This is a genomic window from Lysobacter sp. cf310 (assembly GCF_900114355.1).
Classification (GTDB): Bacteria; Pseudomonadota; Gammaproteobacteria; order Xanthomonadales; family Xanthomonadaceae; genus Lysobacter.
Genome location: NZ_FOSS01000002.1, coordinates 770529 through 822739, shown reverse-complemented (window position 1 = coordinate 822739; position 52211 = coordinate 770529). Strand labels below are relative to the sequence as shown.

The following is a 52211-nucleotide window of genomic DNA, read 5'->3' as shown; positions in this document are numbered from 1 at the left end:
CGGCGCGTCGTTGTCGGCGGGCCTGGCGGTGCTGATCATCGGCATTCCGTTCGTGATCCTGTTCCTGGGCTCGGTGCGGGTGCTGTCGCTGGTCGAGGGGCGCCTGGTCGAGGTGATGCTGGGCGAGCGCATGCCGCGCAGGCCTCTGTACAGCGGGCGCGGCAAGCCGTTGTTCGATCGCATCAAGGACATGTTCGTCGATCCGCGCACCTGGGGCACGCTGTTGTACATGCTGTTGATGATGCCGCTGGGCATCATCTACTTCACCATCGCGGTGACCGGCCTGAGCGTGTCGTTGTCGCTGATCCTGGCGCCGATCGCGCTGCTGTTCGGCAGCAACGGCATGATCTGGATCGACGGTGTCAATCTGGCTTCGCAGTCGCAGCCCTGGACTTGGCCGCTGGCGGTGGCGTTGGGCATCGTGCTGCTGTTCGTGACCCTGCACATCGCCCGCGGCGTCGCGATCTTCCACGGGGCGCTGGCCAAGCATCTGCTGGTGAAGTCTTCGCAGTACAGCTGAGCGGAGCGTAGGTAAAACGCGAAGGCCTGGCGGATCGCTCCGCCAGGCCTTCGTCGTTTTTTAGGCTAAGCGAGTCCCTCTTAACCCACCCAACAAAGGGGGAGGCCTCAGCGAAGGCTTTTCTGCCTTTGACTCCGTCCTTTATCAAAGGGTGAAGCCGTGCGGCTTACGAACCGCAGGTTCGTGCACGGGTGAACGCCGGCAGGCTATGCCTGCTGGCCGGGCGGGTTGGGGAGGATTTGCTGTTACTTGGCTTTGCATCTGCTCTTCACGAAGGTCAACGGCTTCCGCCTGCTGCGCATGCGGGTTACTTTCTCTTGCTAGCCCAAGAGAAAGTAACCAAAGAGAAGGGCTAGCTTGGCCAAAGCTCCCCTGCGGGTTCGGGGCTGGCGCGGGGATTTTTCGAATGGACGTCCCTGTCCATTCGAAAAACGGCGCGCGTCCTGCGCGCCGCCCTTCGGGTCTACGGGTGGTCGTGTGAGTGCGGGGCTTTTGGACTTCAATGCCGCGACAACAGCAACAGCAACAGCAACAGCAACGGCAACAGCAACGGCAACAGCAACGGCAACAGCAACGGCAACAGCAACGGCAACAGCAACGGCAACAGCAACGGCAACAGCAACAGCAACAGCAACGGCAACGGCAACGGCAAGGGCAAGGGCGAGGGCAAGGGAGAGGCGGGAGCGACCGATCCGCAATTGCCTGCCGTAGGATGCGGTGAGCGAAAGCGAACCGCATCGTCGCGGGGTGGCCGGCATGCGGATGATGCGGTTGTCGTGGCATGCGCATGGCGAAAAGCGAAGGCCCGATGGATCGCTCCGCCGGGCCTTCGTTATGTCCCCTGTCCCGCACAGCGGAAGAGGGGGAGGGTCGCTAGCCCTTACGCCGCGTACTTGGCGATGAAATCGCGTACCTGCGGATACACCTGCTCGCGCCAGCGGCGGCCGCTGAAGATGCCGTAGTGGCCGGCGCCCTGGACCTCGATGTGTTCGTGGTCGGCGGCCGCGATGCCGGTGCACAGGCGGTGTGCGGCGCGGGTCTGGCCCTGGCCGGAGATGTCGTCTAGCTCGCCTTCGATGGTCAGCAGCGCGGTCTTGCCGATCGCGGCCGGATTCACGCGCTCGCCGGCCACGTCCCACAGGCCGCGCGGCAGCAGGTGTTCCTGGAACACGACGCGGATGGTGTCGAGGTAGTACTCGGCCGGCATGTCGAGCACGGCGTTGTACTCGTCGTAGAAGCGCCGGTGCGAGGCCGCATCCTCGAGATCGCCCTTGAGCAGGTCCTGATAGAAATCCCAGTGCGATTGGAAGTGGCGCTCCGGATTCATGGCCACGAAGCCGCTGTGCTGGAGGAAGCCCGGGTACACGCGGCGGCCGCTGCCGGGGTAGTTGGCCGGCACGTGATGGATCAGGTTGCCCTCGAACCACCACAGCGGCTTGTGCACGGCCAGGTCGTTGACCTGGGTCGGGCTTTCGCGGGTGTCGATCGGGCCGCCCATCATCACCAGCGAACGCGGCGTGGTCTCGCCGCGCGCGGCCATCAGCGACACCGCCGCCAGCACCGGTACGGTGGGCTGGCAGACGCTGATCACGTGCAGCTTCTCGGCGCCGATCAGGCGGATGAATTCTTCGATGTAGGCGACATAGTCGTCGAGGGTGAAGGCGCCCTCGCTGGCCGGCACCATACGCGCGTCGATCCAGTCGGTGATGTAGACCTTGTGGTCGCGCAGCAGGGTCTTGACGGTGTCGCGCAGCAGGGTGCTGTGGTGGCCCGACAGCGGCGCGACCACCAGCACCGGCGGATCGTCCTTGAGCTCGGCGATGTTGTCGGCGTCGTCGGCGTAGCGCTTGAAGCGCAGCAGGCGGCAGAACGGCTTGCGCTTCATCTCGCGCTCGATCACCGGGTAGGTGTCGCCGTCGATCTGCAGCGAGTGGATGCCGAACTCGGGCTTCTCGTAGTCCTTGCCGATCCGGTACAGCAGCTCGTAGCCCGCGGCCACGCGCGAGGCGCCGGGCACGGTGGACAACCAGCTGCCGGGGGCGGCGAACATCTTGGAGCCGGCATCGGCCCAGTAGGTCATCGGCGCCAGCCAGGCGCGGCCGAGTTCGTGCATCTGGTAAAGCAGCATCGGGCGGATCCCCAGGAACGGCGGTGAGCGAACGGCGGTTTGCTGCGGCGCAGCATAGCCGATAGCGCGGGCCCGGGGGTTAAGCCGGGGTGGGCGTTCAGCCCGCGGTTTCCAGGGCGGCCGCGCCCTCGCGCAGGGCCGGGCCCAGCCACAGGTGCGAGCCCAGCGGGGCGAAGCCGGCGGCCTGGAAGCGCTCGCGGTAGTAGCGGGCCGGGCGGCGCTTGAAGCCGACCGTGTCGCCGTCGACGCCGTCCTCGCGGGTGAAGGTTTCCAGGAACGCGACCCCGCCGCAGAGCTCGGCCAGCCCAGGCAGGCCGCGTTCGAGCTCGCGCGGGCTCAGGTAGTGCAGCACATCGCTGCACACCAGCAGGTCGACCGGCGGGCAGGGGCGCAGGGTCTCGAAATCGCCGAAATGCGCGTAGTGCAGGTTGCGGCGCGCGCCGTGGCGGGCGACCGCGTACTCGCTGCTGTCGAAGCCCAGGTAGCGCAGCTTGGGGCGCAGCTTCAGCAGCGGCGCGCGCCAGGCGGCCTCGCCGGCACCGATGTCGAGCACGCTGCGGATCGGGCGCTCCAGGTGGTATTCGGCGCTGGCCACGGCCAGGGCGACCTTGCGCTGCAGGCGGGCGCGGCCGCCGATTTCGGGGTCGCGGTACCAGCGTTGGAAGTAGTCGCGGTCGTACTGTTTGCTCATCGTGTCCTGCATCGGTGCGGTGGCGTCGTCCGCGGGCGGCGGCGTGGCATCCTAGCGCGGCCGCGCGCCCGGCCCGCAACCGCCACCCATAGGAAGCCTGCGATGAACGCCTATTTCTGGACCAAGACCGCCCATGTCGTGTTCGTGATGGCGTGGATGGGCGGGGTGTTCTATCTGCCGCGGATCCTGGTCAATCTGGCCGAGGTCGGGGACGAGCCGGCGGTGCGGGCGCGCTTGGTGTTGATGGGGCGGCGGCTGTATCGCTTCGGGCACATCATGTTCGGGTTGGCGGCGTTGTTGGGGCTGACGTTGTGGCTGCATTTCGGCATCACCGGGGAGTGGCTGCATGCCAAGTTGACGCTGGTTGTGTTGATGCTGGGGCACTACATCGTGTCCGGGCGCTGGCTCAAGGGAGTCGATAAGGGGCGGGCGCTGCCTAGCTCCAGGACGCTGCGTTTATTCAATGAGCTGCCGGTGTTGTTGCTGGTCGGGGTGGTGTATCTGGTGTTGGCCAAGCCGTTCTAGGCGCGCGCGTACGAACCGCAGGTTCGTGCGCGACCGAACGCCGACCGCTTGCTCTTAGCTCCTCGCTCTTAGCTCCTTGCTCCTAGCCCTTGGCTCTTAGCTCCCTCCTTTGGAAAAGGAGGGTTGGGGAGGATTTGCTTTTGCTGTTGCTTCGTCGGCTCGGTCCGAAGGTCAACGGCTTCCGCCTGCTGCGCATGCGGGTCACTTTCTCTTGCTAGCCCAAGAGAAAGTAACCAAAGAGAAGGGCTAGCGTGACCAAACCTCCCCTGCGGGTTCGGGGCTGGCGCGGGGATTTTTCGATAGGACATCCCTGTCCTATCGAAAAACGGCGCGCGTCCTGCGCGCCGCCCTTCGGGTCTACGGTCGGTCGTGTGAGTGCGGTGCTTTTGGACTTCAATGCAACGGCAACGGCAACGGCAACGGCACCTGCACCTGCACCTGCACCTGCACCTGCACCTGCACCTGCACCTGCAACGGCTAGCGTGGCTGCGGCGGTTGGCACGGCTAGGCCTTGCTTTTGCCGGCATTCCCGCGAAAGGGGCAGTGCCTTTAGGGAGGAGCCGCACGTGCGCCTGTAATGGCCATCGAAGTTAGTGGCGCTTCAGCAGTTATTACCGCTAACGCAGGCGGCGTGCGTTTGCGGGTCATCGCCGCGCGCTGCAGCGAACGCCCCGACCGTTGTGTGGTCGGGGCGGGTGGGTTGGAGTGAGGCTCGATGCGTCGCGATAACTTCAGCGACTCTTGAAATCTTCCGGCTTGGGCAGGGTCACCGGCACCTGCTGCGCGTCGCAGTCGCCCTTGGCGCACAGCGCCGCGCGCAGTTTCGGCATGGCTTGCAGCATGAAGTGGAAGATCGTGTTCTGTTCGACGCTGCCGCGGACCGCGTCGCTGCCGGGGCCGCGGGCCCAGATGCCGACGTCGTCGCCGCCGTGGGATTCGTTGCTGGTCGGTACCAGCGACTCCTGCAGGTAGTCGGGCTGCTCGGTGTCCACGTGGGTCAAGTCGGGGCGGCCGTGCTCGGCCTGCTGGGTGCCGCTGGCGGTGTGCAGGAAGCGCTTGGGGCCTTCGGGCTGCTGCGCGCTGGCGCCGACGTAGCCGGGGCCGTTGCTGTAGTTGAGGGTGGTGTAGGGCATGCCCAGCGAGTCGCGCGCGTAGTCGGCGGCGTCGCCGTCTTCGCCGCTGGTGCCGCGCACCTTGCCCAGGATCGGATTGCCGCGCACCGGATAGCCGACGAAGCTGAGGGTGTGCGAATGGTCGGCGGTGACCAGGATCAGGGTGTCGTCGGCGGAGGTCGCTTCGCTGGCGGCGCGCACCGCGTCGCTGAGGGCGACGGTTTCGGTGAGCGCGCGGTAGGCGTTGCCGTAGTGGTGGGCGTGGTCGATGCGGCCGCCCTCGACCAGCAGCACCCAGCCGCTGTCGCCCTTGTCGGCGCTGAGGCGGTTCAGGCGCGCGATCGCGGCGCGGGTCATCTCGGCCAGGCTGGGTTCGCCGGCGCCGTCCTTGGGGCGATCGTGATCGAACTGCATGTGGTCGGGTTCGAACAGGCCCAGCAGCGGCTTGCCGGCCGGCGCGGCCGCGAACTGTTTGGCGTTCCAGACGTAGCTGCCGTCGGGGTGGCGCTGCTTCCAGCCCGCGATCAGGTCGCGGCCGTCGAGGCGCTGGCCGACCTTGTCGTCGTACTCGGGATCGCGCTGCTCGACGGTCATGAAGTTGGTGCGGCCGCCGCCCATCAGCACGTCCGGGCCGTTGCCGTAGGGCGATTCGATCATCTGCCGGGCGATGTCGCGGCAGCCGGCGGTCTTGGCGTCCTCGGGCAGGTCGGCGTCGTTCTCCCAGTTGCGGTCGGCCGAATGGCTGAAGGTCGCGCCCGGGGTGGCGTGGGTGACGCGGGTGGTGGTGACCACGCCGGTGGCCAGGCCGCTGCCGGCGGCGAGTTCCCACAGGCTCAGGATCGGCGCGGCCAGGGCGCCGGTGCAACTGCCGCGCGCGGCCTGCTGGCCGATGCTGAGCACGCCCGCGCGCGTCTTCACGCCGGTGGCCATGGCGCTCATGGTGCCGGCCGAATCCGGAGTCTGCGAGTCGGTGTTGTAGGTCTTGCTGAGCGCGGTGGAGGGGAAGCGCTCCCAGCTCAGGCGGTTCTCTTCGCCCGGGCCGCCCTTCTTCTGTCCTTCGTAGATGCGCGCGGCGGCGACCGTGGTCAGGCTCATGCCGTCGCCGACGAACAGGATCACGTTCTTGGCCTTGCCGCCCATCGCGCCGCGCGCGGCGGCCTGGCTGGCGCCGTCGCGGAACCACCACTGGGGGGTTTCGTCCTGGGGATGGCGGATCGTGGGCACGTCGACCGCGAGCGTCGCGGCGCCCACGGCGGCGGCGCTGGCGGCGCGCGGCGGCGCCGAACTGGCGCAGGCGCTGAGGGACAGGGTGACGGCGAGGGCGAGGCAGGCGGTGCGCGTACGGGACATCTCGGGGACCGGTGGCGGACGAAACCGCGATTATGACCTGCGGTTGTTGCTGGAATGGGATACCGGTGTTGCACCGGCGGGGGTCGCCGCGGTCGGGCGCCTCGGCTAAGGTGCTGGTTCGTCGCGGCGAGGTATGCGCATGACCCTGGTGTCGGCCTGGTTCAAGATCCCGTTCTGGCAACGGGTGCTGGGCGGTTTCGTGCTCGGCGCGCTCGCCGGCTGGCTGATGGGGCCCGCGGCGGAGACCTGGTTCGGGCCGCTGGGCAAGCTCTACGTGACCCTGATCAAGATGATCGCGGTGCCGCTGGTGCTGTTCGCGGTGATCAACGCGGTCGCCTCCCTGCATGGACAGAAATCGGTGGCCGCGCTGGGCGGGCGCACCTTCGCCTGGTTCGCGTTCACCGCGGTGCTCGCAGTCGGCGTCGGTCTGACGGTCGCGCATCTGGTGGCGCCGGGCGAGGGCGTGGGCACCTTGCAGATCGCCGGCGACTACAAACCCAAGGATGTGCCGCCCGCGATCGACGTGCTGCTGGGCGTGGTGCCGTCCAATCCCTTCCAGGCCATGGCCGAGGGCAAGGTCCTGCAGGTGATCTTCTTCGCCGGGCTGATCGGCTTCGCCCTGGTCAAGCTGGGCGATCGCGTGGCCGGGCTGCGCAAGCTCGCCGGCGAAGCCAGCGACACCATGATCCAGATCACCCGCTTCGTGCTGGAGTTCACCCCGCTGGGCACCTTCGGCCTGATCGCGGCGCTGATCGGCGGCTACGGTTTCGAGAAGCTGCTGCCGCTGGGCAAGTTCGTGATCGCGCTGTACCTGGCCTGCGGCCTGCACATCGCGGTGGTCTACAGCGCGCTGCTGCTCGCGCACGGCCTGAACCCGTTGAAGTTCTTCCGCGGCGCGTTCCCGGGCATGCAGGTCGGCTTCGTGGCCTCGTCCAGCTTCGCCGCGCTGCCGGTCTCGCTGCGCAGCGTCACCCACAACCTGGGCGTGGACAAGAACTACGCCGCGTTCGCGGTGCCGCTGGGCGCGACCATCAAGATGGACGGCTGCGGCGCGATCTATCCGGCGATGGCGGCGGTGTTCATCGCCCAGTACGCGGATCTGGACCTGTCGCTGTCGCAGTACCTGGTGATCATGCTGGCCTCGGTGCTGGGCAGCTTCGGCACCGCCGGCGTGCCGGGCACGGCGGTGGTGATGGCGACGGTGGTGCTCAGCGCGGCCGGCCTGCCGTTGGAGACCATCGGCTATCTGTACGCGATCGACCGCGTGCTCGACATGATGCGCACCATGACCAACGTGACCGGGCAGATGCTGGTGCCGGTGCTGGTGGCCAAGGAGACCGGCCTGCTCGATCGCGCGGTGTACGAGGCCGCGTCGACCAACGTCGGCCTGGAGTCGGCCGAGGCGGTCGGCAAGGAAGGCGGCTGATCGAGGCCGCGATGCTGGATGTTCCGCCGCGCGATGGTCGTGCGGCGCGCCAATCGATAGAGAGCCCGCGATGCCCGACGCTGCCAACCTGATCGCCTTCGCCCTGATCGCGCTGGGCATGGTGCTCACGCCCGGGCCGAACATGGTCTATCTGATTTCGCGCTCGATCTGCCAAGGGCCGAAGGCGGGCCTGATCTCGCTGGGCGGCGTCGCGCTGGGCTTCGTGTTCTACATGCTGTGCGCGGCACTGGGCATCACCGCGCTGGTGATGGCGGTGCCCTACGCCTACGACGCGCTGCGCATGGCCGGCGCGGTCTATCTGGGCTACCTGGCCTGGCAGGCGCTGAAGCCGGGCGGGCGCTCGCCGTTCCAGGTGCGCGAGTTGCCGCAGGACAGCCCGCGGCGGCTGTTCGCGATGGGCCTGATGACCAACCTGCTCAACCCCAAGGCGGCGGTGCTGTACCTGTCGCTGCTGCCGCAATTCATCGACCCGGCCAAGGGCAGCGTGCTGGCGCAGTCGGTGGCCCTGGGCAGTTTGCAGATCGCGATCAGCGTGACCGTCAACGCGGCGATCGCGATCAGCGCCGGCGCCATGGCCGCGTTTCTCGGCCGTCACCCGACCTGGTTGTCGGTGCAGCGCTGGCTGATGGGCACGGTGCTGGCCGCGCTGGCGGTGCGCATGGCGACCGAGGCGCGACGCTGAGGTTTCAGGCGCGCCGGTTTCGCGCGCGCCGGCTTCAAGCGCGAGAGTAGCGCCAGGACTGCATGCGGCCGTCGCGGTAGGGCATCACGCCGTGGAAGGCGCGCGGGTCGGCGTCGAACACCAGGGGCAGGAATTCGCGGTCGCCTTCCCACATCGGCAGGTCGTGCAGGCGCTCCAGCGGCACCCATTCCAGCGTGCCCTCGGGATTGCTCGCGAACGGCGTGCCGGTGTAGCGGGTGATGGTGAAGATGAAACCCAGCCAGTCCTCGCCGTGCTTGCCGAAGCCCGGCCAGCTGATCGTGCCGCGCAGGTGCAGCTCGTCGCAGACGATGCCGGCCTCTTCGAAGATCTCGCGGCGCATGCCCGCCACCACATCCTCGTCGCGCTCGAGCTTGCCGCCCAGGCCGTTGTACTTGCCCAACTGGTGGTCGTCCGGGCGCGCGTTACGGTGGACCATCAGGACTTCGCGCCCGTCCGGCGACAGCACATAGCCCAGGGTGGCGACGATCGGGGTGTAGGGCATCAGCGCGCTTCCTTGGCCTTGGCGGTTTGTTCGGCCAGGGTCTTGTCGAACGCGCGCTCGGCCTGGTCGGCGTAGGCACGGCAGCTCATCGGGGTCTGGTGCGGGGCGGCGGTGTCGGCCGGGTTCCAGCCGCTGGCGTCCGGGTGCGGCGTCAACAATAGATCGCAGGGCAGGTCGCGCACGGCGGCGAAACCGCGCCGGTAGTCGTCGACGATGCGCGGATAGCGCGGGTTGCCGATCAACTGGTAACCCGGCGCGCTCAGGCTGTCGGCGTAGGCGATGTGGGCGGGCTTGCCGTCGATGCGGTCGTCCCAGGTCCAGCTGATGCTGCCGGGCGTGTGCGCCGGGGTGAAATGGGCGGTGAAGCGCAGGCCGCCGAGTTCGACGGTTTCGCCGTCCATGACGATGCGCTGGACCTGCACCGGCGGGAACAGCATGCCCTCGCCGAAGTGGATGTCGTCGCTGCCGCCGCGTGCCAGCAGCACCGCGGCCTCGGCATTGCCGACCACCTGGGCGCCGGTCGCGCGCTGGATCTGCGCCAGGGCGCCGATGTGGTCGATATGGGCGTGGCTGTGCAGGATCAGCTTGAGCTGCGAAGGTTCGACGCCGAGTGCGCGCATGTGCTTCAGCAGCATGTCGCCGGCCTGCGGCAGGCCGGTGTCGATCAGCACGGCGCCGGCGTCGGTCTTGATCAGGACCGCGCTCAAGCCGGCGGTGCCGATGTACCAGCTGCGTTCGGCGATGCGGAACGGCGCCACCGGCTGGCGCCAGCTGTCCCGGCTGGAATAGGCGCGGGCTTCGGGGAGCAGGGGGTCGGCGGCGGTGGCGTTGCCTGCGGCGATCAGGGACAGGGCGAAGGCGAGTGCGGCGTGGCGGAGCGACGGCATCGGCAGGTTCGAGGGGCGTGCGAGGGGGCACACAGTGTCGGCGATTCGCGCGGACGCAGCCAGCATCGGCGCGCGATAGTGCGGGTTTTTCCCGCATTGCGCCGGGTTCGCGTCAAGCGTCGCGTCCACACGTGACTTCTGGCCCGGTATGCCGCGCTGGGGCGAGGTTAGGGTGGGAGTCTTCTGGGGAAAACGGAGACTTCCATGCGCCTGCGCCATCTCGCGCTGCTGCTGGCCGGACTGACGACGACTTCGGCCGCGCTCGCCGCCGACGCCGATCGCTGGACCTTGCCGGTCGCGGTCAAGAAACTCGACAACGGTCTGACCGTGGTCGTGTCCGAAGATCACACCTCGCCCACGGTCGGCGTCAGCGTGGTCTACCACGTCGGCATGCGCCTGGAACCCAAGAACCGCACCGGCTTCGCCCATTTGTTCGAGCACCTGATGTTCGAGGGCACGCCGAACGCGAAGGAGGGCGTGTTCGACCGCGTGATCACCGGCGGCGGCGGCCGCAACAACGGTTCCACCCGCGCCGACTTCACCAACTACATCGAAGTCGCGCCGGTTTCGGCCCTGGAGCCGATCCTGTGGCTGGAAGCCGACCGTATGAAGACGCTGGACTTCAATCCGACCACGCTCAAGAACCAGCAAGACGTGGTCAAGGAAGAAATCCGGGTCAACGTGAAGAACCAGCCCTACGGCGGCTTCATGTGGATCGACATCGGCCAGCAGGCGTTCCAGAAGTGGGAGAACAACCACGACGGCTACGGCAGCTTCCAGGACCTGGAGAACGCCAGCCTCGAGGACGTGGCCGCGTTCCACCGCGACTACTACGGCCCCAACAACGCCGTGCTCGGCCTGGCCGGCGACATCACGCCGGAGCAGGGTTTCGCGCTGGCGCAGAAGTACTTCGGCCAGATCCCGGCGCGCAAGACGCCGGCCGCGCCGGACTATCGCGAAGGCCTGAACACCCAGGAGAAGCGCATCGTCCAATCCGACGCGCTGGCCCAGGTGCCGGCGATCGCGGTCGGCTGGAAGATGCCCGACCGCGGCAGCAAGGACCAGGCGCCGATGGCGGTGCTGGGCGCGCTGCTCGCCGACGGCGACGCTTCGCGCTTCTATCAGGGCACGGTCAAGGGCCGCGAGCTCGCGCTCAACATGGAGCTGCTGTACGGGCTGACCAGCGAATGGGAATACGACGGTCCGACCCTGTTCGTGGTCAATGCGCTGTACAAGCCCACCTCCAGCGCCGATGCCTTGCTCAAGGCTTTCGACGAAGAGATCGCCAAGGTCGCCGACCAGGGCGTGGACGAGGCCACGCTGAAGCGGGTCAAGACCCAGTTGCTGGCCAATTGGTACAACGGCCTGGAGACCTTCATCGACCGCGCCGACGCGCTGGCCAAGCTGCAGACCCTATGGGGCGATGCCGGCGTGGTCAACCAGATTCCGGGCTGGATCGAGGGCGTGACCTCGGCCGACCTGCAACGCGTGGCCAAGACCTATCTGACGCCGGCCAATCGCACCGTGATCGACCGCAAGCCCGCCGCGATGCTGGCCCCGGCCGCCGCGCCCGCCGCCGCCAAGAAGAACTGAGGAGACGACGATGAAGACCCATCCGAACCTGATCGCCGTCGCGATCTCCTTGAGCCTGGCCTTCGCCGGTGCCGCGCAGGCCGGCCCCAAGGCCGCGCTGCCCGCGCAGTTGCCCGCGTACGCGCCCGACCGCCCCTTGCCGGTGCCCAACATCGTCAAGAAGACGCTGTCCAACGGCCTGGAAGTGTGGGTGTTGCCGCGCGATGGCATGCCGCGCGTCGACTACGTGCTGGCGATCCGCAACGCCGGCTACGCCGCCGATGCGGCCGATGCGTCGGGCTTCGCGGCCCAGCTTGCGGCGTTGCTGAACGAAGGCACCGCGCAGCGCGACTCCAAGGCCATCGCCGAAACCGCGCAGGGCTACGGCGGCAGCGTCGGCGCCTCGGCCAACAACGACGGCATCAACCTCTACGGCGATGCGCTGGTCTCCAACGCCGCGCCGATGTTGGGCCTGCTGGCCGAGATCGCGCGCACGCCGGCGTTCCCGGACGGCGAGGTCAAGCTGGCCCAGGCCAATGCCCTGCAGGCGCTGAAGGCGGCGGAGGCGCAGCCCTCGTTCAAGGCCTCGCGCGCACTGCTGACGGCTACCTACGGCGATCATCCCTACGCGCGCACGCAGCCCACCGAGAGCATGATCTCGGCGATCACGCCGCAGCAGCTGCGCGCCGAGCACGCGCGCCGTTTCCGTCCCGATCGTGCCTTGCTGGTGATCACCGGCCGGGTCACGCCCGAGGACGGTTTCAAGTTCGCGCAGGCCTCGTTCGGCGACTGGAAAGCCAGCGGCGAGGCGATCGCCGACACCGCGCCCGCGCGTCGCGAGGCCAAGCCCAGCTTCGTGCTGATCCAGCGCGACGGCAGCGTGCAGTCGACGCTGCGCCTGGGCCGCCCGGCGATTCCGGTCACCGACCCGGACTACGTGCCGATGCAGTTGGCCAGCACGGTGCTGGGCGGCGGTTTCAGCAGCCGCGTCAATCAGAACCTGCGCGAGGACAAGGGCTACACCTACGGCGCCAGCGCGGGCTTGCAGGCGGCGCGCGCCGGCGGGCGTGTGCAGGGCGGCGCGGACGTGCGCAACGAGGTTACCGGCGCGGCGTTGAAGGAGTTCTTCCACGAGTTCGAGCGTCTGGGCCAGGAGGCGGTGCCGGCGCAGGAGTTGGAGGACACCAAGCGGTACATCGCGGGCGGTTACATGATCAGCAACCAGCAGCAGGGTTCGGTCGCGGCGACCTTGGCCAATCAGTGGCTGATGGGGCTGCCGTCGGATTTCCTGGGGCAGTATGTGCCGCGCATTCGGGCGGTGGATGCTGGGCAGGTGCAGGCCTTGGCCAAGAAGTATTTCGTGCCGGCCGATCAGTCGATCATCGTGGTCGGCGATGGCAAGGCAGTGGCCGAGCAGCTCAAAACCTACGGGGAGTTCGTCGCGCCGGCGAAGTGAGTTGGCGTGGTTTCGCTGGAGGGCCTATCGCGTTTGCTCTCCCGCCTTTGGAAAAGGGTGAAGCCGTGCAGCTTACAAACCGAAGGTTCGTGCGCGGCTGAACGCCAGCAGGCTCTTGCTCTTAGCTCCCTCCTTTGAAAAAGGAGGGTTGGGGAGGATTTGCTGTTGCTTTGCTGTCGCTTCTTCTGATCGAAGGTCAACGGCTTCCGCCTGCTGCGCATGCGGGTCACTTTCTCTTGCTAGCCCAAGAGTCCGTCTGGATTCCCTTCGGTCAAAAGTAACCAAAGAGAAGGGCTAGCGGGACCAAACCTCCCCTGCGGGTTCGGTGGTTGCGCCGGGATTTTTCGATAGGACATCCATGTCCTATCGAAAAACGGCGCGCGTCCTGCGCGCCGCCCTTCGGGTCTACGGTTGGTCGCGTGGGTGCGTTGCTTTTGGACTTCAATGCCGCGGCAACGGCAACGGCAACGGCAACGGCAACAAGTAGCGTAGGCAAGCCCGCTTTTAGCCGTCATCCCCGCGAAGGCGGGGATCCAGTGACTTCTGCGCGTAGGTCTCGCCCGTAGGATGCGGTGAGCCGAAGGCGAACCGCATCGTCGCGAAGGTGGCGCGTGCCGGCGTCGTCGTCCCGACTACCTCTAGCCCGAAGGCGAGGGCTCCGTGTCATCCACGGACGGCCTGATGAGCTCGTTCCGGCTAAAAACGCGTTGCCGCAGATGTTCCAGTCGCGTGGGCTCGTGTTCGGCCCACATGATTTCGGCGCCATCCGCGAGTTCTTCGTAGATCGGCAGTAGCTCGGTCATTCCCTCGAATACCCAACGTACCGGTACGCCCTCCGGGCCGCCCCGGTAGGACTCCGTCTCGAATGCCGCCAGCGCCACGATCTTGTCGTAGGCGTGATCCAGATTGTCGGCCTGGACGATGACGGTGTTTTCCCAGGTGAGGAACTCTTGCTGAGGATCGTCGTTGCCCGGATCGTTCAACTCGATGAAACGCAGCAAGTAAGAACCCACGTACCAGCCGACCGGGGAGACGGACTTGGAGGGCATGTGGGTCAGCCCGCATCCAACGCATGCTTCAACAGGATCTTCGCCGCCACCGCGCCCAGCACCACCCCGACTGCACCGTACAGCAGCGCGCTCAGAAAGAAGCCGAGGCCGCCGCTGACGAAGCCGATGCCGGCGCCGGTCAGCAGCGCGAACAGCGCGTAGGACGGGATGAACAGCAGATAGGCGATCCAGTCGTGGCGGTCGCCGTCCTTGCGCGGGTCCAGCGGTTTGCCGGTGACCGCCCAGCGCGCGGCCATCTTGGCCAGCAGGAAGGGCGCGGCCAGTAGCGCCGCGGCTTCCAATACTTTCAGGCCGACCACCAGGCCGACCGCGAGCAGCGCGCCGCTGATCCACCATGCGGCCTCGTGGCCGGGCGCGGCGTAGCCGGCCAGCCAGGCGCCGATCGCGAACGCGGCCGCGAACAGGCCGATGGTGTAGAGGATCGCCTTGCTGGAGTTGCGCACCTCGCCGCGACTCATGCGGCGTCCTTGCGTCGGCCGCCGACCAGGCGCGAGGCCAGCCAGGCCGCCGGGATCGGCAGCAGCAGGCCGGCGACGGTCATCCACAGCGGGTGCGGGATCATCAGGCTGTTGGCGATCACGCCCAGCACCACCAGCACGCCGATGGTCAGGGCGGCGCCGCGTTTGTGCAGGCGCGAGATCAACGCCGCGACCAGGCCGCCGTCGAAGGCGCCCGCGACCCAGCCCAGCAGCACCAGCGCCATCGCGGCCGGCGGCGCGCCGGCGATGTGCGCGGCCAGCGCGTCGGGGTCGGCCAGGTTCGTGCCCGGCGCAGGCGGATGCAGGATCACCCCGCCGAACTCGCACAGCGTGATCGTGATCCAGGCCACCACCAGCCCGGCCAATACCGCGAGTATCGTGCGTCCCATCTCGTGTCTCCCGCTGAACGATCGCGGCGAGCATCGCCGGTCGCGCGTATCGCCGCAAGCGCGGCGCCTGCGCGCATAATCTGCGCCCCGACTCACGGAGCCAGCGCATGTCCGCCAGCCTCTCCGATCCGCGCTCGCCCGACGCCGACCGCACTATCGCCACCCCGGCGCCGCGTCCGCGCCTGCTCGCCTTCGCCGGCAGCCTGCGCCAGGCCTCCTACAACCGCCGTCTGATCCCGATCCTGGCCGAAGGCGCGCGCGCCGCCGGCGCGGACGTCGAGCTGATCGATCTGCGCGACTACTCGCTGCCGGTCTACGACGGCGACATCGAGGCCGCCGGCATGCCGGACAACGTGCACCGCTTGCAGACGCTGATGGCCGGCTGCGACGGCCTGCTGATCAGCACGCCCGAGTACAACGGCTCGATGCCGGCGCTGGTCAAAAACACCCTGGACTGGATGTCGCGCGCGACCGCCGACGGCCGTTCCGGCACCCTGTTGTTCCAGGACAAGATGGCCGGCATCGTCTCGGCCTCGCCGGGGCCGCTGGGCGGCATCCGCTCGCTGCTGGTGCTGCGCGATGCCTTGTCCAAGCTCGGCCTGCTGGTGGTGCCGCAGCAGGTCGCGGTAGGCGCGGCCGCCGAGCGCCTGCCCGAGACCGGTGTGCTCGCCGACGAACGCCTGCGCGGCGCCGTGCTCGGCGTGGGCGCGGCCGTGGTCCGTCATCTGTGCAAGGGAGTGGTGGCATGAAAGGCCAACAGCGCGAACTGAACCTGCGGTTCCTCGCCCAGCCCACCGACGTGAATTACGGCGGCAAGGTTCACGGCGGCATGGTGATGAAGTGGATCGACCAGGCCGGCTATGCCGCCGCGGTCGGCTGGAGCGGCAAATACAGCGTGACCGTCGCGGTCGGCGGGATCCGCTTCGTCGCCCCGATCCGGATCAGCGACCTGGTCACCGTGCACACCAAGCTCGTCCACACCGGTACCACCAGCATGCACTTCGCGGTCGACGTGAAGGCGCGCGACCCGGGCCTGGACGACGGCGAGGCCGAGGAGCGGCTGTGCACCCACTGCGTGATCGTGTTCGTGGCCATGGACCAGGTCGAAGGCAAGCCGACCCCGGTGCCGCCCTGGACCCCGACCAGCGAGGACGACAAACGCCTGGCCGAGTACGCGCTCAAGGTGATGGAGCTGAGCAAGGGCATCGAGGCGACGGTGGAGCGGTATCTCAGCCAGAGTTCCGATCCGCTGTGAGCCCTTAGGCCGTTCCCCCCTTTAAAAAAGGCGGAGGCGGCAGGGGCGAGGCAGGAGCAAAAAAGGCCGCCCTGAGGCGGCCTTCTTAATTGGAGATCTGGCGGCTTAGCGCATCAGATCCCTTCGACCCGGCGCGCTTCCATGAACTTGCCGCTCCAGTAGCCGGTGTCCAGGCTGGACACGGTCACGTCCTTGCCGGTGCGCGGGGCGTGCACGAAGCGGCCTTCGCCCAGGTAGATGCCGACGTGGTCGACCCGGCCCTTGCGGCCGAAGAACACCAGATCGCCTTCGCTGAGGTCGTCGCGGTCGCTGATCAGCTCGCCGGTCTTGGCCATCTCGCGCGAAACGCGCGGCAGCTCGATGCCCAGGGCGTTGCGGAACACGTAGCCGACCAGGCCGCTGCAATCGAAACCCTTGTCCGGGGAGTTGCCGCCCCAGCGGTAGGGCGTGCCCAGCAGGGCCAGGGCGCGCTGCAGCATGCCCTTAATGCGGCCTTCGCCGGCCGGAGCGGCGCTGGCATTGGTCTTGTTGAGGTTCGCGGCGCCGGGCGCCAGCAGACGGTTGAGATCGGTGGCCAGCAGCAGGGCGCGATCCGGCAAGGTCATCGCGTCGGGCAGCAGGTGGCGGGTGGCCGGGGCCGGGGCGTCGGCGGAGTCGCCGCTCATGGCCGAACCGCCGGCCAGCGAGGCCACGGCGGAAGGCTGTTCCTGCGCCAGCGCCGGCAGCGCCAGGGCGGTCAAGCACAGGGTCAATGCAATGCGGAATGCGGCCCGCGGAAGGCGGGGGGCGGTGGTGGCTGCTGGGCGGCCTTGGCAGAGAAGCTGGGTCGTCACGCGGTCATCACTGAATCAACACCGAGCGATCATGCCTGCCGAAAGGGAGCAGAAGGTTCAAATTTCGTTAGCAGTCCGTTAACAAGCCTGTGATTTTGCTCACATTTTGGCCGCCGACTACTTCAGAACCCGTTTCGCCCCGCTGTAATGGTCGCGCCAGTAGGGCCCGTCCAGACGGTCCAGGCGGACCGTGCCGCCGGTGCTGGGGGCGTGCACGAAACGGCCCTCGCCGACGTAGATGCCGACATGGCTGACGTTGCCGGAGCTGCCGAAAAACACCAGGTCGGCGGCGGCCAGGCGCTCGGGCGCGATCTTCGGGCCCTGGAAACCGGCGAGGTCGCGCGAGGTCCGCGGCAGGTTCAGGGCCAGCATGTCGCGGTAGACGTAGTTGACCAACCCCGAGCAGTCGAAGCCGCCCTCGGGGGTGTTGCCGCCATAGCGGTACGGCGTGCCGACCAGGCTGATCGCGCGCATCAGTACGGCGTTGGCCGAGGCGGGATCGGCCGGCTCGACCACCGGCCAGACCCGCGGACTGATGGTCGGAGCGGGGCGGCGCACGGTCTCGCGGCCGCCGCCGCAGGCCGCGAGCAGGGCGCAGGCCAGGCCGATCGCCAGCCAGCGCGGCGCCGCGACCGGCCACGGGCTCGCGCCGCGTGCTGGCGCGGGGGCGGTGTTGCCGGGATAATGCGCGGCCTTCGTCACGGCCGTTAGCTTGGCGGCTGGCGCCGGCGACGACAAGCCTTCGCCGCGCCGGCCTACCGCCGTCGCCGCCGTCTTACCCATCCGCGCCGCTGTGTCGGCCGCCAGTCGAGTCCCGCAATGAAAATCGAGAAAGATCGCGTCGTCCGTTTCCACTACACCGTCTCCGAGCGCGCTGCCCACGAGCTGGGCCAGGAGCCGCTGGAGAGCTCGGAAGGCCGCGATCCGCTGGCGATCCTGATCGGCCACGGCAACATCATCCCGGGCCTGGAGACCGCCATGGACGGTCGCGAGGCCGGCGAGAAGTTCGAAGTCGACGTGGTCGCCGCCGATGCCTACGGCGTGCGTCAGGAAGGCCTGACCCAGCGCGTGCCGAAGAAGTACTTCAAGGACGCGCGCCTGGAGCCGGGCATGCAGGCCGTGCTGCCGACCAACTTCGGCCCGCGTGCGGTGACGATCCAGAAGGTCGGCATGAGCGTGGTCGACGTCGATCTGAACCACCCGATGGCCGGCAAGGACCTGCACTTCGCGGTCGAGATCGTGGAAGTGCGTGAGGCCAGCGCCGAGGAAGTCGAGCACGGCCACGTGCACGGCGACGGCGGCCACCAGCACTAAGCGGCACCAGCATCGACCCGAAAACGGCCCGCACTGCGGGCCGTTTTCGTTGGCGGCACACGCGTCGCACCCGACTTCCAGCCGATCCGACGCCCCGGGCCGGGCGCGTAGAGTGCCGGCATGAACCCCCCAGCTCCGCCCGTCCTGGGCCCGCTCGCCACCAGCGAACGCATCCTCACGCTCGATGCGCTGCGCGGCATCGCCCTGCTGGGCGTGCTGCTGATGAACGTTGAATCCTTCACCGGGTCCCTGCTCGACGTCGGCACCGGCATCGCGCCGGACCAGCCCTGGCGGGACCGGCTGGCCGACGGCTTCGTCTACATCTTCGTGCAGGGCAAGTTCTGGACCCTGTTCGCGCTGCTGTTCGGCATGGGCTTTGCGAGCATGAGCGAACGCGCGCGCGCGGCCGGCGCCGATTTCCTGCCGCTGTACCTGCGCCGCAGCCTGGGCTTGCTGGCGGTCGGTCTGATCCACGCGCTGCTGATCTGGTCCGGCGACATCCTGGTCTGCTACGCGCTGACGGCGTTCGCGCTGCTGATCCTGCGCAACGCGCCGCAGGGCGCGCTGTGGCCGATCGGCGGCACCTTGAACCTGATGCTGGTGGCGATGCTGCTGCTGAGCTCGCTGGCGATCGCGCTGGTCGGCCAGGAAGCGGCGGACATGGGCGACTTCGCCGTCGATCAGAGCCTGCGCGCACGCGAGATCGCGGCCTATGCGCAGGGCAGTTATGCGCAGGCCAGCGCCTTCCGCTGGCATTACTTCGTCGAAACCACCCTGCCCAGCTATTGGATGTTCGTGCCGATGGCGTTGGGCCTGTTCGCGATCGGCGCCTGGTTCGTGCGCAGCGGCGCCATCGTCGCGCCCGTACGCTATCGGCGCTTCTACGCCGCCTTGCGCTGGGGCGCGGGGCCGCTGGGCCTGGCGATCACCCTGGTCGGCCTGGCGGTGGATGCCGAACCGGTGCTCACCGGCAAGACCCTGGGCGCCTCGGACATGTTCGCCACCACCTTGCAGACGCTGGCCGCGCCGCTGATGTCGCTGGGCTACCTGGCCTGGATCGTGCGCGCGCTCGAACGCGGCGCGCGCTGGCCGCTGGCGTTCGCGCCGGCCGGGCGCATGGCGCTGACCTTGTACCTGATGCAGTCGGTGCTGGGCACCTGGGTGTTCTACGGCTACGGCCTGGGCCTGTGGGGCGAGGTCTCGCGGGTGTCGCAGGTGCTGGGCGCCTGCGTGCTGTTCGGCTTGCAGCTGGCGTTCGCGCGCGGGTGGTTCGCGCGCTTCCGCTACGGCCCGGTGGAGTGGCTGTGGCGCTGGTTCACCTACGCGCGTCGGCCCGCGCTGCGGCGGCCGGTCCTGCCCGCGCTGCCCTGAAAACGAACGGCCCGCGGGTGCGGGCCGTTCGGGTGCCGCCTGCGGGCCGGATCAGTTCACCGCCGCCGCCGACCAGGCGCGCGCCACGGCCTGATACTCGGCCGAGCCGCTGCCGTACAGATCCGCGGCCGCCTGCAGGGTGCCGGTGCGCGCCTGCGGATAGGTGGTGCTGGACACGAAGTAACGGGTCAGCGCGCGGTACCAGATCGCGCCGGCCTTGGCGCGGCCGATGCCGATGAGGCCGGTGTCGCCGTTGCAGACCATCTGCGCATTGGTATAGCCGAAGCCGCTGGGCGCCACGGCGCCCTGGCTGAGCAGATAGAACTGGCGGTTGCCGACGCCGGAGGTGTTGTGCGGATCGTGCGGTCCGCGCTGATAGGCCAGCGACGCGCTGAAACCGCCGGCCGGATAGCAGGCGAAGGACTTGCCGTCGGCGTCCTGCTTGAACATCAGGCGCAGCCCCTTCTTGTCGCCGGGATTGCTGATGAAGATTTCCTCGCCGATCACGAAGTCGCCCGGGTCGTTGACGTTGTTGACGGTGAACTCCACCAGGGTGCCGAAGATGTCCGACACCGCCTCGTTGAGGCCGCCGGCGTCCTTGACGCTGTAGTAGCCCAGGCGCGCGGTGGCGCCGGTCACGCCATGGGTCATCTCATGGCCGGCCACGTCCAGCGCCACCAGCGGGCGGTAGGTCACGCCGTCGCCGTCGCCGTAGATCATCACGCCGTTCCAGCCGGCGTTGACGTAGTTGGTGCCGTAGTGGACGTAGCTCTTGGCGCCGGCGCCGTTGTTGGAGATGCCGTTGCGGGCATGGGTGTTCTTGTAATAGTCCCAGGTGGCGGCGACGCCGTAGTGGGCGTCGGCGGCGACGGTGGCGCGATCGGAGACGGTGTTGTTGCCCCAGCTGTTGTCGCTGTCGCTGAACAGCGTGGCGCCCGAGGTGCTCTGGCGGTTGTTGGCATCCCAGGTCGAACCGCTGCCGCGGCTGACGTCGGTCATCTGGAAGCCGCCGCTGACCGAGTTGGTGCCGATGCCGACGTTGCCCAGGGTCAGGGTCTTGCCGGTGCCGGTGGCGGCGGCGGAGTGGAAGCGGTCGTCTTCCAGCAGGACTCTGCCGTTGGCGGCATCGAGGTAATAGGTCATGTTGCCCGGCGCCTGATCGTTGCGGCGATCGCCGAGCAGGTCGACCTGATAGGCCAGGGTCGGCTGGCCGCCGCGCGCGAACACCACCAGACGCGTCGATTCGATCTCGGTCACGGTGCCGTCGAAGGCCGCGCCGGCTTCGACCTCGGCCTGGGCCGCACTCAGCGTGGGCTTGGTGCCCGGGCGGGCGAACGTCTTCATCTCGTCGCCCTGGGTGATCGAGAGCAGCTTGCCGTTGCGCGTATGCACGACCATGTCGCCGCCGATCACCGGCAGGCCCTGGTAGCTGCGGTCGATGCGCACGTGCTCGGTGCCGTCGCGGTCGACGATCACGTCGCGGGCGACGAAACCGTCGGCGGCGACGCGGTGCGCTTCGCGCGCGGCCGCGCCTTCGAGCAGGCCGCGTGCGCGGTCCGCGGCCGGCGAGGCGTCGGCTTCGGCGGGCGAGGTCGAGGCGAACATCTGCTCGCTGCCGGGGCGGGCGCCGTCGGCGGTCCGTCCCGGCAGGGGCTGCAGGCCGCTGCCGGCCGGATGCGCATGGGCGGCGCGGTCGGCTGCGGTGTTGGCGGCCGCGCCCTGGTCCGGGCCCTGCGCGTGGCGCTGCACGGCGTGGGAGAGCGTTTCGGACTGGCTGGCCAGGAGGGTGAGCGCGCCGACGATGGCGGCGCTAAGCAGGGCGGTCTTCGCTTGCATGTGCGTGAGTCCCCAAAGGTGTCGAAAGATGGTTGGTGGATGGAGTCCACATCCGTTACTGTTTTATTCCGTTACTCACGCGGGCTGGCGCATCGCTGCAGCGTTTGCTCGCCGAGTCTTTGAACCGTAAGTGCGGCCGCGCCGCGTTTTTCGATGGCGCAAGCCGCGAATGGCGCCCGTCGCCGGATTGCGGTCACACTTCCGGATCTTCGATCGACCCGAGCACTGCCTTGTCGAGTGAATCCCTGCAAAACGCGCGCGCGGACGCGCTGCGCGATACGGACATCGCCGTCGTCGGCGGCGGCGTCATCGGTCTGACCTCGGCGCTGGCCTTGCTGAACGACGGCCGCCGGGTCTGCGTGCTCGAAGCCCAGACCCTGGGCAGCGGCAGTTCGCACGGAAACTGTGGAACGATTACGCCCAGCCACGCCACACCGCTGGCCGCGCCCGGGGTGATTACGCAGGCCTTGCGCTGGATGCTCACGCCGGATGCGCCGCTGTACGTGCACCCGCGCCTGGATCCGCGCCTGTGGGGCTGGCTGTTGCGTTTCGCGCTGCGTTGCAATGCGCGCGACTGGCGCCAGAGCGCCTTGGCCAAATCGGCGCTGCTCAACGATTCGCGCGCGCGCCTGCAGGACTGGGTGCGCGACTACGGTTTGCAATGCGAATTCGAACAAAGCGGCGTCGACTACGTGTTTCGCGACGAACGCGCCTTCGCGGCCGGCCAGATCGAACTCGACCTGCTGCGCGAGCTCGGCATTCGCGTCGAGCTCGTCGACGGCCGCCGCTACGAGGCCGAAGACCCCGCCTTCAAACCCGGCGTCGCCGGCGCGATCCGCTTCGACCACGACGCGGTGCTGCGCCCGGATAGCTACGTCGATGCGTTGGCGCAAGCGGTGCGCGCGCGCGGCGGCGTGATCGTCGAAGGCTGCCGCCTGCAGACGCTGGACACCAGCGGCGCGGGCGTCGCGCTAGGCACCAGCCAGGGGGTGCTGCGTGCGCGCGAGGTCGTGCTCGCGCTGGGCGCGTGGTCGCCGCAGCTGTCCGACGCGATCGGTCTGGCCGGGCTCAAGCGCGCGATCCAGCCCGGCAAGGGCTATTCGATCACCTACGACCGCCCGGCGCGCGTGCCGCGTCGCCCGGTGGTGCTGCGCGAGCGCAAGGTCTGCGTGACCACCTGGGGCAGCGGCTACCGCCTGGGCAGCACCATGGAATTTTCCGGCTACGACGACAGCCTCAATCCGCGCCGCCTGGCCGCGCTGGAGCGCGGCGCCGCCGAGTACCTGCACGAACCGGTCGGCCCGGTCGAACGCGAGCGCTGGTACGGCTGGCGTCCGATGAGCAGCGACGACATCCCGTTGATCGGCCGCGTGCCCGGCCGCGACGGCCTGTGGCTGGCGACCGGACACGGCATGATGGGCGTGAGCATGAGCGCCGGCACCGGCCAACTCGTCGCCGACCTGATCGCCGGGCGCGCGCCCGCGCTCGACCCCACGCCGTACCGACCGGAGCGATTCGCATGAGCGACGTACTACGCGACTTCGACCTGATCGTGATCGGCGGCGGTTCCGGCGGCCTGGCCGGCGCCTTCCGCGCTGCCGAACACGGCGCCCGCGTCGCCCTGCTGGAACCGCATCTGCTGGGCGGCACCTGCGTCAACGTCGGCTGCGTGCCCAAGAAGGCGATGTGGCTGGCCGCCGACGTCGCCGGTCGCCTGCGCATGGCGCGCGATCTGGGCTTCGATGTCGGCGAAACGCCGGCGCTGGACTGGCCGACCTTCATCGCCCATCGCCAGCGCTACATCGCCAACATCCACGACAGCTACCGCCGCCGCCTGGACGCGGCCGGCATCGTGGTCGCGCCGATGCGCGCGCGCTTCATCGACGCGCGCACCATCGAATGCATGGACGGCGTACGCCTGAGCGCCGGCAACATCCTGATCGCCACCGGCGGGCATCCGCTGCGGCCGGCGCTGCCGGGCGCCGAACTGGGCGGCGTGTCCGACGATTTCTTCCAATGGGCCGCCGCGCCCGAGCGCGTGGCCATCGTCGGCGGCGGCTACATCGCGGTCGAACTGGCCGGCCTGCTGCAGGCGCTGGGCAGCCGCGTCGACCTGCTGGTGCGCAACAAGCTGTTGGACGGCTTCGACAGCGAGCTGGTCGATCAGCTGGCCGAGGACTACCGCCACGCCGGCGTGCATCTGCAGTTCGGCTACCACCTGGCCGCGGTCGAACGCGACGGCGAGGGCGTGCGCCTGCGCGACGCCGCCGGCGCGCTGAGCGAGCGCTACGACCGCCTGCTGTTCGCGACCGGGCGCCGCGCCAGCACCGAATCCCTGGATCTGGCCGCGGCCGGCGTGCTCACCGACGCGGACGGCTATGTCCAGGTCGACGTGCGCCATTCCACCAATGTCGAAGGCATCCACGCGGTCGGCGACGTCACCGCCAATCCGGCCCTGACCCCGGTCGCGATCGCGGCCGCGCGCCGGCTCATGGACCGCCTCTACGGCGGCGCCAGTGCGTTGCTGGATCAGCGCGACATTCCCACCGTGGTGTTTTCGCACCCGCCGCTGGGCCAGGTCGGCCTGACCGAAGCGCAGGCGCGCGAGCGCCACGGCGACCAGGTGCACGTGTACCGCGCCGGCTTCCGGCCGATGTTGCACGCTTTGGCCAATTCTCCGCAGCGCAGTCTGTTCAAACTGATCTGCATCGGCGACGAGCGCCACGTGGTCGGCATCCACTTGATGGGCGAGGCCGCCGACGAGATCCTGCAGGGCTTCGCGGTCGCGCTCAAACGCGGGATTTCCCTCGACGACCTGCGCGACACCATCGCGATCCACCCCACCAGCGCCGAGGAAGTGGTGCTGATGCGTTGAGTCGCGGTAGCGGCCGTACCGAACACCCGTATCCAACAATCACGGAGCGAAACGCATGAGGCAGCGGTGGCAGGGTTGGATGTTGGTGGGCGCGCTGGTCGGCGCGCCGTCGGCGCAGGGCATGGAGATCGCCGACCTGCTGTCCGCACCGCAGCCGGAAGCGCCGGTGGCCGCGGCCAAGGCGCCGGTCATCGCCTGGGTGTCGAACGAGCGCGGCGCGCGCAACCTCTGGGTCGCGCGCGCGCCGGAGTTCGCGCCGCGCAAGCTCACCGATTACAGCGAAGACGACGGCCAGTTGCTGAGCTCGCTCGCGCTCAGCGCCGACGGCCGCACCCTGGCTTATGTGCGCGGCGGCGGTCCGGACGCGGCGGGCAACGCCAGCAATCCCACCGGCGATCCCGACGGCGCCGAACAGGCGGTATGGGCGGTGCCCACCGACGGCGCGAGCGCGCCCAAGCGCGTGGCCGCGGGTCGTAGCGTGAGCTTCGCGCCCGGCGGCGACGCGCTGATCGTGCAGGGCAAAGGCGTGGGCTGCTATGCGCATGCGTTCGCCAAGACGCCGGCCTGGTGCGTGGAAGCGCTGCTGAAGACGCGCGGCGCCAACAGTGCGGCCGGCTTCTCGCCGGACGGCGGCCGTCTGCTGTTCGTCAGCAACCGCGGCGATCACAGCTTCGTCGGCGTGCTCGATCTGGCTGCACGCTCGGTGCGCTGGATCGCGCCGGACTACAACAACGACAGCGCGCCGGTGTGGTCGCCGGACGGCAAACGCATCGCCTTCCTGCGCACCGCCGGCACGCGCCCGGGCCAGGCCTTCGATCTGACCGCGGCCAATCCCTTCGAGGTCTGGATCGCCGACGCCGACAGCGGCGTGGCGCGTCGCTTGTTCCGCTCCGGCGACACGGCCGGCGGCTACGCCCAGTTCGCGGTACCCGAGCCGCTGCGCTGGGGCCGCGACGGCCGCCTGCTGTTCGGTTCGGAAGAAAGCGGCTGGCTGCACTGGTATGCGCTGTCGCCCGAGGGCGGCGCGCCGGTCGCGGTCAGCCGCGGCGACTGCGAAGTCGAAACCGCGGGCCTGAGCGAGACCGGCACCCTGGTCTACAGCGCCAACTGCGACGACATCGAACGCCGCCAGTTGTACGCGGCCGTCGCGGGCGCGGCGCCCAAGCGGCTGAGCGGCGACGGCCAGATCGCCACCGACCCGTTGCCGCTGTCCGGCGCGCAATGGATCGCGTTCCGCCACGCCGATGCACGCCGTCCGACCGCGATCGCGGTGATGCCCGCCGCGGGCGGCGAGCCGCGCCGGATCTTCCCCGCGCAGCTGCCGGCGGCGTTCCCGGCGCAGGCGCTGGTCGAGCCCAAGACGCTGACGCTGCGCGCCGCCGACGGCGTGGTCTCGCATGCGACCGTGTTCCTGCCGCCGGCCAGCTTCAAGGGCAAGCGCCCCGCGCTGATCTACGTGCACGGCGGGCCGATCCGGCAGATGCTGCCGGGCTGGCACTACAGCAGCTACTACTACAACGACTACGCCAGCAACCAGTGGCTGGCCAGCCGCGGCTTCGTGGTGCTGGCGCTGAACTTCCGCGCCGGCACCGGCTACGGCCAGGCGTTCCGGCGCGCGGCCAAGCAGGGGCCGCGCGGCGCCAGCGAATACGAGGACGTGCTGGCCGCACGCGCGCACCTGGCCGGCCTGGCGGAGGTCGACGCGCGCCGTATCGGCATCTACGGCGGCTCCTACGGCGGCTATCTGACCGCGCAGGCCCTGTCGCGCAATTCCGACCTGTTCGCCGCCGGCGTCGACCGCCACGGCGTGCACGACTGGCGCGAGAGCGCCAAGGGCGGCGACAACAGCGGCCTGTGGGGCCTCAAGCCCGACGAGCTGGAGCTGGCGGGGCAGTCCTCGCCGGTCGCGCAGGTCGAGAACTGGCGCTCGCCGGTGCTGTTCGTGCACGGCGACGACGACCGCGCGGTCAAATTCAGCCAGAGCGTGGACCTGGTCGAGCGCCTGCGCGCGCGCGGCGTGGCGCTGGAAACCCTGGTCATCCCCGACGAAGACCACTTCTTCCTGCGCTACGCGACCTGGATGCAGGTGCACCGCAGTACCATGGCCTTCTTCGAGCGCCAACTGAAACCCTGAACCGCCATGAGCACCGTCCCCGCGCCGACCGAACCGGTCTTCGAACTCCATCACGGCAGTGCGCCGCTGCTGATCAGCCTGCCGCACGACGGTAGTGCGATCCCGCCAGCGCTGGCCGAACGCATGCAGCCCTCGGCGCGGCGCGCGCCCGATACCGACTGGCACGTGTCCAGGCTGTATGCGTTCGCGCGCGAGCTCGGCGCCTCGATCCTGGTGCCGCGTTATTCGCGCTACGTGGTCGACCTCAACCGCCCGCCCGACGACACCTCGCTGTACCCGGGCCAGAACACCACCGGCCTGTGTCCGGCGGTGCAGTTCACCGGCGAGCCGGTGTATCTGGACGGTCAGGCGCCGTCGCCGGAGGAAGTCGCCGAGCGCGTCGACAAATACTGGCGCCCGTACCACGAGAACCTCGACGCCGAGCTCGCGCGCCTGCGCGGCGAACACGGCCGCGTGGTGCTGTGGGAAGGCCACTCGATCAAGGGCAGCGAACTGCCGTTCCTGTTCGAAGGCCGGCTGCCGGACCTCAACCTGGGCACCTCCGGCGGCGCCAGCTGCTCGCCGCAGCTGCAGACGCGCCTGGAAGCGGCGCTGGCCGGGCAGGGCGGCTACGACTGGATCGTCAACGGCCGCTTCAAGGGCGGCTACATCACCCGTCACTACGCCTCGCCCGAGACCGGCGTGCAGGCGGTGCAGTTGGAGCTGAGCCAGCGCAACTACATGGACGAAGCCAGTTTCGCCTACGACGAAGCCAAGGCCGCGAAATTGCAGCCGCTGCTGGCCGAACTGCTGCGGACCTGCCTGGCCGGATGAAGACCGCGGTCGCGGCGCCCGTCCTGACGCTCGCGCAGGCGCGTGCGCTGCACCTGAGCGCGCAAGGCCTGCTCGCGCGTCCGCGCCGGCGCGCGCGCAAGGCCGACCTGCTGGATGCGATCGCGCGCATGCAATTGCTGCAGATCGACACCATCCACATCGTCGCGCGTAGCCCCTACCTGGTGCTGTATTCGCGCCTGGGCGCCTACCCGCAGGCGTGGTTGGAGGAACTGCTGGCCCAGCGCGAGATCTTCGAAGTCTGGGCCCACGAAGCCTGCTTCGCGCCGATGAGCGATTACCTGCTGCATCGCAACGCCATGCCGCAGCGCGCCCATCACTGGGCGATCCGCAACGCCCAGGCCCATCGCAGCAGCAGCGGCGCCAAGATCGAGCGCCTGCTCGAACACATTCGCGGCCTGGGCCCGGTCAAATCCTCCGACTTCGAGCGCGAGCAGGCGGGCGGCGGCGGCTGGTGGGGCTGGAAGGACGAGAAGCGCTGGCTGGAAGCCGCGTTCGCGCTGGGCGAGCTGATGGTCGCGCGGCGCGAGAACTTTCACCGCGTCTACGACCTCACCGAGCGCGTGGCCGGCAGCGTCGTGCCCGACTGGAACACCGCGCGCCTGGATATCGCCACGGTACGGCGCGAGACCCTGCTCAAGTCCGTGCGCGCGCTGGGCCTGACCCAGGCGCGCTGGATCGCCGACTACTACCGCACCAAACCGCGCCTGCGCGACGCCGACCTGGACCCGCTGGTGGAGCAGGGCGCCCTGCTGCGGGTGGCGGTGAAGGGCTGGGACGCGCCGGCTTACGTGCATCCCGACCACGCCGCCGCGCTCGCGCTGGCCGCGACGGGACGCCTGCGCGCAAGCCATGCCACCTTGCTGTCGCCTTTCGATCCGGTGGTCTGGGATCGCGAACGCGCCAGCGAATTCTTCGGCTTCGACTACACCCTGGAGTGCTATACCCCCGAGCCCAAGCGCCGCTACGGCTACTTCGTGCTTCCCATCCTCGCGCGCGGTCGTCTGGTCGGCCGCCTCGACGCCAAGGCGCACCGCCGCGAGGGCGTATTCGAGGTCAAGGCGCTGTTCCTGGAAGAGGACGTCGTCGCCGACGAGGCCCTGATCGCCGACATCGCCCGCGCGATCGACGACTGCGCGCGCTGGCATGCGACCCCCAAAGTCGACCTGCAACGCTGCCGCCCCGCAATCCTGCGCACGCCGCTGCGCGCGGCCCTGCGCGCGCTCCAATCCGCCTAAGCAAGAAGCTCTGGCCAAACGCGGCGCGCAATCGCCGCGATACCGCCGCCAGCGTCCTGTAGGAGCGGCGCAAGCCGCGACCACGCCACAACCCATACGACGCATCTGGCGCAGGGAGCGTCGATCCTGCAACGACCGTCTTGCGCAAGCGCGTCCATCTCCCCGATCGCGGCTCACGCCGCGCCTACCGCAAAGCGCGGCGCGCTGAGCGGCGTGTCGTCGCGCAGCGCGTCGGCCTAGCCCTGAGTCAGAGTCGCCGTGATGAACAGCACGGCTACCGGCACGACCAAGGCCACCGGCACCAGCGCCACCAACCAACGCGGCCGCTCGCCGCGCACCCAACCGATCAGGGCCAGCACCACGCCGCCGAACCCCGACATCAGCCACAGGAAGATCGCTTCCCAGAAGCCGCACAAGCCATCGCCGCAGGGCCCGCTGTAGGTGCGCATCAACCAGGCCAGGGGCGCATGCGCGAGCGCCGCGGCGATCGCGAGCCAGAACAGGAGAGGGCGCGGTGTGGGTTGCTCGTTGCTGTTCATCGCAGGTCTCTGTCCGATGAGCGTTCGCGGCGACCGTGCGGAGGCGGCGCCGTAAGCGGGGCGCCGGGCTGGATGCGGCGCGCGGCGCTGCCTCAGCTATACACCAAGCCTAGCGCCGCCGCGAGGCGAGCGCCGGCCCCACTGTCTTCAGAAACGCAACATGTGCGCCTTTTCCGTGGATATGCGCCACATCGACCGGCAAGCGACCCGCGTCGTCCATGGCCGCCGCGTCCGCGCCCGCGAGCGCCAGGACTTCGAGCGTGGCCAGATTGCCGTGGCTCGCGGCCCAGTGCAGCGGCGTGTAGCCGCCGCGTTCGCGCAGGTCGTGGCGGGCGCCGGCTTCCAGCAGGCAACGCACGATGTCCGTACGGCCGCAGGCTGCGGCGCCGAACAGCGCCGTTTCCCCGATGGAATCCTGCCAGTTCACGTCGGCCCCGGCCGCGATCAGCGCCCGGACCTCATCCAGATCGCCGGACCATGCCGCGTAGTGCAAGGCGGATTCCGCGCGACCGTCCGCGGCGGTCAAGGGCGTGTCGTCTTCCACGGCGGCTCCTGAAAGCGCGGCGACGCTCAAACCTCCAGCGTCGCCAGATCGCCCTTGGTCTCCAACCACTGCTTGCGGTCGCCGGCGCGCTTCTTGGCCAGCAGCATGTCCATCAGCGAATGGGTTTCGGTGCCGTCGTCGACGGTCAGCTGGACCAGGCGGCGGGTGTCGGGGTGGATGGTCGACTCGCGCAGCTGCGAGGCGTTCATCTCGCCCAGGCCCTTGAAGCGGGTGACGTTGATCGCGCCGCGGATCTTCTCGCGTTCGATCTTCTCCAGCAGGATGCGCTTCTCTTCCTCGTCCAGGGCGTAGAACACCTGCTTGCCCACGTCGACGCGGAACAGCGGCGGCATCGCCACGAAGATGTGGCCGGCCGCGACCAGCGCCGGGAAATGGCGCAGGAACAGCGCGCTGAGCAGGGTCGCGATGTGCAGGCCGTCGGAGTCGGCGTCGGCCAGGATGATGACCTTGCCGTAGCGCAGCCCGGTGATGTCCTCCTTACCCGGATCGCAGCCGATCGCGACCGCCAGGTCGTGCACTTCCTGCGAGGCCAGCACGCTGCCGGACGCGACTTCCCAGGTATTGAGGATCTTGCCGCGCAGCGGCAGGATCGCCTGGAAATCCTTGTCGCGCGCCTGGCGCGCGCTGCCGCCCGCCGAGTCGCCTTCGACCAGGAACAGCTCGGTGCGCGACAAATCCTGCGAGGTGCAGTCGGCGAGCTTGCCGGGCAGGGCCGGGCCCTGGGTGATCTTCTTGCGGACGATCTGCTTTTCGGTCTTCAAACGCGCCGCGGCGCGCTCGATCGCGAGCTGGGCGATCTTCTCGCCCAGTTCGGTGTGCTGGTTCAGCCACAACGAGAACGCATCGTGGGCGGCGCCCTCGACGAAGCCGGCGGCCTGGCGCGACGACAGACGCTCCTTGGTCTGGCCGCTGAACTGCGGGTCGGTCATCTTGATGCTGAGCACGAACGCGACCCGGTCCCACACGTCTTCCGGCGCCAGCTTGACGCCGCGCGGCAGCAGATTGCGGAAGTCGCAGAACTCGCGCAGCGCGTCGGTGAAGCCGGTACGCAGGCCGTTGACGTGGGTGCCGTGCTGCGCGGTCGGGATCAGGTTGACGTAGCTTTCCTGCACCAGTTCGCCGTCCGGCACCCAGGCCACCGCCCAGTCGGCCACTTCGGTGTCCTTCTTGAGCTGGCCGACGAACAGGTCCGGCGGCAGCAGCTCGCCGCGGCCCTCAAGCTCGCCGCGCAGGTAGTCGCGCAGGCCGTCCTCGTAGTACCACTCGGCGGTTTCGCCGCTGGCGACGTCGTGCAGCTTCACGCTCAGGCCGGGGCAGAGCACGGCCTTGGCGCGCAGCAGGTGCTTGAGCGAGCGCAGGTTGAACTTGGGCGTGTCGAAGTACTTGGCGTCGGGCCAGAAGCGTACGCGGGTGCCGGTGTTCTTCTTGCCGACCGTGCCGACCACCTCCAGCGGGGTGGCGCGGTCGCCGTCCTTGAAGGTCATGCGGTATTCGTTGCCGTCGCGCTTGATGTGCACTTCGACCAGGGTCGACAGCGCATTGACCACGCTGACGCCGACGCCGTGCAGACCGCCGGAGAAGGTGTAGTTCTTGTTGCTGAACTTACCGCCGGCGTGCAGGCGGGTCAGGATCAGTTCCACGCCGGGGATCTTCTCCTCCGGGTGGATGTCGACCGGCATGCCGCGGCCGTCGTCGGACACCTCGGCGCTGCCGTCGGCGTGCAGGATCACTTCGATGCTGCGCGCGTGTCCGGCCAGGGCCTCGTCGACGGCGTTGTCGATCACCTCCTGGGCCAGATGGTTGGGCCGGGTGGTGTCGGTGTACATGCCCGGACGGCGTTTGACGGGGTCCAGGCCGGAAAGGACTTCGATATCGGCGGCGTTGTAACGACTGCTCATGAAACCTGCATGGGGTAGTGACGCAAAGGGGGAATCGGTTAGCGCCCGGCGCCGACGGCCTGCAATTCGGCGCCGGTATAGGGGTTGTAGCGGTAGCCGCCCGGGAAGGTCTCGCCATTGGCGGGGTCGCGCCGCGCCGGCAACAGGCCGCCCAGGGGCAGGCGGAAGCTGAACTCGCTACGGCTCAGCCGGACCAGCATCTTGCCATCCCCGAGCGGGTCGGCGACGGGTTTGTCGTCGGCGGTACGGCCGGCGAACACGTAGAACTGCATATTCTCGCCTGCCGGACCGATCATGCTGGTGAACATCGGCCGCATGGTGTTCAGCAGGCCCTTCAGCGCCGGGTCGACTTTGTCGTCGGCGATAGGCCGGTGGACCCCGCCATACATATCGACCAGCTGCAGTTGGCTGCGCAGCTCGGCCTCGCTGGTGAAGCTGATATCCGGCTCCTGGTTGTTGATCCGCAGGGCCGCGATCACCGTGTGCCGGGAGAACAGGTCCTGGAACTGCCGGGACACCTCCTGGTTAGCCTGCTTGGCGGCGCCCTTGGCGCCGGCGCTCTGCTGGTCCAGCACATAGGCCCACAGCTGCGGCGGCAGCCACCAGATCATTTCGCTGCTGCCGATCCCGCCCCCGGTCTTCTGGGTGTCGCCCATCAGCTCGTCGATCCGGATCTGCCCCACCGGCACCCCGGTATGGCCGGCCCACGCCGGCGCGACGGCCGCGAGGCTCAGGCACAACATGAACAAGGTGCGTAGACGGCGCATGGAAGGGTCCCCTGAGTGAGCGCAGCGAGCATGGCGATGGGCTCGGGCGGGGTCAAGCCGATGGTGAGTCGGTGGCGGGTCGGTCCGCCCGAGATCATCCAGGCGGAGGAGCGGCCTCATTGGCCCCTCATACGGTGGACGCAGGCGAAAGCGGGGCGCGAGGCCCGGACGCAGGGCCATGCATGGCGTCGGAACGCGTCTGGCCGCAGAATTCAATGGCGGCTGGAAGTGGAATCGACCATGGCGATACCCAGCAGGGTACAAATCATCGCAGCCTCGGTGCTACTGGCCCTGGGGCTGGCCGCGCTCGCATTTGCGTATGCGATGGGTACGGCGGTCCCTCTGGTCCGGCTCGGCAGCCACTCATACCTGAGACTGGCTCCCGGCCCCTGGTGGCAGCCTGCGATGCTCGGCGTTCTTGCGCTCCTGGTCGGCGCTTACCTGTTGGCTCGGCCTCGTGGCGCGGGCAGGCGGCGCGATGACCCAACGCGACCCGGTGCGGGGCGGGCCGCCAAAACCCCAGCTTCGACTCAGCTCGACTCGAACCAGTTTAGGTAGGTGCCCGTATCCGCCGGAGATCGATCTCATTGCTGCGCTGGATCGTGCCGATCGACCGGTACGAGAGTGCGCGGCTGGGCGCATGCCGTTCGACGACTTCCGCGCCGAGTACGACAACTTCTTAACTCAGGCCTTGGTTTCGCATGATGGATCGCCGCTACCGCAAACGAATGCAAGCCTACTGGGCGCGTGCGGAGGCGCGCGGACGCCGCCAGATCGATCGCCTTGATATGAACAGCTGGTTCGACTTTTGGCATGTTCATGTCGACTGGTACGGGCGCGGAAACACCGGCCCGGAGAACGTCCCGGAGATCGCGGCCGCAACGGTTCGACTGTTGCAATACCTCGAAACGTTCGCGAAAGATCGCTCGGAGCCGATCCAGTTATGGGCGACGCTGTGCAGCAACACCATGGACAACGCGGTGCATGCCCACTCGCGCAACCCCAATGGGACCGCTTACCCGCATGGTTTCCACGCAGTGGACTGGGATCCGACTGTTCCGGATTGGGTCGCAGCCGCGGTTCCTGTCGGCACGCACCAGATAGGCAGTGTCGGCGATGCCGGTGAGGTCGTCTATTTCGTTCGGCGGCGAGGCTAGTTCACTCAAGGCGAAGTCGCAACGCATATTTGCGAAAGGAAATCCCGCGCGCCCTTTCGCGCTTGTCGGCACGCAGGCGACGTCATACTCAGCCCTTGCACGCCGCCGCGCCCGTGACGGCCGAGTGGTTCGCGACTGGGCCAAGACAAGATCATGAAGCAAGTCATCGAGATCGACGGATCCTCGTTTTCGACACTGGAAGAGTTCTTTACCCACTTCGAGGAGAGGGCCCTGTGCGGCTGCGGCGGTTGGGGGCGCAATCTGGACGCCTTCAACGACGTTCTGCGCGGAGGGTTCGGAACGCCCGAGGGCGGCTTCGTCCTGCGCTGGAAGCATCATCTGCTCTCGCGGCGACGTCTGGATCACGCCGAAACGGCCCGGCAACTTCGCGTCCGCCTCGAGCGCTGCCATCCGGATAACATCGAATCGGTGCAAGCGAGATTGGAGCTGGCGCAAAGGGGGGAGGGTGCGACGGTCTTCGATTGGCTGCTGGAGATCGTCGAGGCGCATGGGACGGGCGGCGCTGAGGCCGAGGATGGCGTCGAACTTCGGCTTGAGTGACCTCTAGAATGAAGTTATCGCCAGCAGGCGACCTGAATCATGGAAACGGGGGGAGGGATGGACCATCGCAAAGCGCTGCTCGAGAAGCTCGAGAAACTCGACGACATCGATTCGGAACACTTCCCTGTCGTCACGCTGGACGACTACTTCATCGGCAACGACCAAGAAGATTCCATCGCGCCCAATCAATGGGGCTACGGGCGCCCATCGATCCGCGAACTCCACGCGCGCCTGAAGGCGCTCGAGGCGCGGCCCGATGTGCAAGGCGTATTCGTTGGCCTGCATCAGGATTGGGGCGAGGCCCTGGAGGACGATGAGTTGTGGCCCGCGGCGGAGAACATTCATATCTATTCGTCCGCCTCCCAGGAGGTTGCGGACGGTTGGATCGAAGGGCTCGAGTCGGATGGAATCGGGCCGGGCTGGCCATACGGCAGACACGCCGGTGCGCCCGAACCAATGGCGGGTTACGAGGTCTATACGATCTATTGGGATTGAGGGCTCGCCCTCCAACTATTCAATCGAGTCGGGCACGGACGATGGGACACGATCACGGCTTTGGTGAGGCAGACTGGCCTTTCGACGTTCCGGTCAACAGCGCGTCGTTCACGACCAGGCATGTCATCGAAGGAACGCTTCCTATTTTGGAGGTGTATCACGACCACGACGGCGAATGGCAATTCATGTGCGGCACGACGAGCGCGTCAGCGGACTGTAAGTTGGTGTGCTTGGGCTGCATGATCGGCCGCGACTCAAGCCTGCTGGATCTGGCCGATATGCCGTCAGGTTGGTGCGCCTACAGGGCCAGCCCGCAAGACGGCTGGTCTAGGGAACCGTACGAAGGCAGCGACGACCCGGAATGAGTGGTCCGTACGGGTTAACATTCGGCCGTTCAGTCGCGAGCAGGCAAGCAACCGCTACGGTCGCGCCGTCGCTGAGGGGAGCGGCCTAGGCGCCCCGCCTTTCCTGTGAGCCCCACGACATCGGAGGACCGCACCATGACCACCCGCAAGTATTGGATTCCCAGCCTGATCGCCGCCGCCCTGGTGGCGCCGCTGGCGATGGCGCAGGACGCCGCCCAGAACCCGACCGCCGAGCAGGCCGCTGCGCAGGCCCAGAAGAAGGCCGAAGAGGCCGAGAAGGCCAAGGCCGAGCAGGCCGCCAAGGACAAGAAGAAAGACAAGAAGAAGGACAAGGCCGCCGACCCGACCGCCGAGCCCGAGGAAGAGGACGGCAAGCGCTGAGTTCCAGACGGTCGGGCGCGTCCGCCAGGGCGCGCCCGGCTCGCTAAGGCGGCACTGCCGTCGCGCGCGCCGGCGCGCTGCCGGCAAACGGAGATGCCGACATGCGGCCTTCGACCGAGCACATCCTCGCCGCGCTGGACGCCACGGTCATGTGGCGCTTCCACGTGCCGGTGCTGGCCGCGATCGCGGCCCTGCTGATTTTCCCTCCCCGAGTTCCGGACGATGCCTTGGCCGCCGCCGTGTCGGTGCTGATCGTGCTGGCTGGCGTCGGCGTGGGCCTGGCCTGGCAATGGAGCGCGATTCGGCGCAAGCGCAAGGTCTGACGCCGCCACGGTGGCGCACGCTTGCGGCTTGCCGCTACATTCCGCAGCTGGCACCCACGCCAGCGACGGCATGCGTATGAGTCCAGAGCCCACTCCCTTCCATCAGGTGCTGTGCGCCTACCAAGCCGCTGTGCGCGCCAAGGACGTCGCGGCCTTCCTGGCGCTCTATGCCGACGATCTGCAGGTGTTCGACATGTGGGGCGGATGGTCGCTGCGCGGCCTCGAGGCCTGGCGCGGAATGGCGACGGAGTGGTTCGGGTCGCTGGGTAGCGACTATGTCGTGGTCGGCTTCGACGAGGTCGAGGCCAGCGTGGACGGTGCACTGGCCGTGGGCCACGCCCTGCTCAGCTACACGGCGTACTCCGCAGACGGGCAACGGCTGCGGTCGCTCGACAACCGGATCACCATGGCGATGCGCCGGACCGGTGAGACCTGGAAGGTCTTCCACGAGCATACTTCGGCGCCGATCGATCACGAGACCACGAAGGCAGTGTTGCGGCGCGACGGCGGCGGGTAGATCGGGATTCCGTCGCCACGGATCCCGTTGGGGGTTGAACGGAGAATGGACGATGCTGGGCTTGTTGGACCTGATTCTCGCCATCGGCGACCTGCTGATGTCCTGGCGGATGTACGTCGGCCTGGCTGTGACTGCTGGGCTGTGCTGGCTGACCGTATCGGTAGTGCCTAATGAGACCGCACAGTGGGCGATCTGCGTTCCGGTCGGCGTGGTCGGCTTGATCGCAAGCTTTCTCTGGCAGATTCGTGCCGATCATGGCTAGCGATCGGGCGAATCCAGTCGTGTGCTAGGACGACGTCGATGCACAAATAGGTTAAGCATCGGTCTTTGAGGATGGTTCTGATGCTTCGCGTGGGGGCGAAATGAAACGGCGTGAGTTCTATCTGCAGGACGATCAGTCGAACAAGTACTGGGCCGTCGAGGTTCAAGGCAAGGAAGTGGTCACCACCCATGGCCGGATCGGGGCCAAGCCGCGCGAGACGCGTGCCGGCTTCGACGACGCCGGAGCGGCGCTGCGAGAGGCCGAGAAGGAGGTCCTGGCGAAACGGCGCAAGGGCTATCTGGAAGGCGATTTGAGCGCGGTTCCCGAGTATGTCCCGGGCTTGCCGCCGCGCTTCGTTCGGATCAATCACGACGACTATCACGCTCAATACGTCGGCAAGACCGCCGGCGGCGATCAGTTCTTCCTGACCTTTCCGTTCGTGCCGCGTCTGGGCTCCGAAACGGGTGGCGAGTACATCGCGCTGTATCTTTTCGATGAGTTCGGCCTGCTGAAGGAAGCGAAGGTCTACAGCGAGCACGAGCAGGGGCTTACCACCAAGACCGCGATCCAGGAATTCACGGCGCAGCTGCTGGCGGGCCTGGGCAAGTACAAATTCGCCGACATCAAGGTCGCGCCGTTCAGCGTGGAGCGCTTCGGTCGCCCGTTCGGCCTGATCTTCGATCCGGGCGACGAGGACGACGGCAACGACGAGCCTTACATCACCGTGACGGTGGAGCCCGGCAATTACATGGCCTTCAATCCGCCCTGGGAGGGGGATTACGACACCTAGGGTGGGGCGCTACTTCGGATCATTCGGTGTCGCTATGGCCTTCGCCCATGCGCGCTTGGGGCGGCCCCAGCGAGCCGTCCGGCTGGATCGGGCGAAACCCCTGTGGCGTTGGCATCCACCGTTGCGGCGCAGGTTTGGCCATTTCATCCGGGACGAAGCCGATGCCGCAAGCTTGGCAGTAGAGGCCAGACACGAATTGCTGCAGGGGCGCCTCGGCTACGGCATGCGGCTTGAGGCCGTCGACGCTGAGTTGCCCATGGCATTCGCAGCCGAACCGGGTGTCGGGAGCCTGCTCGAAATGCGCGGAGTCGAACGGTTCGATCAGCAACAGCTTGGGGCGCGTATGCGCGGCGCTTGCGCATTTCGGACAGGCTGGAGCGGAGGCGTGGTCTGTCATGCATCTGGTTCCCGAGGTCTGGACCGGTCCGGAAGCGCGATCGCGTGCGGCGCTTGGCTTCGCGTCTGGCTTTCGATCTTTTTTCGCAGCTGGTTCAAATCCGTAGCCTGCAGACGCAAACCGCCCTGCACGGCTATCAGGTCCTTGCGCAAATCCTCCGGATCGACGATCGAACCGTTCAATCGCTGGTCCGGGTACACGAAGGGGCTGGCCGACCGCTGGATCAGCTCGTCGGTGTACGCCTCCAGCCACGTACCCAGTTCGATGGCATCGACATCGGCCTCGCCCGGAAACGCGGCACGGTTGGCCTTGAGGCTTTCCTCCGCGCTACTCCGGGTCGGCCACAGCAGAAACAAGGCGCTGCGGCGGCCAGAGGGATCGTCCGCCGTAGCCCAGGTTTCACCGCGCCAGATCCCCCAAAGCCGCCCGGACGACACCACCGTCGCCAGAAAGGTCCGGTAGCGCTCGCGGTCGTCGGCGTTCGTGTCCGTGTTGGTCATCCGGCGACTCCCTGAAACCTGGATCGATCGGGTCCGGATATCATGCGCCTGTTGACGGTCGTCGCGGGTAGCGCGCCCCGGCGGAAGCGACGCAGCCCTTCGATCCGCACGCTGGCTCGGCTTCGTGGCCGACCGGCTAAACTGACGTGGCAACGCAAGTCGGGTTCGGACAATTCGCGATCGGGAGTCGTGCTCAGTGATAGCCACCCTTTTGTTGGTCGTGAGCGCGGCGGTGCTGCTCACGCTCGGTACCATTCATCTGGTCATCACCTTCGTCGGACCCAAGCTGCGCCCGCGCGATCCGACGCTGGAGGCGCGGATGCGCGAGGTGTCGCCGGGCATCACCCGGCAGGCCAGCATGTGGGGGTTCTGGGTCGGCTTCAATGTCAGTCACAGCCTGGCGGCGATGCTGTATGGCCTGATCTACGGATATCTCGCCATCGCGCATCCCGAGTTGCTGTTCTCCTCGGCTTATCTGCTCACCGTCGGCGCGTTGATGCTGGGCACCTTGTTCGTGGTGGCCAAGATCTACTGGTTCCGGGCGCCGCTGATCGGAATCACGATTTCCTTGCTGTGCTATGTGGCGGGCGTGGTCGTGGCCTTGCGCTAGAACCTGCGTGGGAGTAAGGCGTATGCGGCACTGGCTTGCGATCGCGATTCTGATGGCTCCGTCTGCCGTCATGGCCGGGCAGCGGCCCGATCAGGTGGTGGCCGACTTCTACCGACTGACGATGCATCCGAACCGGCCAGAGCCGGTGAAAGGGCGGTTCCAGGCGGTAGCTCCGTTGCTCGGAGACGATCTTCGACGGGCTCTGGCGGCCTACGAAACCTACGAAACTGCTTGTTCTCGCATCGTTCCGCCCGACATCAAGCCGCACATGCTGGATCAGAGCCCTTTCTTTCTGGCGCCGGACGGCGCGAAAACGATGGTGGGGACGTCGGAACGACTGTACGGCCCCGTCGCGCGTGTTTCGGTCACTTTGGCCTACGACGATGTGCGCTGGACCGATACGGTCCTGCTAGGCAGGCACGGTGAGCGCTGGGCGATACTCGACATCCGCTGGCAGGAAGGCGGATCGCTGACCGAGAGATTGCTGGACTTCGCCAACCATCGTTGCACCCCTTGATCACGCAATCAGAGGAGAGCCGCATGTCGTCCTTCCGCTGCGTCAAATGCAACGGCGAATCCTGCACCGTGGGCGAGCTGCGCGCCGCCGGCGGTTTGGTCTCCTCGGTGCTGGATGTATCGACCAACAAGTTCAAGTACGTGAGCTGCGAGACCTGCGGCTACACCGAGTTCTACCGCGCCGATCTTTCCTCGGGCGCCCAGATCTTCGACTTCCTGGTGGGATGAGCGCGATGTCGGGCCCCCTGTCGGTTGCGTCCTCGCTGGCCGGTGGCTGCCACTGCGGTTCGGTGCGGCTTGTCTACACCAGCGCGCTGGTGCCGGCGGACACTCATCCGCGCGCCTGTGACTGCAGCTTCTGCCGCATGCATGGCGCGGCCTATGTTTCCGACCCGGCCGGCGCGCTGCGCATCTCCGTGGCCGACGCGCAGACTTTGTTGTCGTACCGCCAGGGCTCCGAGGCCGCCCTGTTCCGCTTGTGCGGGCGTTGCGGCGTGCTGGTGGCGGTGACTTACGAGCAGGACGGCCGCATGTACGCGGCGATCAACGCTGGCTGTCTGGACGAGCGCGACGCTTTCGCCCCGGCCGTCGGGGCCTCGCCCCAGCTCTTGAGCCGGGAGCAGAAGATCGGTCGCTGGACCCAGTTATGGGTGCCTGAGGTCGAGTGGGCGTGAGCGGGCGGCTGGCGGGCCCGTCCCGTCGGGCGAAGGACCGCCAGAAATGAATTAGGATGCGCGGCATGTCCAGAATCGACCGCCTGTCGGACCTGTTCGCGTCGCCGCGTTCGCGTTCGTGGTTGTATTTCGCCACCGCGTTTGCGACGCCGCTACTGGCCTATGCGGCGCTATGGGCGGTGGACACGGGCTCGTCGGATGCCGTCGGCGGCGTGCATTGCGGCTTGCTGGGCTTGCTGTGGATGATCGTATCGGTGGTGGTGTCGATCACGCTGTTCTCGGCGGCGTTCTTCGCCGCGCTCATGGCGTACCTCGACTCGTCCAGTCGGTCGCTCGCTCGCGCCATGGAATTCCTGGGCATCGGCCTGCCGTTCATTGCAATGTGCGCAGGCTTGATCGGGGTGCTGGTGCTGAAATTGACGATCTGATCGACGCGGCGCGGACCTCCCTGTCGAATGCGCGGAGTGTTCCGGTCGGCTGACGCGGCTCGGTTCGGCGCATGGCCTGCCAATCGCCTTGAGATGGATCCCCGCGCCGGCGGAGAATGCCGGCAACAGGGGGAACGATGAAACTTGAACCCATATGGCTGCTCGGCCTGCTTTTGATCGCCGGACGGGCGTCTGCCGAGACCGCGCAGGCGCCCACGGATCAAGACGTGCTGCGCGCCTGCGCCAAAGAGGCGCACGGGAGCGCCGATCCGATCGGCCACAATATGCGCTGCCTGCGCGAAGCCCGTGAGCGCATCCAGCGCCAGCTGGACGACACCTATTACCGCTTGAATCGGAACTTGCCGCCGGCGCAGCGCGAGAAGCTGGTGGCCAGCCAGGTGGCCTGGTCCCGCTACTACGATGCCCAGACCGAACTGACCATGGCGCGCCTGCAAGACATGGACAGCGTGACCGAGTACCTGCGCATTCGGATGATGTCGTTCCGTCTCGACGAGCTGAACGCGCAGAACCTGATAACCCAGCTCGGTTCAGAGGGTAGGAAGTAGGCCATGGCCCGGCCCCGGTGGGGCGGTCACAGGCCTCTATGCGTACGAGAGCGACGGCTAGAGCGATCCTCCATCGATACGGGAACGAAGCGAGGAGTAAGCAGTGGATCGGGATTTCGGCAAGTACCCCAAGGACGACAATGGCGAGGTGCTGTGGCGCCTGATCGAGAATGGCGACGATCTGTCGATCGCCCGCGATGTGGATTTCAGCCTGGATTTTCCTAGCCAGGAAGCTGCGCTGGAGTGCGGGCTGTTCCTGTTCAAGCACGAGTACAAGGTGCAACTGGAGCCGCCGCTGGACGACGAGCCGGATTCGCCGTGGACGGTGCAGGTGATTCCCTACATGACGCTCAATCATGCCGAGGTCAGTCATCTGGAGGCCTATTTCAAGGATGTCGCCCGCCACTTCGGCGGCGACTGCACAGGCTGGGGCTGCGTCTGCGCCGCAGCGATTTAGGTGCGCGCTCATGGCCATGCGGCGATCCGGCGTTAGGATGGGCCTCATGAAGGCAGGGTTCTTGTTCGCGTTGGCGGCGTTCTTCGGTCTGGCGCACGCGCGCGAGCCGCGCTACACCGTGATGCGCGTGGACACCCGCAGCGACGATCTGCGCCTGTTTCTGCGCGACGAGCAGGGCGCGCCGCTGCATCGGCTCAAGCGTCTGGATACCTGGTTGAAGTCGCAAGGCAAGCGTCTGCGTTTCGCCATGAACGCCGGCATGTACGAGCCCGACTACGCGCCGGTCGGGCTGTACGTGGCCGACGGCCGCCAGCTCGCGCCGCTGAATCTGGCCGAGGGCGAGGGCAACTTCTACCTCAAGCCCAACGGGGTATTCCTGCTCGGCGCCGACGGCCCCCAGGTCGTGGAGTCCTCGCGCTATCCGGCGCTGGCGTCGGGCGTGCGTCTGGCCACGCAGTCCGGGCCGCTGCTGTTGCAGCAAGGCGCGATCCATCCGCGTTTCGACCCGGGCTCGAAGTCGCGCCAGATCCGCAACGGCGTGGGGGTGGACGGCGAGATCGCCTACTTCGTGATCAGCGACGATCCGGTCAACCTCTACGAGTTCGCGCAGTACTTCCGCGACCGCTTGAAGTGCTCGGACGCGCTCTACCTGGACGGCGCGATTTCCAGCCTGTACGCCCCGGGACTGGGGCGTCGCGCGTCGGGCGCCAAGCTGGGGCCCATGATCGGCGTGGTCGAGCAGGGCGGCGAGCCGACGGATCCGAAACGCAAGTGAGGAGATGGCGATGGCGATACGCATAGTCAGGCTGGGCACTCCGCGGCTGGCGCGGGAGGGGACCCGGATCGGCACGGTGCGGCGGCCGCCGCGCGGCGTGCCCAAGGCCGAGTTCGCGCGCCAGGACTGGTACGACGTGTGGTTCCCCAACCTGGCGCCCAGCCTGGAGACCATGAAGCAGGCCCAGGCGGCGCAGACGCCGGCGCAGTGGAACGCGTTCGTGCGCAAGTACAAGGCCGAGATGGCCGCGCCGGACGCCAGCCACGCGCTGCAGTTGCTGGCTGCCCTGTCCCAGGACAGCGACTTCTCGGTCGGCTGCTATTGCGAGGACGAGACGCACTGCCACCGTTCAGTGCTGCGCGAGCTGCTGGCGGAGCGGGGGGCGAAGCTGGCCTAGGGCCCGAGGGCAGGAGCGGCATGAGCCGCGCCCCCGAAATCCGGTCGGCGGCGCGGTCGCGGCTCACGCCGCTCCTACCCCAAAGCAGGCCTGGGGCGGGGGGAGACGACTCGGCCGCGACCGCGGGAAAGCCAGTCGGGACGGGCTTTGCGCCCGATTCGGCAGGTCGGCGCGGCTGTCAAGCAGTCGCAGGCCGGCCGCCTTGCCGGTAAACTACGGCTTTCCAGCGGCAGTAAAACCATGACTCCCCTGATTTTCGTCACCGGCGGCGTGGTGTCCTCGCTAGGCAAGGGCATTGCGGCAGCCTCGCTGGCGGCCATCCTCGAAGCGCGCGGCCTGCGCGTGACGATGATGAAGCTCGACCCCTATATCAACGTCGATCCGGGCACGATGAGCCCGTTCCAGCACGGCGAGGTCTACGTCACCGACGACGGCGCCGAGACCGACCTGGACCTGGGCCATTACGAGCGCTACCTGCGCACCCGGCTCAGCCGCAAGAACTCGATCACCACCGGTCGCATCTACGAGAACGTGATCCGCAAGGAGCGCCGCGGCGACTACTTGGGCGGTACCGTGCAGGTGATCCCGCACATCACCGACGAGATCAAGCGCTGCATCGTCGAGGCCACCGAAGGCTTCGATGTGGCCCTGGTCGAGGTCGGCGGCACCGTCGGCGACATCGAGTCGCTGCCGTTCCTGGAGGCGATCCGCCAGCTGCGCACCGAGCGCGGCCCGGAATACGCCTTGTTCATGCACCTGACCCTGGTGCCGTTCATCGCCGCGGCCGGCGAACTCAAGACCAAGCCCACCCAGCACTCGGTCAAGGAGCTGCGCTCGATCGGTATCCAGCCCGACGTGCTGCTGTGCCGCAGCGAGCAGCCGCTGCCCGACAGCGACCGCCGCAAGATCGCGCTGTTCACCAACGTGCCCGAGCGCGCGGTGATCTCGGCGGTCGATCTGGACAACATCTACAAGCTTCCGCAGTGGTTCCACGAGCAGGGCCTGGACGCGATCGTGTTGGAACGCCTGCGCGTCAACGCCGGTCCGGCCGATCTGCGCGAGTGGCACGAGGTGGTCGACGCCACCGAACATCCGGTCGACGAAGTCTCGATCGCGGTGGTCGGCAAGTACATCGACCACCAGGACGCCTACAAGTCGCTGGCCGAGGCGCTCAAGCACGGCGGCCTGCGCCAGCGCACCAAGGTCAAGCTGAAGTGGCTGGAATCCAGCGAGATCGAACGCGACGGCGTGGAATCGCTGAAGGACGTCGACGGCATCCTGGTGCCGGGCGGCTTCGGCGACCGCGGTTTCGAGGGCAAGGTCGCGACCGCGAAGTACGCGCGCGAGCACGGCATTCCCTATTTCGGCATCTGCTACGGCATGCAGGCGGCGGTGGTCGATTACGCGCGCCACGTCGCCGGCCTGGACGGCGCCAACAGCACCGAGAACGACAAGGCCAGCGCGCATCCGGTGATCGGCCTGATCACCGAGTGGCGCACCGCCACCGGCGAAGTCGAGCGCCGCAGCGAGGACAGCGACCTGGGCGGCACCATGCGCCTGGGCCTGCAGGATCAGCGCATCAAGCCCGGCACCCTGGCGCGCGAGTTGTACGGCAAGGACGTGGTCGGCGAGCGTCACCGCCACCGTTACGAGTTCAACAACCGCTACCGCACCCAGCTCGAGGATGCCGGCCTGGTGATCGCGGCCAAGTCGATGGACGATCTGCTGGTCGAGATGGTCGAGCTGCCGAAGTCGCAGCACCCGTGGTTCCTGGCCTGCCAGGCGCATCCGGAATTCCTGTCGACCCCGCGCGACGGCCACCCGCTGTTCATCGGTTTCGTGCGCGCCGCGCGCGAGGCCAAGGCCGGCGGCCGCCTGCTCAAGGAAGCCGGCGCATGAAGCCGGTACCCCATCCTTCGATTCCTGACGGAGCTGCCCGATGAATTTGTGCGGATTCGAAGTCGGCCTGGACCGGCCGTTCTTCCTGATCGCCGGTCCCTGCGTGATCGAATCGATGCAGCTGCAGCTGGACGTCGCCGGCCAGCTCAAGGAGATGACCAGCGAGCTCGGCATCCCCTTCATCTTCAAGTCCAGCTTCGACAAGGCCAACCGCACCTCGGCGACCAGCTTCCGCGGCCCGGGCATGGAAGAGGGCTTGAAGGTGCTGGCCGAGGTCAAGCGCCAGCTCGACCTGCCGGTGCTGACCGACGTGCACGAGTACACGCCCATGAACGAGGTCGCCTCGGTCGTGGACGTGCTGCAAACCCCGGCCTTCCTGTGCCGGCAGACCGATTTCATCCAGAACGTGGCGCGCGCCGGCAAGCCGGTCAACATCAAGAAGGGTCAGTTCCTCTCGCCCTGGGAGATGAAGCACGTCACCGCCAAGGCCAAGGCCGTCGGCAACGAGCAGATCATGGCCTGCGAACGCGGCGCCAGCTTCGGCTACAACAATCTGGTCAGCGACATGCGCTCGCTGTCGGTGATGCGCGACACCGGCTGCCCGGTGGTGTTCGACGCCACCCACTCCGTGCAGCTGCCCGGCGGCATGGACGGCAAGTCCGGCGGCCAGCGCGAGTTCGTGCCGGTGCTGGCGCGCGCGGCGATGGCGGTGGGCATTTCCGGCATCTTCATGGAAACCCATCCGCGCCCCGAGGAAGCCCTGTCCGACGGCCCCAACGCGGTGCCGCTGCCGAAGATGCGCGCGCTGCTGGAAACCCTGGTGGAGCTGGACCGCATCACCAAGAAGAACGGCTTCCTCGAGAGTTCGTTCTGATGGGCCCCGGCGGCGACAGACGACGCGGCGCCCGCATCACCGCGCTTGCGGCCGTCAGCTTGGCGTTCGCCTTCGCGGCGAGCGCCGCGGCCGCGCCGCCGCCCGCCGCGCCCGCCCCGGTCGAGACCGCCGACGAGACCCTCTACGTGTCGCTGGCCGACCTGGCCGGCGAGCTCTACAAGTGCGTCGGCCCCTATATGCAGGAAGTCGGCGGCCCCAAGGTCGCGGCCAAGGTCTACGCCGCCGGCCGCTATCCGGCCCTGGTGGTCAGCGCATCCAGCGTGCTGGGTTCCGGCCATCTGACCGTGCTGTCGGCGCGCGACAACCCCGCCGGCAGCGTCGGCCAGACCCAGTCGCTGATCGTCGCGATGGGCATGCTGGGCAGTAGCGATGCGAACTCGATTCGCCAGAACCTTCTCAGCGCCAAGGCCGTGGCCATCGTCGCGACCGAGATCGCGGGCGTCAGCGAGGGCCGCTGTAAGGTGTCGCCCGAGCTGACCGCCGCGATCGCGCGCGTTCCGCCCGAGCCCTGAGCCCGAACTTGCGCCGCCGCCGCGAATTTCATTCCATACCCCTCAATCTCCGGTCCCATTCCCGCCCATGACCACGATCACCAAGATCCACGCCCGCGAAATCCTCGACAGCCGCGGCAATCCCACGCTGGAGGCCGAGGTCACCCTGGCCGACGGCAGCTTCGGCCGCGCGATGGTGCCCTCGGGCGCGTCCACCGGCAGCAAGGAGGCCGTGGAACTGCGCGACGGCGACAAGACCCGTTACCTGGGCAAGGGCGTGCGCAAGGCGGTGGAGAACGTGAACACCGCGATCGCGCAGGCCCTGACCGGTTTCGACGCGGCCGACCAGACCGGTCTGGACCGCCGCCTGATCGATCTGGACGGCACCGAGAACAAGGGCCGCCTGGGCGCCAACGCGCTGCTGGGCGTGTCGATGGCCAACGCGCATGCGGTGGCCGCGTCGAAGAAGCTGCCGCTGTGGCAGTACCTGGCCAATGGCCGCGCGCCGGTGCTGCCGGTGCCGATGATGAACATCATCAACGGCGGCGCGCATGCCGATAACAACGTCGACCTGCAGGAATTCATGATCCTGCCGGTGGGCGTGCCCAACTTCGCCGAGGCGCTGCGCGCCGGCGCCGAGGTCTTCCACGCGCTCAAGTCCGTGCTCAAGGGCCGCGGCCTGAGCACCGCGGTCGGCGACGAGGGCGGTTTCGCGCCCGATCTGCGCAGCAACGAGGAAGCGCTGGAAACCATCCTGGAGGCGATCGGCAAGGCCGGTTACAAGGCCGGCGAAGACATCCTGCTGGGCCTGGACGTGGCGTCCACCGAGTTCTACGACAACGGCAAGTACCACCTCGTCGGCGAGGGCAAGCGCCTGACCAGCGAGCAGTTCGTCGACTTCCTGGCCAACTGGGCCGCGCAGTACCCGATCGTGACCATCGAGGACGGCATGTCCGAGGACGATTGGACCGGCTGGAAGCTGCTGACCGAGAAGATCGGCCACAAGGTGCAGTTGGTCGGCGACGATCTGTTCGTGACCAATCCCAAGATCTTCCAGGAAGGCATCGACAAGCACGTCGCCAACGCCATCCTGATCAAGGTCAACCAGATCGGCACCCTGACCGAGACCCTGGAAGCGATCGCGATGGCGGACGCGGCCAAGTACGCGGCCGTGGTCTCGCACCGTTCCGGCGAAACCGAGGACACCACGATCGCCGACATCGCCGTGGCCACCACCGCGACCCAGATCAAGACCGGTTCGCTGTGCCGCAGCGATCGCGTCGCCAAGTACAACCAGCTGCTGCGCATCGAAGAGCAGCTGGGCGCCGCGGCCCGTTATGCCGGCCGCGACGCGTTCGTGTCCTTGAAGCGCTGAGCGGACCGGGGAGGGCGGACATGCGCTGGCTGCGAGTGCTGGTGATAGTCCTGGCGGGCCTGCTCGCCTTCCTGCAATACCGTCTGTGGATGGGCCAGGGCGGCACCCGTTCGGTGGCCGCGCTGGAGCAGCAGGTGCAGCAGCAGACCCGCGACAACGGCGGGCTGCGTCAACGCAACGCCGCGCTCGCGGCCGAAGTCGAGGACCTCAAGTCCGGCGAGGCCGCGGTCGAGGAGCGCGCGCGCAGCGAGCTGGGCATGATCAAGCCCGGCGAGACCTTCTATCGCGTGGTCGAGCCCGAAACCCCGACCAACGCGCAGGCCGCACCGGCGGGCGCGGACGCGCCGGCGCCGTGACGGCGGTGTTGCGCCCGTTCCGGATCGACGCGGAGCCGGGCCGATGAGCGCGCCGATCTGGGCGGTGCTGCCCGCGGCCGGTCGCGGCACCCGCTTCGGCGGCGATACGCCCAAGCAGTATCTGATCGCGGCCGGCAAACCCTTGATCGCGCATGCGCTGGACGCCTTGCTCGCGCACCCGCGCGTGGCCGGCGCGATGGTGGCCTTGGCCGCGGACGACGCGCTATGGCCGGGCTGGAGCGAGCGCCAGGGCAAGCCGGTGCTGCGCTGCGTCGGCGGCGGCGAGCGCGCCGATTCGGTGCTTGCGGCACTGCGCGCGCTACCCGACGATGTCGGCGACGATAGCCTCGTGCTGGTGCACGATGCGGCGCGCCCGAACCTGCGCCGCGTCGACCTGGACGCCTTGATCGTGGCGGCCGAGGCCGACCCCGACGGCGCCATCCTCGGCGCGCCGCTGCGCGACACGCTCAAGCGCGCCGGCGACGGCCGCATCCTGTCCACCGAGCCGCGCGACGGGCTGTGGCGCGCCTTCACTCCGCAAGCGTTCCGGCGCGGCGCGCTGACCGTCGCGCTGCGCGACGCCGCGGTCGCGGGCCTGGTCGTCACCGATGAGGCGTCGGCGATGGAGCACGCGGGGCGGCATCCGCGCCTGGTGGAAGGCCGCGAGGACAACCTCAAGGTCACCACGCCGGCCGATCTGGCGCTGGCGGAGTATTTGCTGGGCAAGGTTTAGCGCCGGGAAAACGAATGGTCTGGTTGCGTAGGATGCTGCGAATGCTTGGAGCGCTGGCGTTGTTCTTTAGCGCCGCCGGTGGTTGGTTCGTGGCCGAGATATGGCTCGACCCGACAGGGGCGCGGTTCGCCAGCGATGGGACGCCATTGGGGCCGCCACCGGGCACCGGTGAGCTGCGGGTGATTCTGGCCCAGTCGCTGGTACTGCTGGGTATCGGCATGTGGCTGGCGTTCGCGCGGCATGGCTTCACCTATCCGCGGCGACAACACGCACGAATGAATTCAACGCAGGATCCTGTATGAGAATCGGCCAAGGCTACGACGTCCACGCATTCGGCGACGGCGACCACGTGATGCTCGGCGGCGTGCGGGTGCCGCACGATCGCGGGGTGCTTGCGCATTCGGACGGCGACGTGGTCCTGCACGCGCTGTGCGACGCCTTGCTCGGCGCGCTCGCGCTGGGCGATATCGGCCAGCACTTCCCGCCCAGCGACGAGCGCTGGCGCGGCGCCGACAGCCGCCGTTTTCTGCGTCATTGCAACGAGCTGATCGCGCAGCGCGGCTACCGGGTCGGCAACGCCGACGTCACCGTGGTCTGCGAGCGGCCCAAGGTCGGCCCGCACGCGCTGGCCATGCGCGAGGCGATCGCGCAGGACCTGGGCATCGCCCTGGACGCGATCAGCGTCAAGGCCACCACCAGCGAGAAACTGGGCTTCACCGGCCGCGGCGAAGGCATCGCCGCGACCGCGGTCTGTCTGCTGGTGCCGGCATGAGCTCCGAGCCCGCGTTGGCGCGCGCGCACGGCGCGCCGGTCCTGCGCGCGCGCATCCGCAGCGTGCCCGAGGACTTTCTGGTCGAGGAGTTGCCGGGCTTCGAGCCCAGCGGTAGCGGCGAACACCTGCTGCTGACGATAGAAAAGCGCGGCATGAACACCGCCTTCGCGGCCAAGCGGATTGCCGCCTGGGCCGGCGTCGGCGAGTTGGCGATCGGTTACGCCGGGCTCAAGGACCGCCACGCGCTCACCCGTCAGCGCTTCAGCGTGCATCTGCCCAAGCGCGTGGCGCCGGATCTGGCGACGCTGCAGGAAGCGTCCGAGGCGGGCGAGGCCCTGCGCGTGCTCGACAGCGCCTGGCACGCCAAGAAGCTGCCGCGCGGCGCCCTGGCCGGCAACCGCTTCGTGCTGACCCTGCGCGAGCTGGAAGGCGAGCGGGCGGCGATCGAAACCCGTCTGCGGGCGATTGCCGCGCGCGGCGTGCCCAATTACTTCGGCGAGCAGCGCTTCGGCCGCGGCGGCGACAACGTCGCTCACGCGCTGGCGATGTTCGCCGGCCGCCGCGTCAAGCGCGAACAGCGCAGCCTGCTGCTGTCGGCGGCGCGCTCGGAGCTGTTCAACCGGGTCCTGGCCGCGCGCGTGGGCGCAGACTGCTGGGACCGGCCGCTGACGGGCGAGGTCTGGATGCTGGACGGCAGCCGCAGCGTGTTCGGGCCCGAGCCCTACGACGACACCCTGGCCGCGCGCCTGGCCGCGTTCGACATCCACCCCAGCGGCCCGCTCTGGGGCCGCGGCGAGCTGCGCAGCCGCGAAGCCGCGGCCGAAATCGAGCGGGCCGCGCTGGCCGGCGCGGATGCCGCCGCGCTGCGCGACGGCCTGGAGCAGGCCGGCCTCAACCAGGAGCGGCGCGCCCTGCGCCTGCGTCCGGGCGCGCTGGGCTGGCGCTGGTTGGACGCGGCCGAAGGCCTCGCACTGGAGCTGGATTTCGTGTTGCCGGCGGGCGCTTATGCCACGGTCGTGCTGGCGGAACTGGGCGAAATCTCGACGCTGGTTCGGCCCTGATCGACCGTTCGTCGGAAAGCAACGGGCGGCACTGGTTGGTCCTGAAGGCGGGCGTATAAGCCAAAAGTGCGACCGGCAATGGTGCCGGGCGCTGCAAGCCTCAGGAGACGGGAATATGAACGCGTCCTTGAAAGTCGTTTTGTTGTCGCTGTCCGTACTCGGTCTGGCCGCCTGCGCTGGGCATAGCACCAAGAGCGCCTATGTGCCGCCGCAGAAAGCGCCGTCGATCATGGACAACGACGAGCTCTACATGGCGCAGGTGGAGCGCATCGCGCGCCGCCGCGGCATCGACGTGACCTGGGTCAACCTGCCGCGCAAGCCGCTCGCCGCCAAGCACGAAGACTGACTCTGCTCAGCGCCGCCTAGACGGCGGCGCGAGCAGTACCAGCACCGCTCCGGTACCGCCCTGCGAGGGCGGTGCGGAGTGGAAGGCGAGTATGTCGCCGCGCTGCCGCAGCAGCCGGTCGACCAGATTCTTCAGCACCGGCAGCCCGCGGCTGTCGACATAGTCGGTGCCACGGCGGCCCTTGCCGTGGATCACCCGCACGCAACCCAAGCCGTGCTCGCGCGCGTCGTGCAGAAATGCGCGCAGCAGCGCCTCGGCCTCGCGCACGTCGCTGCCGTGCAGATCCAGTTCCTCCTGGGCGGAGATCTCGCCGCGGCGCAGGCGCTGGAACACCCGCGGCGGCAGTTCGTCGCGGCGGTAGGACAGGGCATCGCCGGATTCGAGCTCGCCGGACCCGGCCAGGCTGGCGTCCAGCGCATGCCGGAATTCCTCGCGCGCCTGCGCCTCGTCGCGTTCGGCCATGCGCGCGCGCGGCTTGGGCTTGGGCGCGCTGGGCGGCAGCGCGGCCTCGGGCAGCCGCCGCACCGGCCCGATCGCGGAGCGGAACAGTTCGGCGGCGTCTTCGTCGTCATCGTTCGGATCGGCCATGCGGAAACTTTAGCAGGGCGGTCGGGGCCTGCCCTTGGATTCGGATGCCTCGCACGCTCCCGATTCGCGGCCGGAGCGGCGCGAGCCGCGACCACGAAATCGCGGCCTGCACGCCGGCCGCGGCTGACGCCGCTCCTACCCCCAAGACAGGGGGCGAACCCAGCGCGATCTTTCCGATCCTGGCCGCAGCGATCCGGATCGTGGTCCCGCGCCGCGACCGGTGCGGGAGCCGGTAACGCCCATCGGCTATCATGGGCCCGTGCGCCGTTCGCGCGCGCTCCCGAGGTTGCGAAGAACCTTCGTTCCACGAACCTCGGTGCCCACCCCGTTTCGAAGCTGTGCGGTAACGCAAGGGAGTCCATGCGAGTTCTCGTGAGTAACGACGATGGCGTCGACGCCCCCGGCATCCGCGTCCTGGCGCAGACCCTGCGCGAGGCCGGTCATGAAGTGCTGGTGGTCGCCCCCGACCGCGACCGTTCCGGCGCGAGCAATTCGCTGACCCTGGATGCCCCGGTGCGCGTGCACCAGCTCGACGCCTCGACCTGGCGCGTGCACGGCACCCCCACCGACTGCGTCCACGTCGCCATCACCGGCATGCTCGAGGTCGAGCCCGACCTGGTGGTCTCCGGCATCAACAACACCGCCAACCTCGGCGACGACGTGATCTACTCGGGCACCGTCGCGGCGGCGATGGAAGGCCGCTTCCTGGGCCTGCCGGCGCTGGCGATGTCGCTGCAGACCGTCGACCACGACGGCAAGCACTACGAGACCGCCGCGCGCGCCGCGGTCGAGATCATCGCGCGTCTGCGCACCGATCCGCTGCCCGCCGACACCATCCTCAATGTCAACGTGCCCGACCTGCCCTGGGGCGAGATCGCCGGCTTCGAGGTCACCCGCCTGGGCAACCGCCACCGAGCCGAGGCCTGCGTGCCGCAGCGCGATCCGCGCGGGCGCCAGTGGTGGTGGATCGGCGCCGCCGGTCCCGAGCAGGACGCCGGCCCCGGCACCGACTTCCATGCGCTGCGCCGCGGCTGCATTTCGATCACCCCGATCCATGTCGACCTGACCCGTTACCAGGCGCTGGATCAGGTCGCCAGCTGGGTCGGCGGGCTCGCCGCCGAGCTGGAGCGGGGCGCATGAACGTGCGCATGCGTCTGCAACCCGAGGCGATCGGCACCGGCATGACCTCGCAGCGCGTGCGCGACCGCCTGGTCGAGCGCCTGCGCGACAACGGCAT

General features: G+C 68.2%; 64 protein-coding genes (2 of these 64 cut by a window edge). 45 read left to right on the top strand and 19 right to left on the bottom strand.

Annotated elements, in window-relative coordinates:
• A protein-coding gene (locus BMZ45_RS10505) for a sensor domain-containing protein (RefSeq protein WP_091635955.1) crosses the window boundary here: on the top strand, nucleotides 1–520 show its 3' portion. Its footprint begins 401 nt before the window's first position; only the last 520 of its 921 coding nucleotides appear in the window; the start codon falls outside the window, past its left edge; the stop codon is at nucleotides 518–520.
• A gap of 499 nt (nucleotides 521–1019) precedes the next feature.
• Here the strand turns inward: BMZ45_RS10505 and BMZ45_RS21660 are convergent, their stop codons facing one another.
• From BMZ45_RS21660 to BMZ45_RS10490, 3 genes are all read right to left on the bottom strand, one after another.
• Nucleotides 1020–1190, bottom strand: a complete 171-nt coding sequence (locus tag BMZ45_RS21660; protein WP_217643182.1) for a hypothetical protein — start codon at nucleotides 1188–1190, stop codon at nucleotides 1020–1022.
• A 210-nt stretch (nucleotides 1191–1400) separates the two neighbouring features.
• Nucleotides 1401–2645, bottom strand: coding sequence for a polyhydroxyalkanoate depolymerase (gene phaZ, locus BMZ45_RS10495; RefSeq protein ID WP_091636416.1), 1245 nt, complete (start codon nucleotides 2643–2645; stop codon nucleotides 1401–1403).
• A 100-nt stretch (nucleotides 2646–2745) separates the two neighbouring features.
• Nucleotides 2746–3339, bottom strand: coding sequence for a class I SAM-dependent DNA methyltransferase (locus tag BMZ45_RS10490; protein ID WP_091636413.1), 594 nt, complete (start codon nucleotides 3337–3339; stop codon nucleotides 2746–2748).
• Between the two features lie 102 nt (nucleotides 3340–3441).
• Here BMZ45_RS10490 and BMZ45_RS10485 point away from each other — a divergent pair, with 102 nt between their 5' ends.
• Nucleotides 3442–3864 (top strand): CopD family protein, encoded by a 423-nt coding sequence (locus tag BMZ45_RS10485; protein WP_091635950.1) that lies wholly within the window; start codon nucleotides 3442–3444, stop codon nucleotides 3862–3864.
• A 731-nt stretch (nucleotides 3865–4595) separates the two neighbouring features.
• On the opposite strand, the gene BMZ45_RS10475 is transcribed toward BMZ45_RS10485, so the two are convergent.
• The gene (locus tag BMZ45_RS10475; RefSeq protein ID WP_091635945.1) at nucleotides 4596–6326 is read right to left on the bottom strand and encodes an alkaline phosphatase; all 1731 of its coding nucleotides are present in this window, start codon (nucleotides 6324–6326) and stop codon (nucleotides 4596–4598) included.
• Between the two features lie 139 nt (nucleotides 6327–6465).
• On the opposite strand from BMZ45_RS10475, the gene BMZ45_RS10470 reads away from it, so the two are divergent.
• Both BMZ45_RS10470 and BMZ45_RS10465 read left to right on the top strand, forming a co-directional pair.
• Entirely contained in the window at nucleotides 6466–7752 is a 1287-nt protein-coding gene (locus BMZ45_RS10470) for a dicarboxylate/amino acid:cation symporter (protein ID WP_091636411.1), read from the top strand.
• Between the two features lie 70 nt (nucleotides 7753–7822).
• On the top strand, nucleotides 7823–8455 hold the full coding sequence (locus BMZ45_RS10465; RefSeq protein ID WP_091635942.1) for a LysE family translocator: 633 nt from the start codon (nucleotides 7823–7825) through the stop codon (nucleotides 8453–8455).
• Between the two features lie 34 nt (nucleotides 8456–8489).
• Here BMZ45_RS10465 and BMZ45_RS10460 read toward each other — a convergent pair whose 3' ends face one another.
• Both BMZ45_RS10460 and bla read right to left on the bottom strand, forming a co-directional pair.
• Nucleotides 8490–8978, bottom strand: a complete 489-nt coding sequence (locus BMZ45_RS10460) for an NUDIX hydrolase (protein ID WP_056172736.1) — start codon at nucleotides 8976–8978, stop codon at nucleotides 8490–8492.
• The gene (bla, locus tag BMZ45_RS10455; protein WP_091635941.1) at nucleotides 8978–9865 is read right to left on the bottom strand and encodes a subclass B3 metallo-beta-lactamase; all 888 of its coding nucleotides are present in this window, start codon (nucleotides 9863–9865) and stop codon (nucleotides 8978–8980) included. The genes BMZ45_RS10460 and bla overlap by 1 nt, the downstream gene beginning before the upstream one ends.
• Nucleotides 9866–10069: 204 nt before the next feature.
• On the opposite strand from bla, the gene BMZ45_RS10450 reads away from it, so the two are divergent.
• A complete protein-coding gene (locus BMZ45_RS10450) occupies nucleotides 10070–11458 on the top strand; it encodes a M16 family metallopeptidase (protein WP_091635938.1) in 1389 nt (462 codons plus the stop codon).
• Nucleotides 11459–11468: 10 nt separating this feature from the next.
• On the top strand, nucleotides 11469–12893 hold the full coding sequence (locus BMZ45_RS10445) for a M16 family metallopeptidase (protein WP_091635935.1): 1425 nt from the start codon (nucleotides 11469–11471) through the stop codon (nucleotides 12891–12893).
• A gap of 638 nt (nucleotides 12894–13531) precedes the next feature.
• Here BMZ45_RS10445 and BMZ45_RS10440 read toward each other — a convergent pair.
• From BMZ45_RS10440 to BMZ45_RS10430, 3 genes are read right to left on the bottom strand one after another with little or no spacing between them, the layout of a single operon-like run.
• Nucleotides 13532–13942 (bottom strand): DUF4288 domain-containing protein, encoded by a 411-nt coding sequence (locus tag BMZ45_RS10440; RefSeq protein WP_091635932.1) that lies wholly within the window; start codon nucleotides 13940–13942, stop codon nucleotides 13532–13534.
• A 5-nt stretch (nucleotides 13943–13947) separates the two neighbouring features.
• A complete protein-coding gene (locus BMZ45_RS10435; RefSeq protein WP_091635929.1) occupies nucleotides 13948–14421 on the bottom strand; it encodes a hypothetical protein in 474 nt (157 codons plus the stop codon).
• On the bottom strand, nucleotides 14418–14831 hold the full coding sequence (locus tag BMZ45_RS10430) for a hypothetical protein (protein WP_057162693.1): 414 nt from the start codon (nucleotides 14829–14831) through the stop codon (nucleotides 14418–14420). Before BMZ45_RS10430 ends, BMZ45_RS10435 begins: the two co-directional genes overlap by 4 nt.
• 107 nt (nucleotides 14832–14938) lie before the next feature.
• Between BMZ45_RS10430 and BMZ45_RS10425 the strand changes: the two genes are divergently transcribed.
• Together BMZ45_RS10425 and BMZ45_RS10420 are read left to right on the top strand one after the other, a co-directional pair.
• Nucleotides 14939–15580: an NADPH-dependent FMN reductase gene (locus BMZ45_RS10425; protein ID WP_091635927.1), complete on the top strand. Its 642-nt coding sequence runs from the start codon at nucleotides 14939–14941 to the stop codon at nucleotides 15578–15580.
• On the top strand, nucleotides 15577–16086 hold the full coding sequence (locus BMZ45_RS10420; RefSeq protein ID WP_091635924.1) for an acyl-CoA thioesterase: 510 nt from the start codon (nucleotides 15577–15579) through the stop codon (nucleotides 16084–16086). Before BMZ45_RS10425 ends, BMZ45_RS10420 begins: the two co-directional genes overlap by 4 nt.
• Before the next feature lie 113 nt (nucleotides 16087–16199).
• Here BMZ45_RS10420 and BMZ45_RS10415 read toward each other — a convergent pair whose 3' ends face one another.
• Nucleotides 16200–16826, bottom strand: coding sequence for a C40 family peptidase (locus tag BMZ45_RS10415; protein WP_254776593.1), 627 nt, complete (start codon nucleotides 16824–16826; stop codon nucleotides 16200–16202).
• A 210-nt stretch (nucleotides 16827–17036) separates the two neighbouring features.
• The gene (locus tag BMZ45_RS10410; RefSeq protein ID WP_091635922.1) at nucleotides 17037–17702 is read right to left on the bottom strand and encodes a C40 family peptidase; all 666 of its coding nucleotides are present in this window, start codon (nucleotides 17700–17702) and stop codon (nucleotides 17037–17039) included.
• 36 nt (nucleotides 17703–17738) lie between these two features.
• Between BMZ45_RS10410 and BMZ45_RS10405 the strand changes: the two genes are divergently transcribed.
• Complete coding sequence (locus BMZ45_RS10405; RefSeq protein WP_091635920.1) at nucleotides 17739–18233, top strand: FKBP-type peptidyl-prolyl cis-trans isomerase; 495 nt, start codon at nucleotides 17739–17741, stop codon at nucleotides 18231–18233.
• 120 nt (nucleotides 18234–18353) lie between these two features.
• A complete protein-coding gene (locus BMZ45_RS10400) occupies nucleotides 18354–19604 on the top strand; it encodes a DUF418 domain-containing protein (protein WP_091635917.1) in 1251 nt (416 codons plus the stop codon).
• Nucleotides 19605–19655: 51 nt separating this feature from the next.
• Here BMZ45_RS10400 and BMZ45_RS10395 read toward each other — a convergent pair whose 3' ends face one another.
• Nucleotides 19656–21440, bottom strand: coding sequence for a M4 family metallopeptidase (locus BMZ45_RS10395; RefSeq protein WP_254776592.1), 1785 nt, complete (start codon nucleotides 21438–21440; stop codon nucleotides 19656–19658).
• Nucleotides 21441–21670: 230 nt separating this feature from the next.
• On the opposite strand from BMZ45_RS10395, the gene BMZ45_RS10390 reads away from it, so the two are divergent.
• From BMZ45_RS10390 to BMZ45_RS10370, 5 genes are read left to right on the top strand one after another with little or no spacing between them, the layout of a single operon-like run.
• On the top strand, nucleotides 21671–22963 hold the full coding sequence (locus tag BMZ45_RS10390; RefSeq protein WP_175489033.1) for an NAD(P)/FAD-dependent oxidoreductase: 1293 nt from the start codon (nucleotides 21671–21673) through the stop codon (nucleotides 22961–22963).
• Entirely contained in the window at nucleotides 22960–24315 is a 1356-nt protein-coding gene (gene gorA, locus BMZ45_RS10385) for a glutathione-disulfide reductase (RefSeq protein WP_091635915.1), read from the top strand. Before BMZ45_RS10390 ends, gorA begins: the two co-directional genes overlap by 4 nt.
• A gap of 55 nt (nucleotides 24316–24370) precedes the next feature.
• A complete protein-coding gene (locus BMZ45_RS10380) occupies nucleotides 24371–26449 on the top strand; it encodes a S9 family peptidase (protein WP_091635912.1) in 2079 nt (692 codons plus the stop codon).
• Nucleotides 26450–26455: 6 nt separating this feature from the next.
• The gene (hutG, locus tag BMZ45_RS10375; RefSeq protein ID WP_091635909.1) at nucleotides 26456–27262 is read left to right on the top strand and encodes an N-formylglutamate deformylase; all 807 of its coding nucleotides are present in this window, start codon (nucleotides 26456–26458) and stop codon (nucleotides 27260–27262) included.
• On the top strand, nucleotides 27259–28518 hold the full coding sequence (locus BMZ45_RS10370; protein WP_091635907.1) for a winged helix-turn-helix domain-containing protein: 1260 nt from the start codon (nucleotides 27259–27261) through the stop codon (nucleotides 28516–28518). Before hutG ends, BMZ45_RS10370 begins: the two co-directional genes overlap by 4 nt.
• A gap of 236 nt (nucleotides 28519–28754) precedes the next feature.
• Here BMZ45_RS10370 and BMZ45_RS10365 read toward each other — a convergent pair whose 3' ends face one another.
• The 4 genes from BMZ45_RS10365 to BMZ45_RS10350 form a co-directional block, all read right to left on the bottom strand.
• Nucleotides 28755–29057: a hypothetical protein gene (locus BMZ45_RS10365; protein WP_091635904.1), complete on the bottom strand. Its 303-nt coding sequence runs from the start codon at nucleotides 29055–29057 to the stop codon at nucleotides 28755–28757.
• Nucleotides 29058–29166: 109 nt separating this feature from the next.
• The gene (locus BMZ45_RS10360) at nucleotides 29167–29601 is read right to left on the bottom strand and encodes an ankyrin repeat domain-containing protein (RefSeq protein ID WP_175489032.1); all 435 of its coding nucleotides are present in this window, start codon (nucleotides 29599–29601) and stop codon (nucleotides 29167–29169) included.
• A gap of 26 nt (nucleotides 29602–29627) precedes the next feature.
• Complete coding sequence (parE, locus tag BMZ45_RS10355) at nucleotides 29628–31520, bottom strand: DNA topoisomerase IV subunit B (RefSeq protein ID WP_091635899.1); 1893 nt, start codon at nucleotides 31518–31520, stop codon at nucleotides 29628–29630.
• Nucleotides 31521–31558: 38 nt separating this feature from the next.
• Nucleotides 31559–32287, bottom strand: coding sequence for a hypothetical protein (locus tag BMZ45_RS10350; protein WP_091635896.1), 729 nt, complete (start codon nucleotides 32285–32287; stop codon nucleotides 31559–31561).
• Between the two features lie 704 nt (nucleotides 32288–32991).
• Between BMZ45_RS10350 and BMZ45_RS10340 the strand changes: the two genes are divergently transcribed.
• The 9 genes from BMZ45_RS10340 (at nucleotide 32992) to BMZ45_RS10300 (ending at nucleotide 37138) form a co-directional block, all read left to right on the top strand.
• Nucleotides 32992–33444 (top strand): hypothetical protein, encoded by a 453-nt coding sequence (locus BMZ45_RS10340; protein ID WP_139215459.1) that lies wholly within the window; start codon nucleotides 32992–32994, stop codon nucleotides 33442–33444.
• 153 nt (nucleotides 33445–33597) lie between these two features.
• The gene (locus tag BMZ45_RS10335; RefSeq protein WP_091635888.1) at nucleotides 33598–34005 is read left to right on the top strand and encodes a barstar family protein; all 408 of its coding nucleotides are present in this window, start codon (nucleotides 33598–33600) and stop codon (nucleotides 34003–34005) included.
• Between the two features lie 57 nt (nucleotides 34006–34062).
• Nucleotides 34063–34500 carry a hypothetical protein gene (locus BMZ45_RS10330; protein ID WP_091635886.1) on the top strand — a complete coding sequence of 146 codons (438 nt, stop codon included), beginning with the start codon at nucleotides 34063–34065 and terminating at the stop codon, nucleotides 34498–34500.
• Nucleotides 34501–34541: 41 nt separating this feature from the next.
• A complete protein-coding gene (locus tag BMZ45_RS10325; RefSeq protein ID WP_091635884.1) occupies nucleotides 34542–34865 on the top strand; it encodes a hypothetical protein in 324 nt (107 codons plus the stop codon).
• 135 nt (nucleotides 34866–35000) lie between these two features.
• The gene (locus tag BMZ45_RS10320; protein ID WP_091635881.1) at nucleotides 35001–35246 is read left to right on the top strand and encodes a hypothetical protein; all 246 of its coding nucleotides are present in this window, start codon (nucleotides 35001–35003) and stop codon (nucleotides 35244–35246) included.
• Nucleotides 35247–35347: 101 nt separating this feature from the next.
• Nucleotides 35348–35569 (top strand): hypothetical protein, encoded by a 222-nt coding sequence (locus BMZ45_RS10315; protein ID WP_056172797.1) that lies wholly within the window; start codon nucleotides 35348–35350, stop codon nucleotides 35567–35569.
• Between the two features lie 76 nt (nucleotides 35570–35645).
• Nucleotides 35646–36086, top strand: coding sequence for a YybH family protein (locus tag BMZ45_RS10310; protein ID WP_091636400.1), 441 nt, complete (start codon nucleotides 35646–35648; stop codon nucleotides 36084–36086).
• Nucleotides 36087–36138: 52 nt separating this feature from the next.
• Nucleotides 36139–36348: a hypothetical protein gene (locus BMZ45_RS10305; protein WP_056172800.1), complete on the top strand. Its 210-nt coding sequence runs from the start codon at nucleotides 36139–36141 to the stop codon at nucleotides 36346–36348.
• A gap of 100 nt (nucleotides 36349–36448) precedes the next feature.
• Nucleotides 36449–37138 carry a WGR domain-containing protein gene (locus BMZ45_RS10300; protein ID WP_091635879.1) on the top strand — a complete coding sequence of 230 codons (690 nt, stop codon included), beginning with the start codon at nucleotides 36449–36451 and terminating at the stop codon, nucleotides 37136–37138.
• Between the two features lie 19 nt (nucleotides 37139–37157).
• On the opposite strand, the gene BMZ45_RS10295 is transcribed toward BMZ45_RS10300, so the two are convergent.
• A complete protein-coding gene (locus tag BMZ45_RS10295; protein ID WP_139215458.1) occupies nucleotides 37158–37535 on the bottom strand; it encodes a hypothetical protein in 378 nt (125 codons plus the stop codon).
• Entirely contained in the window at nucleotides 37532–38035 is a 504-nt protein-coding gene (locus BMZ45_RS10290) for a DUF2750 domain-containing protein (RefSeq protein WP_175489031.1), read from the bottom strand. Before BMZ45_RS10290 ends, BMZ45_RS10295 begins: the two co-directional genes overlap by 4 nt.
• A 196-nt stretch (nucleotides 38036–38231) precedes the next feature.
• Between BMZ45_RS10290 and BMZ45_RS10285 the strand changes: the two genes are divergently transcribed.
• From BMZ45_RS10285 to BMZ45_RS10195, 19 genes are all read left to right on the top strand, one after another.
• The gene (locus tag BMZ45_RS10285) at nucleotides 38232–38645 is read left to right on the top strand and encodes an LIC_13387 family protein (RefSeq protein ID WP_091635873.1); all 414 of its coding nucleotides are present in this window, start codon (nucleotides 38232–38234) and stop codon (nucleotides 38643–38645) included.
• Nucleotides 38646–38667: 22 nt separating this feature from the next.
• The gene (locus BMZ45_RS10280; protein ID WP_091635870.1) at nucleotides 38668–39162 is read left to right on the top strand and encodes a hypothetical protein; all 495 of its coding nucleotides are present in this window, start codon (nucleotides 38668–38670) and stop codon (nucleotides 39160–39162) included.
• 23 nt (nucleotides 39163–39185) lie between these two features.
• Nucleotides 39186–39389: a zinc ribbon domain-containing protein gene (locus BMZ45_RS10275; protein WP_091635868.1), complete on the top strand. Its 204-nt coding sequence runs from the start codon at nucleotides 39186–39188 to the stop codon at nucleotides 39387–39389.
• A gap of 5 nt (nucleotides 39390–39394) precedes the next feature.
• Complete coding sequence (locus tag BMZ45_RS10270) at nucleotides 39395–39835, top strand: GFA family protein (protein WP_091636395.1); 441 nt, start codon at nucleotides 39395–39397, stop codon at nucleotides 39833–39835.
• Between the two features lie 56 nt (nucleotides 39836–39891).
• A complete protein-coding gene (locus tag BMZ45_RS10265; protein ID WP_091635865.1) occupies nucleotides 39892–40263 on the top strand; it encodes a hypothetical protein in 372 nt (123 codons plus the stop codon).
• 137 nt (nucleotides 40264–40400) lie between these two features.
• Nucleotides 40401–40829, top strand: coding sequence for a lysozyme inhibitor LprI family protein (locus BMZ45_RS10260; protein ID WP_175489030.1), 429 nt, complete (start codon nucleotides 40401–40403; stop codon nucleotides 40827–40829).
• A 103-nt stretch (nucleotides 40830–40932) separates the two neighbouring features.
• Nucleotides 40933–41286, top strand: coding sequence for a ribonuclease E inhibitor RraB (locus tag BMZ45_RS10255; RefSeq protein ID WP_091635859.1), 354 nt, complete (start codon nucleotides 40933–40935; stop codon nucleotides 41284–41286).
• Between the two features lie 46 nt (nucleotides 41287–41332).
• The gene (locus BMZ45_RS10250; RefSeq protein ID WP_217643181.1) at nucleotides 41333–42061 is read left to right on the top strand and encodes a phosphodiester glycosidase family protein; all 729 of its coding nucleotides are present in this window, start codon (nucleotides 41333–41335) and stop codon (nucleotides 42059–42061) included.
• Nucleotides 42062–42071: 10 nt separating this feature from the next.
• Entirely contained in the window at nucleotides 42072–42458 is a 387-nt protein-coding gene (locus BMZ45_RS10245; protein WP_091636392.1) for a DUF488 domain-containing protein, read from the top strand.
• Nucleotides 42459–42698: 240 nt separating this feature from the next.
• Complete coding sequence (locus BMZ45_RS10240) at nucleotides 42699–44357, top strand: CTP synthase (protein WP_091635853.1); 1659 nt, start codon at nucleotides 42699–42701, stop codon at nucleotides 44355–44357.
• Nucleotides 44358–44397: 40 nt separating this feature from the next.
• On the top strand, nucleotides 44398–45231 hold the full coding sequence (gene kdsA / locus BMZ45_RS10235; protein ID WP_091635850.1) for a 3-deoxy-8-phosphooctulonate synthase: 834 nt from the start codon (nucleotides 44398–44400) through the stop codon (nucleotides 45229–45231).
• Nucleotides 45231–45764, top strand: a complete 534-nt coding sequence (locus BMZ45_RS10230; protein ID WP_091635847.1) for a hypothetical protein — start codon at nucleotides 45231–45233, stop codon at nucleotides 45762–45764. The genes kdsA and BMZ45_RS10230 overlap by 1 nt, the downstream gene beginning before the upstream one ends.
• Before the next feature lie 67 nt (nucleotides 45765–45831).
• Nucleotides 45832–47118: a phosphopyruvate hydratase gene (gene eno / locus BMZ45_RS10225; protein ID WP_057161400.1), complete on the top strand. Its 1287-nt coding sequence runs from the start codon at nucleotides 45832–45834 to the stop codon at nucleotides 47116–47118.
• A gap of 20 nt (nucleotides 47119–47138) precedes the next feature.
• Nucleotides 47139–47474, top strand: coding sequence for a cell division protein FtsB (gene ftsB / locus BMZ45_RS10220; protein WP_091635844.1), 336 nt, complete (start codon nucleotides 47139–47141; stop codon nucleotides 47472–47474).
• Nucleotides 47475–47517: 43 nt separating this feature from the next.
• Entirely contained in the window at nucleotides 47518–48207 is a 690-nt protein-coding gene (gene ispD, locus BMZ45_RS10215) for a 2-C-methyl-D-erythritol 4-phosphate cytidylyltransferase (RefSeq protein ID WP_091635842.1), read from the top strand.
• Nucleotides 48208–48248: 41 nt separating this feature from the next.
• Nucleotides 48249–48509 (top strand): hypothetical protein, encoded by a 261-nt coding sequence (locus tag BMZ45_RS10210; protein ID WP_139215457.1) that lies wholly within the window; start codon nucleotides 48249–48251, stop codon nucleotides 48507–48509.
• On the top strand, nucleotides 48506–48979 hold the full coding sequence (ispF, locus tag BMZ45_RS10205) for a 2-C-methyl-D-erythritol 2,4-cyclodiphosphate synthase (RefSeq protein WP_091635836.1): 474 nt from the start codon (nucleotides 48506–48508) through the stop codon (nucleotides 48977–48979). Before BMZ45_RS10210 ends, ispF begins: the two co-directional genes overlap by 4 nt.
• Nucleotides 48976–50040, top strand: coding sequence for a tRNA pseudouridine(13) synthase TruD (truD, locus tag BMZ45_RS10200; RefSeq protein WP_091635833.1), 1065 nt, complete (start codon nucleotides 48976–48978; stop codon nucleotides 50038–50040). The genes ispF and truD overlap by 4 nt, the downstream gene beginning before the upstream one ends.
• Before the next feature lie 115 nt (nucleotides 50041–50155).
• A complete protein-coding gene (locus BMZ45_RS10195; protein ID WP_091635830.1) occupies nucleotides 50156–50386 on the top strand; it encodes a hypothetical protein in 231 nt (76 codons plus the stop codon).
• A 6-nt stretch (nucleotides 50387–50392) separates the two neighbouring features.
• Here the strand turns inward: BMZ45_RS10195 and BMZ45_RS10190 are convergent, their stop codons facing one another.
• Entirely contained in the window at nucleotides 50393–50974 is a 582-nt protein-coding gene (locus BMZ45_RS10190) for a Smr/MutS family protein (RefSeq protein ID WP_091635827.1), read from the bottom strand.
• 360 nt (nucleotides 50975–51334) lie between these two features.
• Between BMZ45_RS10190 and surE the strand changes: the two genes are divergently transcribed.
• The gene (gene surE, locus BMZ45_RS10185) at nucleotides 51335–52114 is read left to right on the top strand and encodes a 5'/3'-nucleotidase SurE (RefSeq protein WP_091635824.1); all 780 of its coding nucleotides are present in this window, start codon (nucleotides 51335–51337) and stop codon (nucleotides 52112–52114) included.
• On the top strand, nucleotides 52111–52211 hold the start of the coding sequence (locus BMZ45_RS10180; protein ID WP_091635821.1) for a protein-L-isoaspartate(D-aspartate) O-methyltransferase. 580 nt of this gene lie beyond the right edge of the window; only the first 101 of its 681 coding nucleotides appear in the window; the start codon lies at nucleotides 52111–52113; its stop codon lies off the right edge, out of view. Before surE ends, BMZ45_RS10180 begins: the two co-directional genes overlap by 4 nt.

Excerpts from the sequence above, each read along its gene's own strand:
- bla (WP_091635941.1), bottom strand. The coding sequence starts at position 9,865 with ATGCCGTCGCTCCGCCACGCCGCACTCGCCTTCGCCCTGTCCCTGATC.
- BMZ45_RS10475 (WP_091635945.1), bottom strand. The coding sequence starts at position 6,326 with ATGTCCCGTACGCGCACCGCCTGCCTCGCCCTCGCCGTCACCCTGTCC.
- ispD (WP_091635842.1), top strand. The coding sequence starts at position 47,518 with ATGAGCGCGCCGATCTGGGCGGTGCTGCCCGCGGCCGGTCGCGGCACC.
- BMZ45_RS10325 (WP_091635884.1), top strand. The coding sequence starts at position 34,542 with ATGGGACACGATCACGGCTTTGGTGAGGCAGACTGGCCTTTCGACGTT.
- kdsA (WP_091635850.1), top strand. The coding sequence starts at position 44,398 with ATGAATTTGTGCGGATTCGAAGTCGGCCTGGACCGGCCGTTCTTCCTG.
- BMZ45_RS10460 (WP_056172736.1), bottom strand. The coding sequence starts at position 8,978 with ATGCCCTACACCCCGATCGTCGCCACCCTGGGCTATGTGCTGTCGCCG.
- BMZ45_RS10210 (WP_139215457.1), top strand. The coding sequence starts at position 48,249 with ATGCTTGGAGCGCTGGCGTTGTTCTTTAGCGCCGCCGGTGGTTGGTTC.
- BMZ45_RS10245 (WP_091636392.1), top strand. The coding sequence starts at position 42,072 with ATGGCGATACGCATAGTCAGGCTGGGCACTCCGCGGCTGGCGCGGGAG.
- BMZ45_RS10485 (WP_091635950.1), top strand. The coding sequence starts at position 3,442 with ATGAACGCCTATTTCTGGACCAAGACCGCCCATGTCGTGTTCGTGATG.
- BMZ45_RS10450 (WP_091635938.1), top strand. The coding sequence starts at position 10,070 with ATGCGCCTGCGCCATCTCGCGCTGCTGCTGGCCGGACTGACGACGACT.
- BMZ45_RS10335 (WP_091635888.1), top strand. The coding sequence starts at position 33,598 with ATGAAGCAAGTCATCGAGATCGACGGATCCTCGTTTTCGACACTGGAA.
- BMZ45_RS10420 (WP_091635924.1), top strand. The coding sequence starts at position 15,577 with ATGAAAGGCCAACAGCGCGAACTGAACCTGCGGTTCCTCGCCCAGCCC.
- BMZ45_RS10280 (WP_091635870.1), top strand. The coding sequence starts at position 38,668 with ATGCGGCACTGGCTTGCGATCGCGATTCTGATGGCTCCGTCTGCCGTC.
- BMZ45_RS10350 (WP_091635896.1), bottom strand. The coding sequence starts at position 32,287 with ATGCGCCGTCTACGCACCTTGTTCATGTTGTGCCTGAGCCTCGCGGCC.
- BMZ45_RS10190 (WP_091635827.1), bottom strand. The coding sequence starts at position 50,974 with ATGGCCGATCCGAACGATGACGACGAAGACGCCGCCGAACTGTTCCGC.
- BMZ45_RS10370 (WP_091635907.1), top strand. The coding sequence starts at position 27,259 with ATGAAGACCGCGGTCGCGGCGCCCGTCCTGACGCTCGCGCAGGCGCGT.
- ispF (WP_091635836.1), top strand. The coding sequence starts at position 48,506 with ATGAGAATCGGCCAAGGCTACGACGTCCACGCATTCGGCGACGGCGAC.
- BMZ45_RS10365 (WP_091635904.1), bottom strand. The coding sequence starts at position 29,057 with ATGAACAGCAACGAGCAACCCACACCGCGCCCTCTCCTGTTCTGGCTC.
- BMZ45_RS10305 (WP_056172800.1), top strand. The coding sequence starts at position 36,139 with ATGCTGGGCTTGTTGGACCTGATTCTCGCCATCGGCGACCTGCTGATG.
- BMZ45_RS10405 (WP_091635920.1), top strand. The coding sequence starts at position 17,739 with ATGAAAATCGAGAAAGATCGCGTCGTCCGTTTCCACTACACCGTCTCC.
- BMZ45_RS10310 (WP_091636400.1), top strand. The coding sequence starts at position 35,646 with ATGAGTCCAGAGCCCACTCCCTTCCATCAGGTGCTGTGCGCCTACCAA.
- BMZ45_RS10490 (WP_091636413.1), bottom strand. The coding sequence starts at position 3,339 with ATGAGCAAACAGTACGACCGCGACTACTTCCAACGCTGGTACCGCGAC.
- BMZ45_RS10195 (WP_091635830.1), top strand. The coding sequence starts at position 50,156 with ATGAACGCGTCCTTGAAAGTCGTTTTGTTGTCGCTGTCCGTACTCGGT.
- surE (WP_091635824.1), top strand. The coding sequence starts at position 51,335 with ATGCGAGTTCTCGTGAGTAACGACGATGGCGTCGACGCCCCCGGCATC.
- BMZ45_RS10440 (WP_091635932.1), bottom strand. The coding sequence starts at position 13,942 with ATGCCCTCCAAGTCCGTCTCCCCGGTCGGCTGGTACGTGGGTTCTTAC.
- BMZ45_RS10400 (WP_091635917.1), top strand. The coding sequence starts at position 18,354 with ATGAACCCCCCAGCTCCGCCCGTCCTGGGCCCGCTCGCCACCAGCGAA.
- BMZ45_RS10250 (WP_217643181.1), top strand. The coding sequence starts at position 41,333 with ATGAAGGCAGGGTTCTTGTTCGCGTTGGCGGCGTTCTTCGGTCTGGCG.
- BMZ45_RS10315 (WP_056172797.1), top strand. The coding sequence starts at position 35,348 with ATGCGGCCTTCGACCGAGCACATCCTCGCCGCGCTGGACGCCACGGTC.
- BMZ45_RS10430 (WP_057162693.1), bottom strand. The coding sequence starts at position 14,831 with ATGGGACGCACGATACTCGCGGTATTGGCCGGGCTGGTGGTGGCCTGG.
- BMZ45_RS10270 (WP_091636395.1), top strand. The coding sequence starts at position 39,395 with ATGTCGGGCCCCCTGTCGGTTGCGTCCTCGCTGGCCGGTGGCTGCCAC.
- BMZ45_RS10395 (WP_254776592.1), bottom strand. The coding sequence starts at position 21,440 with ATGCAAGCGAAGACCGCCCTGCTTAGCGCCGCCATCGTCGGCGCGCTC.
- BMZ45_RS10330 (WP_091635886.1), top strand. The coding sequence starts at position 34,063 with ATGGACCATCGCAAAGCGCTGCTCGAGAAGCTCGAGAAACTCGACGAC.
- BMZ45_RS10300 (WP_091635879.1), top strand. The coding sequence starts at position 36,449 with ATGAAACGGCGTGAGTTCTATCTGCAGGACGATCAGTCGAACAAGTAC.
- ftsB (WP_091635844.1), top strand. The coding sequence starts at position 47,139 with ATGCGCTGGCTGCGAGTGCTGGTGATAGTCCTGGCGGGCCTGCTCGCC.
- BMZ45_RS10265 (WP_091635865.1), top strand. The coding sequence starts at position 39,892 with ATGCGCGGCATGTCCAGAATCGACCGCCTGTCGGACCTGTTCGCGTCG.
- BMZ45_RS10320 (WP_091635881.1), top strand. The coding sequence starts at position 35,001 with ATGACCACCCGCAAGTATTGGATTCCCAGCCTGATCGCCGCCGCCCTG.
- BMZ45_RS10445 (WP_091635935.1), top strand. The coding sequence starts at position 11,469 with ATGAAGACCCATCCGAACCTGATCGCCGTCGCGATCTCCTTGAGCCTG.
- BMZ45_RS10230 (WP_091635847.1), top strand. The coding sequence starts at position 45,231 with ATGGGCCCCGGCGGCGACAGACGACGCGGCGCCCGCATCACCGCGCTT.
- BMZ45_RS10275 (WP_091635868.1), top strand. The coding sequence starts at position 39,186 with ATGTCGTCCTTCCGCTGCGTCAAATGCAACGGCGAATCCTGCACCGTG.
- BMZ45_RS10425 (WP_091635927.1), top strand. The coding sequence starts at position 14,939 with ATGTCCGCCAGCCTCTCCGATCCGCGCTCGCCCGACGCCGACCGCACT.
- BMZ45_RS10260 (WP_175489030.1), top strand. The coding sequence starts at position 40,401 with ATGAAACTTGAACCCATATGGCTGCTCGGCCTGCTTTTGATCGCCGGA.
- truD (WP_091635833.1), top strand. The coding sequence starts at position 48,976 with ATGAGCTCCGAGCCCGCGTTGGCGCGCGCGCACGGCGCGCCGGTCCTG.
- BMZ45_RS10465 (WP_091635942.1), top strand. The coding sequence starts at position 7,823 with ATGCCCGACGCTGCCAACCTGATCGCCTTCGCCCTGATCGCGCTGGGC.
- eno (WP_057161400.1), top strand. The coding sequence starts at position 45,832 with ATGACCACGATCACCAAGATCCACGCCCGCGAAATCCTCGACAGCCGC.
- BMZ45_RS10290 (WP_175489031.1), bottom strand. The coding sequence starts at position 38,035 with ATGACCAACACGGACACGAACGCCGACGACCGCGAGCGCTACCGGACC.
- BMZ45_RS10410 (WP_091635922.1), bottom strand. The coding sequence starts at position 17,702 with ATGGGTAAGACGGCGGCGACGGCGGTAGGCCGGCGCGGCGAAGGCTTG.
- BMZ45_RS10240 (WP_091635853.1), top strand. The coding sequence starts at position 42,699 with ATGACTCCCCTGATTTTCGTCACCGGCGGCGTGGTGTCCTCGCTAGGC.
- gorA (WP_091635915.1), top strand. The coding sequence starts at position 22,960 with ATGAGCGACGTACTACGCGACTTCGACCTGATCGTGATCGGCGGCGGT.
- hutG (WP_091635909.1), top strand. The coding sequence starts at position 26,456 with ATGAGCACCGTCCCCGCGCCGACCGAACCGGTCTTCGAACTCCATCAC.
- BMZ45_RS10340 (WP_139215459.1), top strand. The coding sequence starts at position 32,992 with ATGGATCGCCGCTACCGCAAACGAATGCAAGCCTACTGGGCGCGTGCG.
- BMZ45_RS10470 (WP_091636411.1), top strand. The coding sequence starts at position 6,466 with ATGACCCTGGTGTCGGCCTGGTTCAAGATCCCGTTCTGGCAACGGGTG.
- BMZ45_RS10435 (WP_091635929.1), bottom strand. The coding sequence starts at position 14,421 with ATGAGTCGCGGCGAGGTGCGCAACTCCAGCAAGGCGATCCTCTACACC.
- BMZ45_RS10380 (WP_091635912.1), top strand. The coding sequence starts at position 24,371 with ATGAGGCAGCGGTGGCAGGGTTGGATGTTGGTGGGCGCGCTGGTCGGC.
- BMZ45_RS10295 (WP_139215458.1), bottom strand. The coding sequence starts at position 37,535 with ATGACAGACCACGCCTCCGCTCCAGCCTGTCCGAAATGCGCAAGCGCC.
- parE (WP_091635899.1), bottom strand. The coding sequence starts at position 31,520 with ATGAGCAGTCGTTACAACGCCGCCGATATCGAAGTCCTTTCCGGCCTG.